This window comes from Gordonia sp. 135, assembly GCF_009720185.1.
In the GTDB taxonomy this organism is placed as follows: Bacteria; Actinomycetota; Actinomycetes; order Mycobacteriales; family Mycobacteriaceae; genus Gordonia; species Gordonia alkanivorans.
In genome coordinates this window covers 1,900,254-1,957,924 of record NZ_CP046257.1, presented here as the reverse complement: position 1 = coordinate 1,957,924, position 57,671 = coordinate 1,900,254, and the positions used below count along the sequence as shown (strand labels likewise).

The 57,671-nt window shown below is 68.7% G+C and carries 48 protein-coding genes and 1 tRNA gene (1 of these 49 only partly in view); 21 read left to right on the top strand and 28 right to left on the bottom strand.

Annotated features, from left to right (window positions below):
- On the bottom strand, nucleotides 1-42 hold the 5' portion of the coding sequence (gene rpmE / locus GKZ92_RS08950) for a 50S ribosomal protein L31 (RefSeq protein ID WP_006360515.1). Its footprint begins 171 nt before the window's first position; the window shows 42 of its 213 coding nt (coding positions 1-42); its start codon is at nucleotides 40-42; its stop codon lies beyond the left edge, outside the window.
- 256 nt (nucleotides 43-298) lie between these two features.
- On the opposite strand from rpmE, the gene GKZ92_RS08945 reads away from it, so the two are divergent.
- Complete coding sequence (locus tag GKZ92_RS08945) at nucleotides 299-1,522, top strand: sulfite reductase subunit alpha (RefSeq protein ID WP_155225201.1); 1,224 nt, start codon at nucleotides 299-301, stop codon at nucleotides 1,520-1,522.
- A gap of 25 nt (nucleotides 1,523-1,547) precedes the next feature.
- On the top strand, nucleotides 1,548-2,495 hold the full coding sequence (locus tag GKZ92_RS08940; RefSeq protein ID WP_155225200.1) for a heme transporter: 948 nt from the start codon (nucleotides 1,548-1,550) through the stop codon (nucleotides 2,493-2,495).
- A gap of 159 nt (nucleotides 2,496-2,654) precedes the next feature.
- Here the strand turns inward: GKZ92_RS08940 and rho are convergent, their stop codons facing one another.
- From rho to argS, 6 genes are all read right to left on the bottom strand, one after another.
- Entirely contained in the window at nucleotides 2,655-4,682 is a 2,028-nt protein-coding gene (gene rho / locus GKZ92_RS08935; RefSeq protein ID WP_006360512.1) for a transcription termination factor Rho, read from the bottom strand.
- A 445-nt stretch (nucleotides 4,683-5,127) separates the two neighbouring features.
- Nucleotides 5,128-6,132, bottom strand: a complete 1,005-nt coding sequence (thrB, locus tag GKZ92_RS08930) for a homoserine kinase (protein ID WP_006360511.1) — start codon at nucleotides 6,130-6,132, stop codon at nucleotides 5,128-5,130.
- A complete protein-coding gene (gene thrC, locus GKZ92_RS08925; RefSeq protein WP_006360510.1) occupies nucleotides 6,113-7,198 on the bottom strand; it encodes a threonine synthase in 1,086 nt (361 codons plus the stop codon). Before thrC ends, thrB begins: the two co-directional genes overlap by 20 nt.
- Nucleotides 7,191-8,534 (bottom strand): homoserine dehydrogenase, encoded by a 1,344-nt coding sequence (locus GKZ92_RS08920; protein WP_006360509.1) that lies wholly within the window; start codon nucleotides 8,532-8,534, stop codon nucleotides 7,191-7,193. The genes thrC and GKZ92_RS08920 overlap by 8 nt, the downstream gene beginning before the upstream one ends.
- A complete protein-coding gene (lysA, locus tag GKZ92_RS08915) occupies nucleotides 8,531-9,952 on the bottom strand; it encodes a diaminopimelate decarboxylase (RefSeq protein ID WP_006360508.1) in 1,422 nt (473 codons plus the stop codon). The genes GKZ92_RS08920 and lysA overlap by 4 nt, the downstream gene beginning before the upstream one ends.
- Entirely contained in the window at nucleotides 9,949-11,601 is a 1,653-nt protein-coding gene (gene argS / locus GKZ92_RS08910; RefSeq protein WP_006360507.1) for an arginine--tRNA ligase, read from the bottom strand. The genes lysA and argS overlap by 4 nt, the downstream gene beginning before the upstream one ends.
- A 155-nt stretch (nucleotides 11,602-11,756) precedes the next feature.
- On the opposite strand from argS, the gene GKZ92_RS08905 reads away from it, so the two are divergent.
- Nucleotides 11,757-12,581 (top strand): DUF3105 domain-containing protein, encoded by an 825-nt coding sequence (locus GKZ92_RS08905; protein WP_006360506.1) that lies wholly within the window; start codon nucleotides 11,757-11,759, stop codon nucleotides 12,579-12,581.
- Nucleotides 12,582-12,598: 17 nt separating this feature from the next.
- On the top strand, nucleotides 12,599-13,384 hold the full coding sequence (locus tag GKZ92_RS08900) for a DUF305 domain-containing protein (RefSeq protein WP_155225199.1): 786 nt from the start codon (nucleotides 12,599-12,601) through the stop codon (nucleotides 13,382-13,384).
- Nucleotides 13,385-13,472: 88 nt separating this feature from the next.
- Here GKZ92_RS08900 and GKZ92_RS08895 read toward each other — a convergent pair.
- From GKZ92_RS08895 to GKZ92_RS08875, 5 genes are all read right to left on the bottom strand, one after another.
- A tRNA-Arg gene (locus GKZ92_RS08895) sits at nucleotides 13,473-13,545 on the bottom strand.
- 56 nt (nucleotides 13,546-13,601) lie between these two features.
- Entirely contained in the window at nucleotides 13,602-16,577 is a 2,976-nt protein-coding gene (locus tag GKZ92_RS08890; protein WP_006360504.1) for an AAA family ATPase, read from the bottom strand.
- 13 nt (nucleotides 16,578-16,590) lie between these two features.
- Nucleotides 16,591-17,778 carry an exonuclease SbcCD subunit D gene (locus tag GKZ92_RS08885; protein ID WP_006360503.1) on the bottom strand — a complete coding sequence of 396 codons (1,188 nt, stop codon included), beginning with the start codon at nucleotides 17,776-17,778 and terminating at the stop codon, nucleotides 16,591-16,593.
- Nucleotides 17,779-17,825: 47 nt separating this feature from the next.
- Nucleotides 17,826-19,379: a DHA2 family efflux MFS transporter permease subunit gene (locus GKZ92_RS08880; protein WP_040004356.1), complete on the bottom strand. Its 1,554-nt coding sequence runs from the start codon at nucleotides 19,377-19,379 to the stop codon at nucleotides 17,826-17,828.
- 2 nt (nucleotides 19,380-19,381) lie between these two features.
- On the bottom strand, nucleotides 19,382-20,047 hold the full coding sequence (locus GKZ92_RS08875; RefSeq protein WP_006360501.1) for a PadR family transcriptional regulator: 666 nt from the start codon (nucleotides 20,045-20,047) through the stop codon (nucleotides 19,382-19,384).
- 122 nt (nucleotides 20,048-20,169) lie between these two features.
- Here GKZ92_RS08875 and GKZ92_RS08870 point away from each other — a divergent pair, with 122 nt between their 5' ends.
- The 4 genes from GKZ92_RS08870 to GKZ92_RS08855 all read left to right on the top strand — a co-directional run bounded on the left by GKZ92_RS08870 (nucleotide 20,170) and on the right by GKZ92_RS08855 (nucleotide 29,875).
- Nucleotides 20,170-21,246, top strand: a complete 1,077-nt coding sequence (locus tag GKZ92_RS08870) for a glutathione S-transferase family protein (RefSeq protein ID WP_035750916.1) — start codon at nucleotides 20,170-20,172, stop codon at nucleotides 21,244-21,246.
- The gene (locus tag GKZ92_RS08865; protein ID WP_006360499.1) at nucleotides 21,243-21,968 is read left to right on the top strand and encodes a hypothetical protein; all 726 of its coding nucleotides are present in this window, start codon (nucleotides 21,243-21,245) and stop codon (nucleotides 21,966-21,968) included. Before GKZ92_RS08870 ends, GKZ92_RS08865 begins: the two co-directional genes overlap by 4 nt.
- Complete coding sequence (locus GKZ92_RS08860) at nucleotides 21,965-25,924, top strand: ABC transporter ATP-binding protein (RefSeq protein WP_006360498.1); 3,960 nt, start codon at nucleotides 21,965-21,967, stop codon at nucleotides 25,922-25,924. Before GKZ92_RS08865 ends, GKZ92_RS08860 begins: the two co-directional genes overlap by 4 nt.
- A 138-nt stretch (nucleotides 25,925-26,062) precedes the next feature.
- Nucleotides 26,063-29,875 (top strand): multifunctional oxoglutarate decarboxylase/oxoglutarate dehydrogenase thiamine pyrophosphate-binding subunit/dihydrolipoyllysine-residue succinyltransferase subunit, encoded by a 3,813-nt coding sequence (locus tag GKZ92_RS08855; RefSeq protein WP_035750759.1) that lies wholly within the window; start codon nucleotides 26,063-26,065, stop codon nucleotides 29,873-29,875.
- Nucleotides 29,876-29,944: 69 nt separating this feature from the next.
- Here GKZ92_RS08855 and GKZ92_RS08850 read toward each other — a convergent pair whose 3' ends face one another.
- A complete protein-coding gene (locus tag GKZ92_RS08850) occupies nucleotides 29,945-31,360 on the bottom strand; it encodes a hypothetical protein (RefSeq protein ID WP_006360496.1) in 1,416 nt (471 codons plus the stop codon).
- Nucleotides 31,361-31,428: 68 nt separating this feature from the next.
- Nucleotides 31,429-32,064, bottom strand: coding sequence for a TetR/AcrR family transcriptional regulator (locus GKZ92_RS08845; RefSeq protein WP_006360495.1), 636 nt, complete (start codon nucleotides 32,062-32,064; stop codon nucleotides 31,429-31,431).
- Between the two features lie 75 nt (nucleotides 32,065-32,139).
- Here GKZ92_RS08845 and GKZ92_RS08840 point away from each other — a divergent pair, with 75 nt between their 5' ends.
- Both GKZ92_RS08840 and GKZ92_RS08835 read left to right on the top strand, forming a co-directional pair.
- Nucleotides 32,140-33,693: a flavin-containing monooxygenase gene (locus GKZ92_RS08840; RefSeq protein ID WP_006360494.1), complete on the top strand. Its 1,554-nt coding sequence runs from the start codon at nucleotides 32,140-32,142 to the stop codon at nucleotides 33,691-33,693.
- 35 nt (nucleotides 33,694-33,728) lie between these two features.
- On the top strand, nucleotides 33,729-34,559 hold the full coding sequence (locus tag GKZ92_RS08835) for an SDR family NAD(P)-dependent oxidoreductase (protein ID WP_006360493.1): 831 nt from the start codon (nucleotides 33,729-33,731) through the stop codon (nucleotides 34,557-34,559).
- 3 nt (nucleotides 34,560-34,562) lie between these two features.
- On the opposite strand, the gene GKZ92_RS08830 is transcribed toward GKZ92_RS08835, so the two are convergent.
- Nucleotides 34,563-35,531 carry a glycine betaine ABC transporter substrate-binding protein gene (locus tag GKZ92_RS08830; protein ID WP_035750915.1) on the bottom strand — a complete coding sequence of 323 codons (969 nt, stop codon included), beginning with the start codon at nucleotides 35,529-35,531 and terminating at the stop codon, nucleotides 34,563-34,565.
- 49 nt (nucleotides 35,532-35,580) lie between these two features.
- Entirely contained in the window at nucleotides 35,581-36,201 is a 621-nt protein-coding gene (locus GKZ92_RS08825) for a MarC family protein (protein ID WP_006360491.1), read from the bottom strand.
- Nucleotides 36,202-36,255: 54 nt separating this feature from the next.
- Between GKZ92_RS08825 and GKZ92_RS08820 the strand changes: the two genes are divergently transcribed.
- Entirely contained in the window at nucleotides 36,256-37,344 is a 1,089-nt protein-coding gene (locus GKZ92_RS08820) for a magnesium and cobalt transport protein CorA (RefSeq protein WP_035750754.1), read from the top strand.
- A 39-nt stretch (nucleotides 37,345-37,383) separates the two neighbouring features.
- Here GKZ92_RS08820 and GKZ92_RS08815 read toward each other — a convergent pair whose 3' ends face one another.
- On the bottom strand, nucleotides 37,384-37,935 hold the full coding sequence (locus GKZ92_RS08815) for a TetR/AcrR family transcriptional regulator (protein ID WP_006360489.1): 552 nt from the start codon (nucleotides 37,933-37,935) through the stop codon (nucleotides 37,384-37,386).
- Nucleotides 37,936-38,028: 93 nt separating this feature from the next.
- Between GKZ92_RS08815 and GKZ92_RS08810 the strand changes: the two genes are divergently transcribed.
- From GKZ92_RS08810 to GKZ92_RS08795, 4 genes are all read left to right on the top strand, one after another.
- Entirely contained in the window at nucleotides 38,029-38,943 is a 915-nt protein-coding gene (locus tag GKZ92_RS08810; protein WP_035750751.1) for an alpha/beta hydrolase, read from the top strand.
- Complete coding sequence (locus GKZ92_RS08805) at nucleotides 38,940-39,737, top strand: SDR family NAD(P)-dependent oxidoreductase (protein ID WP_035750749.1); 798 nt, start codon at nucleotides 38,940-38,942, stop codon at nucleotides 39,735-39,737. The genes GKZ92_RS08810 and GKZ92_RS08805 overlap by 4 nt, the downstream gene beginning before the upstream one ends.
- 88 nt (nucleotides 39,738-39,825) lie before the next feature.
- On the top strand, nucleotides 39,826-40,470 hold the full coding sequence (locus tag GKZ92_RS08800) for a hypothetical protein (RefSeq protein WP_006360486.1): 645 nt from the start codon (nucleotides 39,826-39,828) through the stop codon (nucleotides 40,468-40,470).
- A gap of 121 nt (nucleotides 40,471-40,591) precedes the next feature.
- Nucleotides 40,592-41,632, top strand: coding sequence for an iron-containing redox enzyme family protein (locus tag GKZ92_RS08795; RefSeq protein ID WP_006360485.1), 1,041 nt, complete (start codon nucleotides 40,592-40,594; stop codon nucleotides 41,630-41,632).
- A gap of 16 nt (nucleotides 41,633-41,648) precedes the next feature.
- Here the strand turns inward: GKZ92_RS08795 and GKZ92_RS08790 are convergent, their stop codons facing one another.
- From GKZ92_RS08790 to GKZ92_RS08780, 3 genes are read right to left on the bottom strand one after another with little or no spacing between them, the layout of a single operon-like run.
- Nucleotides 41,649-41,891: a CDGSH iron-sulfur domain-containing protein gene (locus GKZ92_RS08790; protein ID WP_042377586.1), complete on the bottom strand. Its 243-nt coding sequence runs from the start codon at nucleotides 41,889-41,891 to the stop codon at nucleotides 41,649-41,651.
- Entirely contained in the window at nucleotides 41,888-42,661 is a 774-nt protein-coding gene (locus GKZ92_RS08785) for a HemK2/MTQ2 family protein methyltransferase (protein ID WP_006360483.1), read from the bottom strand. Before GKZ92_RS08785 ends, GKZ92_RS08790 begins: the two co-directional genes overlap by 4 nt.
- 36 nt (nucleotides 42,662-42,697) lie before the next feature.
- The gene (locus tag GKZ92_RS08780; RefSeq protein ID WP_035750747.1) at nucleotides 42,698-43,288 is read right to left on the bottom strand and encodes a suppressor of fused domain protein; all 591 of its coding nucleotides are present in this window, start codon (nucleotides 43,286-43,288) and stop codon (nucleotides 42,698-42,700) included.
- A gap of 58 nt (nucleotides 43,289-43,346) precedes the next feature.
- Here GKZ92_RS08780 and GKZ92_RS08775 point away from each other — a divergent pair, with 58 nt between their 5' ends.
- Nucleotides 43,347-44,051, top strand: coding sequence for a metallophosphoesterase family protein (locus GKZ92_RS08775; protein ID WP_006360481.1), 705 nt, complete (start codon nucleotides 43,347-43,349; stop codon nucleotides 44,049-44,051).
- Nucleotides 44,041-44,898, top strand: coding sequence for a chromosome partitioning protein ParB (locus tag GKZ92_RS08770; RefSeq protein WP_155225198.1), 858 nt, complete (start codon nucleotides 44,041-44,043; stop codon nucleotides 44,896-44,898). The genes GKZ92_RS08775 and GKZ92_RS08770 overlap by 11 nt, the downstream gene beginning before the upstream one ends.
- Before the next feature lie 31 nt (nucleotides 44,899-44,929).
- On the opposite strand, the gene GKZ92_RS08765 is transcribed toward GKZ92_RS08770, so the two are convergent.
- The 5 genes from GKZ92_RS08765 to GKZ92_RS08745 form a co-directional block, all read right to left on the bottom strand.
- Nucleotides 44,930-46,111: an ABC transporter ATP-binding protein gene (locus GKZ92_RS08765; RefSeq protein ID WP_006360479.1), complete on the bottom strand. Its 1,182-nt coding sequence runs from the start codon at nucleotides 46,109-46,111 to the stop codon at nucleotides 44,930-44,932.
- Between the two features lie 3 nt (nucleotides 46,112-46,114).
- Entirely contained in the window at nucleotides 46,115-46,945 is an 831-nt protein-coding gene (locus tag GKZ92_RS08760) for a carbohydrate ABC transporter permease (RefSeq protein WP_006360478.1), read from the bottom strand.
- Nucleotides 46,946-46,949: 4 nt separating this feature from the next.
- Nucleotides 46,950-48,170, bottom strand: a complete 1,221-nt coding sequence (locus tag GKZ92_RS08755) for a carbohydrate ABC transporter permease (protein WP_075862880.1) — start codon at nucleotides 48,168-48,170, stop codon at nucleotides 46,950-46,952.
- Nucleotides 48,167-49,528: an extracellular solute-binding protein gene (locus GKZ92_RS08750; RefSeq protein WP_075862879.1), complete on the bottom strand. Its 1,362-nt coding sequence runs from the start codon at nucleotides 49,526-49,528 to the stop codon at nucleotides 48,167-48,169. Before GKZ92_RS08750 ends, GKZ92_RS08755 begins: the two co-directional genes overlap by 4 nt.
- A gap of 320 nt (nucleotides 49,529-49,848) precedes the next feature.
- A complete protein-coding gene (locus GKZ92_RS08745; protein ID WP_006360475.1) occupies nucleotides 49,849-50,337 on the bottom strand; it encodes a general stress protein in 489 nt (162 codons plus the stop codon).
- A gap of 99 nt (nucleotides 50,338-50,436) precedes the next feature.
- On the opposite strand from GKZ92_RS08745, the gene GKZ92_RS08740 reads away from it, so the two are divergent.
- From GKZ92_RS08740 to GKZ92_RS08725, 4 genes are all read left to right on the top strand, one after another.
- On the top strand, nucleotides 50,437-51,750 hold the full coding sequence (locus tag GKZ92_RS08740) for a magnesium transporter MgtE N-terminal domain-containing protein (protein WP_006360474.1): 1,314 nt from the start codon (nucleotides 50,437-50,439) through the stop codon (nucleotides 51,748-51,750).
- Nucleotides 51,747-52,271, top strand: a complete 525-nt coding sequence (locus tag GKZ92_RS08735) for a DUF1003 domain-containing protein (protein WP_075862878.1) — start codon at nucleotides 51,747-51,749, stop codon at nucleotides 52,269-52,271. Before GKZ92_RS08740 ends, GKZ92_RS08735 begins: the two co-directional genes overlap by 4 nt.
- 450 nt (nucleotides 52,272-52,721) lie before the next feature.
- Nucleotides 52,722-53,846, top strand: a complete 1,125-nt coding sequence (locus GKZ92_RS08730) for a lytic transglycosylase domain-containing protein (protein ID WP_075862877.1) — start codon at nucleotides 52,722-52,724, stop codon at nucleotides 53,844-53,846.
- A gap of 69 nt (nucleotides 53,847-53,915) precedes the next feature.
- Nucleotides 53,916-55,061, top strand: coding sequence for an Mrp/NBP35 family ATP-binding protein (locus GKZ92_RS08725; RefSeq protein WP_006360471.1), 1,146 nt, complete (start codon nucleotides 53,916-53,918; stop codon nucleotides 55,059-55,061).
- A gap of 9 nt (nucleotides 55,062-55,070) precedes the next feature.
- Here the strand turns inward: GKZ92_RS08725 and tatB are convergent, their stop codons facing one another.
- From tatB to GKZ92_RS08710, 3 genes are read right to left on the bottom strand one after another with little or no spacing between them, the layout of a single operon-like run.
- Nucleotides 55,071-55,538, bottom strand: coding sequence for a Sec-independent protein translocase protein TatB (tatB, locus tag GKZ92_RS08720; protein ID WP_035750740.1), 468 nt, complete (start codon nucleotides 55,536-55,538; stop codon nucleotides 55,071-55,073).
- A gap of 16 nt (nucleotides 55,539-55,554) precedes the next feature.
- Entirely contained in the window at nucleotides 55,555-57,093 is a 1,539-nt protein-coding gene (locus GKZ92_RS08715) for a S1C family serine protease (protein ID WP_155225197.1), read from the bottom strand.
- Nucleotides 57,090-57,611: a hypothetical protein gene (locus GKZ92_RS08710; protein ID WP_127963363.1), complete on the bottom strand. Its 522-nt coding sequence runs from the start codon at nucleotides 57,609-57,611 to the stop codon at nucleotides 57,090-57,092. Before GKZ92_RS08710 ends, GKZ92_RS08715 begins: the two co-directional genes overlap by 4 nt.
- Nucleotides 57,612-57,671: the final 60 nt, after the last annotated feature.

The window sequence follows — 57,671 nt, the reverse complement described above, 5'->3', positions numbered from 1 at the left end:
GACGGTGGTCGCCGCGTACTCGGGGTGGATTCCCTGCTTCATATCTGGGTGTCCCTTTCTGGGGTCGCCGGGTCACCGTCGCCTCTCGACGGTGTGAACCGGAACCGGACTCGACCGCTCAGTATGCCATGTGTGCCGTTCGCGACGGAAATCGCGGACGCAGCGGTCGCACGTCGGTCAACAGCGGGGCCACCCGTTTGATTCCCGGCCAATGTCACACCCCGGAAGGGTCGTAAGGGTGCCCTAAACATAGTACGGTGGCCGACGGCCAACCGTCCGCGACCACGAAGGACTCTCGATGTACGACGCCGCTTCGGCCGGTACCAGCACCCCACTGCGCACCACCCCGGATGAGTCGTCCATGCCGCAGACCGCACCCGCGCGGCGCAAGCCGGCGCGGTCACCGTGGAACCGCCGTAACCCCTACCCCGCGACGATCCTCGCCAACACCGTCCTGTCGGGCCCGGGATCGGCCAAGGAGGTCCGGCACGTCCAGATCTCGCTCGGCGACAGCGGCATCACCTACGAGCCGGGCGACGGCATCGCCATCACGCCGGTCAACGATCCCGCCCTGGTGGATCTCCTGCTCGACCGCCTGGGCGCGGCCGGCGACGAGATCATCGCCGATCGGAAAGCCACCTACAGCCTCCGCGAGGCCCTGACCACGCGCTACGAGATCGGCTGCCCGTCGAAGTACCTGGCGAAGGCGGTGGCCGAGCGTACCGGTCAGGCCGAGCTCACCCGCCTGGTCGAGGCCGGTGACGCACAGGCACTCGACGCATGGCTCCGCGGCCGTGACGTGCTGGACCTGCTGAACATCGATCCGACCCTGGACTTCGCACCCGAGGAACTCCTCGAGGAACTGAGTCCGCTCGCCCACCGCGAGTACTCGATCTCCTCGAGCCCCACGGTTCACTCCGGAACCGTGCACATCACGATGGCAACCGTTCGCTACGTCGCCGACGACCGCGAACGCGGCGGTGTCTGCTCGACGCACCTCGCCGACCGTTGCGCACCCGGCGACACCGTGAACGTCTTCATCACCCCCAACAAGACGTTCCGCCTTCCCGACGCGGATGCCCCGGCCGTCATGATCGGTCCGGGAACCGGCATCGCCCCGTTCCGCGCTTTCCTCCACCATCGTGCGGCCACCGGTTCGAACGGCTCGAACTGGCTGTTCTTCGGCGACCAGCATCGCGACACCGACTACCTCTACGCCGACGAGATCGATCGGTTCGTCACCGACGGTCTGCTGGACCGACTGGATCTCGCGTTCTCGCGGGACCAGGAGCACAAGGTCTACGTGCAGGACCGGATGCGCGAGAACGGCGCGGACCTGTTCGCCTGGCTCGAGAAGGGCGCCCACGTCTACGTGTGCGGCGATGCCGCCACGATGGCCGGCGACGTCGACGCCGCCCTGCACGAGATCGTCGCCCAGCACGGCGGACTCGACTCCGACGCCGCCCGCGACTACGTCGACGCACTCCGGGCCGCGGGCCGTTACGCTCGCGACGTCTACTGAGCCGACCCCCCGAGACCAGCGCGCAGTGCCCGACTCCACCGACGACCCGATCCGGCCGAGCGACCTCGAAACACTCCTCGCCACACCGGATTTCGGCGACTCCGCGATCAGTCCGGACATCGACACGATCGCCGCACGACTCCCCTCGCTCGCCGAGGTCGTCGGTGTCACGGTCGCCGGGCCGGTGATCATGAACGCGGTCGGCGTGCACGGGAGCCCCACTCCGCTGGGCGGCCCCCTCGCCATCGGCGCCGAGCAGATCTCGTTGCGGCTCAACCCCTCCCGGTTGTCGTCGGCGCTTCAGACCGATCCCGCCGCCCTTGTCCCGCCCACGCTGCGCCTGTTCGACTCGAGCGGCAACACCGCGCATGCGACCTACCTGACCGAGAACTCCGACCGCCTCGCCTTCGAGTCGCTGAGCCTGTCCACCTCGGTGGCGGCCGTCCACGGCTCGGACCCCGCTCCCGTGCCGCCCCTTCCGGGACCGGAGTACATCCAGGCCGCTCTCCACGACCGCCACGACGGCGACCAGGTCGGGCTATTCGACTCGATCCTGCTCGACGGCGGCACCTCGCGGCTCCGGCTGCTGGCCCAGGGACATGGGTCGCGCGGCATCCGCGTCGATCCGAGTCGGGTCATCACCTCTCTCGAGCACGCCGCGCTGCTCGGGATGACGGTCACCGTGGCCGCTGCGGCGCCGGGATGTATGCAGATGCGCCAGGACCGGCTCGACGGCGCCCGCGAGCACCGCGGGCAGATGGTGCTCGCGTCCGGCACCTCCCGGGTGATGGTCAACTTCAACCACGTCGAACAGTGCTGGGTCACCAGGTCACCGGGCGTGTGGGGCCCCACCGCGGCCATCGAGTTCTACGACCGGCGCTCACGCTGCTGCCTCGTCGTCACCCACACCGGCCCCGTTCCGCGCGCCACCGCCGAGGCGTGGGATCACCTGACCTGCGATCTGGCTTCCTGACCCCCCGTGCTGTCCGAGGCGCGAGGAGCACAGCGACGAGCCACGAAGACCCGGACCCTTCGACACGCTTGCAAGCTCGCGGTCAGGGAGCGGACGCGAAACGCCGACGGCCCCGTCCCGCATGATGCGAGACGGGGCCGTCGATCAATTCGTCGACTGTCAGTCGTCGTTGCCACCGGCTCCCGGAGCGGTCTTCTGTACCGACATCAGGAACTCGATGTTCGTCTTGGTCTTCTTCAGCTGGCTGATCAGCAGGTCGATCGCCTGCTGCGAGTCGAGACCGGACAGGAGACGACGCAGCTTGTGGACGATCGCGAACTCATCGGGCGAGAGCAGGAGCTCGTCCTTACGCGTGCCCGACGGGTTGACGTCGACCGCGGGGAACACGCGGCGCTCGGAGATCTTGCGATCGAGCTTGAGCTCGGCGTTGCCGGTGCCCTTGAACTCCTCGAAGATGACCGTGTCACCGGTCGAACCGGTCTCGACCATCGCGGTGGCGATGATGGTCAGCGATCCGCCGTTCTCGATGTTGCGGGCCGCACCGAGGAACCGCTTCGGCGGGTACAGGGCGGTCGAATCGACACCGCCGGAGAGGATTCGGCCCGACGCCGGCGACGCGTTGTTGTACGCGCGACCCAGACGGGTGATCGAATCCAGAAGTACCACAACGTCTTTGCCACTCTCGACGAGACGCTTGGCGCGCTCGATGGCGAGCTCGGCGACCGAGGTGTGGTCTGACGGCGGACGGTCGAAGGTGGAGGCGATGACCTCGCCCTTGACCGAGCGCTGCATGTCGGTGACCTCTTCGGGACGCTCGTCGACGAGCACCACCATGAGGTGACATTCCGGGTTGTTGACCGTGATCGCGTTGGCGATGTCCTGCAGGATCGTCGTCTTGCCGGCCTTCGGCGGCGAGACGATCAGTGCGCGCTGCCCCTTGCCGATGGGCATGATCAGGTCGATCACGCGGGTCGACAGGCGGTCCGGCGTGGTCTCCAGGCGCAGTCGCTGATTCGGGTACAGCGGGGTGAGTTTGTTGAACTCGGGGCGCTTCTTCGCCGCCTCCACCTCACCGCCGTTGACGGTGTCGAGACGCACGAGCGGGTTGAACTTCTGACGCTGGTTCTGCTGGTCACCCTCGCGCGGCACCTTGACCGCGCCGGTGATCGCGTCGCCGCGTCGAAGTCCGTTCTTGCGCACCATGTTCATCGACACATAGACGTCGTTGGAACCGGCGAGGTAGCCCGAGGTGCGGACGAAGGCGTAGTTGTCGAGCACGTCGAGGATGCCGGCGACGGGCTGCAACACGTCGTCTTCGGAGACCTGCGGCTCGTTCTGGCTACCGCCGTCGCGGTCGCGCCCACGACGACGCTCGCGGAAACGGCGTCCCCGGCGACGACCGCCGCCTTCGCCGTCGTCGTCACGGTCGTCACGGTTGTCCCGATTCTGGCCGCCACCGCGGTTCTGGCCCCCGTCGCGATTCTGGTTGTCGCGATTCTGGCCGCCATCGCGGTTCTGGTTGTCCCGGTTCTGGCCACCCTCGCGGTTCTGGCCACCCTCACGGTTCTGGTTGTCCCGGTTCTGGTTCCGGTTGCGGCGATTGCGCTGCTCACCGGCGTCGGAGTCGCCGGCCTTCGCCGAATCCCCCTTGGCGTCGCCCTTCGGCTCGTCGCCCTTCTGCTCGTCTGCGCGCTGCTCACCGGCCTCCGCGTCGGCGCTCTTCCTGCCCGTGCGGGGTGCCCGACCGGAATCGCCGTCTTCGGCGGACTCGACGATCGACAGCTGCCCGTCCTCGGACGACGCCTTGGCACTCCGGCGCCGGGTCTCGGAGCTCTTGGCCTCGGTCTTGGCCTCGGAGCCTGCGCTCTCGGCGGCCTTGGCCTCGGTGTTCTTGGCCTCGGTGCTCTTGGCCTCGGTGTTCTTGGCCTCGGCCTTGGCGTCTGCACTCTTGGCGGCTCCGCCGCCTTGGCGCTCCTTGATGGCGGCGATCAGATCGCCCTTGCGCATCCCGGAGGTGCCCTTGATACCGAGTTCACCGGCAACGGTCCGCAGCTCGCTGAGCACCATGCCGGACAGGCCGGTACGTGCTGCCCGAGCCCGCGTCTTGGCCGGTTGCCCCGAGTCAGGGCCGGCCGTACCCGCTGATTCCTGCTCGGCAGGTGCGGTGATCAGGTCCGTATCTGTCACGGAAGTCCTTTCGTTCCTCCCGCAGACGGAAGCTGCGTGAGGTCTGCGTTTCCCTGCTGTGTACGCGAGGGAGTCCGTCCGCGTTGGACGGTAGGGGGTGAACGGTCAGAGAGATGTTCGGTCCCGCTGCGAGCGTGCTCGGGAGCCACCCGTGCTTCGGCACCGTCGACAGAGACCCACGACCCCGGCCGGATACGATCGGTGGTCCCGATCGGTGATGGATGAGAAGCACGGCGGGACAAGCCCGCGCGGCTAGACCAGAATATGTTAACCCCGTTCGCATGATAGGGGCAACACGCCGAAAGTGCCAAATGAAGACATCGATCGGAGGTTGTGATCCTCGGCTGAACACCGCTGAACACCTCGTTCCCAACGTGCGTTGCACGTCGGGTATTCCCCGGGCGCCCCGTGACGAAACGCTTCGCCCCCGCCGTGGAGCGGCAACTCAGCCTGCGCTGATGTCCACGCCGCCGGCGATGGCCACCGAGTGGGTGGTGAAACCGAGTCCCTGAGCGAGCACCCGGATGTCGGCCGGGATCGGCGCGGTACCGAGCACGAGCACCGTCGGCCCGGCGCCGGAGACCGTCGCGGCATGTCCGCGCGCACGCAGTTCGGCGACGAGTTCGCTGGTCGGCACCATCGCCGACGCACGATAGGGCTGGTGCAACCGGTCCGCCGAGGCGGCCATCAGGTTGCGCGGGTCGGAGGTCAGCGCCACGACGGCGAGCGCGGCCCGGCTCAGATTGAACACCGCATCGGCGCGCGGCACCGCATCCGGCAGCAGCCCACGGGTGAACGACGTCGACGACTCGGTGTCGGGCACGAACACGGTCGCGCAGACATCGGGGTGTACCGACAGCCGGTGGGCGTGATACGAGTTCACGTCGTCGGCGGTCTCCGTCCAGGTGACGACGACCGAACCGAGGACGCTCGCGGCGGCGTTGTCGGGGTGTCCCTCGAACTCGCTGGACAGCTGGACCAGTTCGTCGGTCGACAGACCCGCGCCGAAGCCCGCGGCGGAGATCAGACCGGAGGCGGCGGCGAGGCCGGACACCGCGGCCGCGGCCGAGGACCCGAGGCCCCGCGAATGCGGGATCTGGTTGACGCAGCGCAACTTCAGGCCCGGAGCGGACACGCCGGCGTGGGTGAGTCCACGATTGAGGGCACGCACGACCAGGTGGGACTCGTCGCGCGGGACGTCGGCCGAACCCTCCCCCTCGACGTCCAGCACGATCCCGTCGTCGACGGTCTCGACGATCACCTCGTCGTAGATGCCCAAAGCGATGCCCAGACAGTCGAATCCCGGTCCGAGGTTGGCACTCGACGCCGGCACCCGCACGCGCGCCGAGACACCCACGGGTAGCTGTCGCGTCGCCACCCCGGGCTCGGTCATCTCGCCGTTGTGCGTCATCTCCTCGACCCCGGCGGACTCAGCCGACACCGAGCGCATTCGCCACCGCCACCGGATCGACCGGGATCGCCTCGACCTCGGGGATGCCCGCCAGCGCGGTGTCGGGGTCTTTCAGACCGTTGCCGGTCACGGTGCATACGACCGTCGAGCCGGCCTCGATCCAGCCGTCGGCACGTGCTGCGAGGAGTCCGGCCACGCTCGCGGCGGACGCCGGCTCCACGAAGACGCCTTCCTTGCCCGCGATCAGGCGGTAGGCCTCGAGCAGCTTCTCATCGGTGGCCGCGCGGAACTGTCCGTTCGACTCCTCCTTGGCGGCGACGGCCTGGTTCCAGCTCGCGGGCGAGCCGATGCGGATCGCGGTCGCGATGGTCTCCGGCTCCTTGACGGGGGCGCCGTTCACCAGCGGGGCCGCACCGGCGGCCTGCACACCGAGCATCCGCGGCACCGAGGACGACACACCGTCGGCGTGGTACTCGGTGTAGCCCTTCCAGTAGGCCGTGATGTTGCCGGCGTTGCCGACGGGCAGCGCGTGCACGTCGGGGGCGCGACCGAGGACGTCGACGATCTCGAAGGCGGCCGTCTTCTGCCCCTCGATGCGGGCCGGGTTGACCGAGTTCACGAGCTCGATCTCACTGAACTCCGCAGTCGCCTTGCGGGCGAGCTCGAGGCAGTCGTCGAAGTTGCCCTGCACCTGGATGATCTTGGCGCCGTGCATGACCGCCTGGGCGAGCTTGCCCATCGCGATCTTGCCCTGCGGGATGAGCACCGCGCACGTGATCCCGGCGCGGGTGGCGTAGGCGGCCGCCGAGGCGGAGGTGTTGCCCGTCGAGGCGCACAGCACGGCGGTCTTGCCGTTGTTGACCGCGTTGCTCACGGCCATGGTCATGCCGCGGTCCTTGAAGGAGCCGGTCGGGTTGAGGCCCTCGACCTTGAGATACACCTCACAACCGGTCAGCGACGACAGATGCGGGGCGCTGATCAGTGGGGTGCCGCCCTCGAGCAGGGTGACGACCTTCCAGTCGTCGGCGACGGGCAGCCGCGAACGGTATGCCTCGATCAGGCCGGGCCACGCGCGGTGCACGGGCGCGGGAGTCGTCTCAGTCATCGGTACCTTCCAATCGCAACACACTCGACACCTTGATGACGGCGTCCATGTCTTCTAGCGCCGCAACGCAATCCGACTGCGCGCGGTCCGGGGCCCGATGGGTCACCACGATCAGGCGGGCGTCGTCGCCTGCGCCTTCCTGGCGCACCGCGGCGATGCTCACCGAACGCTTGGTGAACTCGCCGGCGACCTGTGCGAGCACGCCCGGGCGGTCGGCGACGCGCATCGAGATGTAGTAGCGGGTGAACACGTCGTCGATCGGGGCGATCGGCAGCGACGCATAGGTCGACTCCAGCGGACCGCGTCCGCCGTGCACACGGTTGCGCGCGGCCATCACCATGTCGCCGAGCACGGCCGACGCGGTGGGCGAGCCACCGGCGCCCTGGCCGTAGAACATGAGCCGACCGGCGTTCTCGGCCTCGACGACCACCGCGTTGAACGCCCCGTTGACGGTGGCGAGCGGGTGGGTCAGCGGGATCAGTGCCGGGTACACGCGAGCCGAGACCCGCTGGGAGCCGTCGACATCGCGAACGCGCTCGCAGATCGAGAGCAGCTTGATCGTGCAGTCGAACTTCTTCGCGGCGAGCAGGTCGGCCGCGGTGACCGAGGAGATCCCCTCGCGGTGGACGTCGGCGGCGGTGACCCGCGAATGGAAGGCTATCGACGCGAGGATCGCGGCCTTGGCCGCCGCGTCGTAACCCTCGACGTCGGCTGTCGGGTCGGCCTCGGCATATCCGAGACGGCCCGCCTCGGCGAGCGTGTCGGCGTAGTCGGCGCCGGTCTCGTCCATGGCCGACAGGATGAAGTTGGTGGTGCCGTTGACGATTCCGGCGACGCGCTCGACGGTGTCGCCGGCGAGCGACTGCATCAGCGGGCGGATGACCGGGATTGCACCGGCGACCGCGGCCTCGAAGTACAGGTCGACCTTCGCGTCGGCGGCCGCGCTCGCGAGCTCACCGGTGTACTCGGCCAGCAACGCCTTGTTGGCGGTCACGACCGACTTACCGCTCTCGAGCGCGGTACGGATCAGCGCCCGGGCCGGGTCGATGCCGCCCATGAGTTCGACGACGATGTCGACGTCGTCGCGTGCGATCAGCGACGCGGGATCGTCGGTCAGCAGTTCCTGGCCGATCTTGCGCGGCCGGTTGAGATCTCGCACCGCGACGCCCCGGATCTCCACCGGTGCGCCCACGCGCGCTCGCAGGTCGTCGGCATTGTCGGTGATGATGCGCACCACCTCGGCACCGACGTTGCCCATCCCGAGTACCGCCACCCCGATGGGTCGCACGGCATTCACCTCGCTTGTGTCGCTTGCGTTCTGGACAGATCCGGTCACGAGCCCACCTCCAGGCTGAGGAAGTCGTCGATGGTCTCGCGCCGCAGCATCAGGCGTGCTGCCCCATCGGCCACGGCCACCACCGGCGGCCGCATGGTCATGTTGTACCGGCTCGACATCGAGTAGCAGTAGGCGCCGGTGGCGGCGACCGCGATCAGGTCACCGGGACCCAGGTCCTCGGGCAGCCAGCAGTCCTTGATCACGATGTCACCGCTCTCGCAGTGCTTCCCGACGACGCGGCAGACGACCGCACGTGCGTCGGACACCCGCGAGACCAGCCGGACGTCGTATTCGGCCTGGTACAGGACGGTACGGATGTTGTCGCTCATCCCGCCGTCGACGGAGATGTAGCGGCGGGTGGCACCACCGCCGAGTTCCACGTCCTTGACGGTGCCCACGCGGTAGAGCGTGACGGTGCCGGGTCCGGCGATCGCGCGGCCGGGCTCGATTGCGATGATCGGCATCGGCAGTCCGACGGCTTCGGATTCGCGGCGGACGATGTGAGCGAGGGTCTCGGCAACCTTCTGCACCGGCAGCGGGCGCTCCTCCTCGAGGTACGAGATACCCAGCCCCCCACCGAGATCCACGATGGACATCTGCGAGGTCTTCTCGACGCCGAACTCGTCGACGACATCGTGGAGCAGGCCGAGGACGCGGTGGGCGGCGAGCTCGAAACCGTCCATGTCGAAGATCTGCGAACCGATGTGGCTGTGCAGACCGACGAGGCGGAGGTTGTCGGTCGCGAAGACCCGCCGGATGGCTTGCATCGCGACCCCGCCGGCGAGGGCGAAGCCGAACTTCTGGTCCTCGTGGGCGGTCGAGATGAACTCGTGGGTGTGCGCCTCCACACCGACGGTGACGCGGACGAGGACGTCGGTGACGACGCCGCGCTCACCGGAGATCGCGTCGAGCCGGTCGATCTCGATCATCGAGTCGAGGACCACGTGCCCGATCCCGGCGTCAACCGCCGCGGCCAGCTCCTCGGGGCTCTTGTTGTTGCCGTGCAACGCGATCCGTTCCGCGGGGAAACCGGCGTGCAGCGCGATCGCCAGTTCGCCGCCGCTGCACACGTCGAGGGAGAGCCCCTCTTCGTTCACCCAGCGCGCCACCTCGCTGCACAGGAAGGCCTTCGACGCGTAGTGCACCCGGCCGAAGGGGCCGAACGCCGCCATCATGTCGCGGCACCGGGACCGGAAATCGGCCTCGTCGACGATGAACGCCGGGGTGCCGAACTCGGCGGCCAGCTCGCTCACCGGCACTCCGGCGATACGAAGCTCACCCGACTCGTCGCGGGCGGCGTTGCGCGGCCACACCTGGGGCGGGAGGGCGGCGAGGACGGCCGGATCGTTCGGACGCTGCGCGAGATGCGGCGCGGCCAGCAGTTCGGCGTGCCGCGGGCCGGCCGGGTGCGCGCTCACATCTGCTCCGGAGCGCTGACGCCGACCAGTCCGAGGCCGTTGGCCAGGACCTGGCGGGTGGCCTCACACAGCGCGAGCCGCGCGCGGTGGATGTCGGCCACCTCTTCGTCGCCCTGGGGCAGGACGCGGCACTTCGCGTAGAAGCGGTGGTAGGTGCCGGCGAGGACCTCGAGGTAGCGGCAGACGCGGTGCGGCTCGCGCAGCGTGGCCGCGGTGGCGACGACCTCGTCGAAATCGCCGATCGTGCGAATCAATTCGCCCTCGGCGGGGTCGTCGAGCAGGTCGAGGTGATCGAGCGAGGACACCACACCCAGGACGGCGGCGTTGCGCGCCAGCGCCGACATCCGGGCATGTGCGTATTGCACGTAGTAGACCGGGTTGTCGTTGGACTGCTTGGTCAGCAGGTCCAGGTCGATGTCGATGTTGACGTCCACCGACGAGCGGATCAGCGAATACCGCGCACCGTCGACACCCACGGCGTCGACGAGGTCGTCGAGGGTGATGACCGTGCCCGCGCGCTTCGACATGCGCACCGGCTTGCCGTCCTTGACCAGGTTCACCATCTGCCCGATGAGGACCTCGACGGTGGCCGGGTCGTCGCCGAGCGCGGCCGCGGCGGCCTTGAGGCGGCTGATGTAACCGTGGTGGTCGGCACCGAGCATGTAGATGCACAGGTTGAAGCCGCGGTTGCGCTTGTCGCGGTAGTAGGCGATGTCACCGGCGATGTAGGCGGCGTTGCCGTCGCTCTTGATGACGACACGGTCTTTGTCGTCACCGAAGTCGGTGGACTTCAGCCACCACGCACCGTCGTTCTCGTACAGGTTGCCGTTGCCCTTGAGCTGTTCGATGCACTCGTCGACGAGGCCCGTCGCGAACATCTTGTCCTCGTGGGTGTAGACGTCGAAGTCCGTGCCGAAGTCGTGCAGGCTCTGCTTGATGTGGTCGAACATGAGGTCCACACCGATGGAGCGGAAGGTCTCGAGCCGGTCCGCCACGGGCTGCGACAGCACATCGGGCACCTTCGCGACGACCTGCGCGGCGATGTCGGCGATGTAGTCGCCGGCGTATCCGTCCTCCGGGGTCGGGTTGCCCAGCGCCGCGGCCTCCAGCGACCGCGCGAAGCGGTCGATCTGGGCGCCGTGGTCGTTGAAGTAGTACTCACGCGTCACGTCGGCGCCGCGAGCGGCCAGGACACGGCCGAGCGCGTCACCGACGGCGGCCCAGCGGGTGCCGCCGAGGTGGATCGGTCCGGTCGGGTTGGCCGAGACGAACTCCAGGTTGATGATCGAGCCGGCCAGCTCCTTGCCGCGGCCGTAGCTCTCGCCCTGCTCGAGCACGGTCTTCACGACGGTGTTCTGGGCGGCCGCACCGAGCCAGATGTTGACGAAGCCGGGACCGGCGATCTCCGACTTCGCGATGCCCTCGTCGCCGGCGAACGCCTCGGCGAGCCATCCGGCCAGCTCACGGGGCGCCACACCGAGTCGCTTGCCGAGCTGCAGGGCGACGTTGGTGGAGTAATCGCCGTGGTCAGCGTGACGGGGGCGCTCGACGACGACGGAGTCGGGCACCAGGTTCTCGTCCAGTCCGCGGTCGCGGACCACGGTCAGGGTCACGGCGCGCAGCAGCGCGGCCAGGTCGGCGGGAGTCACGGGACACCATCCTATTGGCCGAGGGCCGCTCGTCGATAATCGCACCCTCCCAGAGCGGGTGCTGTCCACCAGTAGACTCGTGTGCGCCGAGCGCGCGTCGGGGGGTACGACCGCCCGCGCGCACGGCGACCCCCGTCGTACGAGGAAAGAAGTCAATGGCGCGCAAACCAGGGGCCAACGTCCCCAAGGCTCGTAAGAAGTCCGGGTCCGTACCCACTGCGACCGGCCGACAGGTCGACTGGATGCTGATCGGCGCAGTCGTCGTGGTCATCGGCCTCGTCGCCGGACTCGCGATCTATCTGCTCCCCAAGCTCAACGAGAAGCGCGCCAACGAGAAGGACGACGTCGCGGTCCAGTCGGCCGAAGGGTTCGTCCCGTCGCCGCAGACCCCGGACCCGTCGCAGGGCATCGACGGTGTGACGAAGATCTACTACGAGGCGGGCAAGCATGTGAACGCGTCGCAGCGCGTCGCCTACGACCAGTCGCCGCCGTTCGGCGGTCCGCACGACGAGATCTGGGCGACCTGTACCGGCGTCGTCTATCCGAACCCGCTGCGGTCGGAGAACGCCGTCCACGCCCTCGAGCACGGCGCCGTCTGGATCACCTACAACCCCGACACGGCTTCGCCCGAGGACATCGACTACCTCAAGCGACTCGTGCGCGGCGAGCAGTACCTGTTCCTGTCGCCGTACCCCGGCCTCGACAAGCCGGTCTCCCTGCAGAGCTGGGGCCACCAGCTGAAGCTGGACTCGGCGAACGACCCGCGGGTCGATCAGTTCATCACCTCGCTGCGCCGCAACATGATGCCCGGCGTCTACCCGGAGAACCCGCAGACCGCGGCCTACCCGGAGACCCAGGCCACCTGTACCGCCATCCCGGGCTTCGATCCGTCGAATCCCCCGCCGGCCGACGAAGGTGAGCCCGGCCCCGACGCCGTCCCCATGGGCGGCGGCGGCAACAACCCGATGCCCGCGGGCTGATCAGGCGAGGAACGAACATGAGCGAGACACCTGAGAGCACGACGACACCCGCGGGTACCGAGACCGCCCCGTCGCGTCGGAGCCCTGCCCTTCTCGCACTCGCCGCAGTGGCGCTGCTCCTGGTCGGCGTCGGCCTCGGCCTGCTGATCCAGGCGAGCCTGGCCGACGACTCCTCCGGCGAGGACTCCCCCGCGGCGAACTCGGCCGCGGTCGGCTTCGCGCAGGACATGACGCGTCACCATGAGCAGGGCGTCGAGATGGCCGCGATCGAACTCGAGCACGGCACCGATCCCCAGGTCCGCAGCATGGCCTTCGACATCCTCACCGCGCAGAGCAACGAGATCGGCCAGATGCAGTCGTGGCTGACCCGGTGGGGCCAGCCCGTCACCAACCCCGGCGAGACGATGGGCTGGATGGGCCATGGATCGTCGACGGAGGCGACCGGTGACGATCACGGGGACCACGGCGACATGGATCACGGCGACATGGGCCACGGAGATCACGGGGCCACTCCGGCCGCCGACGTCGAGCAGCCGGCCATGCCGGGCATGGCGACGTCGGCCGAGATGGAGCGGTTCCGCGCGATGCGCGGGCCGGAGGTCGACACGACCTTCCTGCAGCTGATGCTTCGCCACCACGAGGGCGGGCTCCACATGATGGAGTACGCCGCGAACCCGGCCAACGTCTCGCAGCCCTACGTCCGCGACCTCGCGTCGGCGATGGAACGTACGCAGGACAAGGAGATCGGGATCATCACGGCGATGCTCGCCGAGCGCAACGCACAGCCGCTGCCGATGAACTGACGCGGAAGCGCAAACCCACCAGAAATGGAGAAACCCACCGGCCCGAAGGGCGGTGGGTTTCTCCAAAAGTGGTGATTCTGTGTATCTGTGCCCCCGGCAGGATTCGAACCTGCGGCCTTCTGCTCCGGAGGCAGACGCTCTATCCCCTGAGCTACGGGGGCTCATCGGGCGGAACCCAGACTAGCGCACGCTCACCGGCACATCACAATCGGGCTGCTCACGACACGCCGAGCGGACTCTGCACCCGCAGCGTCGAGCCGTGTTCGCCGCGCAGGACGTGCAGTTGCGCCGGAATCCGGGCCCGCAACTCGTCGACGTGACTGACGACGCCGACGACGCGACCGCCGGAGCGGAGGTCGTCGAGGACGCCCATCACGAGGTCGAGGGCTTCGGGGTCGAGGGTGCCGAAACCCTCGTCGATGAAGATCGTGTCGAGGACGCGACCGCCGGATTCGGCCGAGACGACATCGGCCAGACCCAGCGCGAGGGCCAGCGAGGCGAAGAACGTCTCTCCACCCGACAGCGTCGTGGTGGCCCGCAGCACGCCGGTGTACTCGTCGCGGACCTCGATGCCCAGGCCGCCGCGGCGACCGCGCACACCGGCGGCGTCCGAGTGGACGAATTCATAACGGCCCGATGACATCTCGCGGAGACGTCCGGACGCGGCGACGAGCACCTCGTCGAGCCGGGCGGCGAGCACGTACGACCGCAGCGACATGCGTCGGGAGTTCTGTCCGCGGCCGCTCACCAGTTCCGCGAGGCCCTGCAGCTCCTCGTGTCGTGCCTTCAGCGGTGCGAGTGCGTCGAGGGCGGCCCAGAAGCCGGCGACGTACTCCTCGAGGTCCGTACGGCGCTGCGCGGCCACCGCATTCACGCGGGCGGCATCGTCGCGGCGGGCACGTGCGGCCACCAGATCCGCCGTCAGACCGGCGACATCGACCTCGGGCGCCTCCAGCGCCGCGCACACGTCGGGATCGGCGAGGGTCTCCTCCGCGCCGGCGCGTATCGCCGCCGCCTCTTCGAGGAGCTTCTCCCACTGTCGGATCTGACCCGGCGACGCGGCGGCCGACCGGACCTCGTCCGCTCCGGTGAATTCGGCGGCGGCACAGGCGACGGTGAGCCGCTCGGCGATCTCGGCCTGCCGTCGGCGGGTCCGGTCGAGCTCGCGCCGGGCCTCCCGCAGAGTCCTTGTGCGGCGGCAGAGTTCGGCGAGTTCGCGACGACGCTCCGCGACCCCCATCCGCCCGCCGGTCGCCTCGTGGACCTCGGCGTCGAGGGCGCCCAGCTTCTCGCGCAGGGTCGTCAGGCGTTCACGACGCCGCGCCTGCGCGGTCTCGTGATCGGCCAGGGTCCGGCGCCGGTCGGCGATCTCGGCGTCGATGCGTTCGACCGCGTCCTGCAGCGACGGCGTGCGGACGGCCGCCCGCTCGGCAGCCGCGAGGTCGGCGGCGAGGCGGTCGTGACCTGCCCGGGTGGCGGCGCGGTCGGCGCCGGCGATGACGGCATCGAGATTGGCCTGCCGCTCCTGCAGTGCGGCGACCGCGGACTGGGCGATGGCCCTGATCGCGCTCGCACGCTCTTCGGCGGCCGCGGCTTCCTTCTCCTGGGCCTCGCCCACCGAGGTGCCGGCGTCGCCGGTGGCCGGCGCGGGATGACCGACCGAGCCGCAAACCGCGCACGGGTGCCCGTCGACGAGGGCACCGGCGAGTTCGACGGCCATGCCGGTGAGGCGTCGTTCGCGGATGTCGAGCTGCTGTTCCCGTGCGGCAGAGTGCTGCTCCCGCGCGTCGAGAAGGTCCCGTTCGGCGTCGGCGAGCTGCGCGAGCACCTCGTCGCGGTCGGTGAAGGCCTGGAGAACACGGCGGGCGTGGTCGCGTTCGGCGTGCAGCTTCGGCGCCTGGACACGTAGTTCGTCCGCCGCCCGGAGTGCGGCGACTGCCTCGTCGCGGCGAGCCGGTACCGACTCGAGCCACGTCCGGGTTTCGTCGGCCTGCTGCTCCGCGCCGGCGATCGTCTTCTCGAGTCCGTCGATGTCGGCGACCAGCCGGGGCCGCTCGGCGACACGCTTCGCCAGCGGTTCCCAGCGACCAGATTCCTCGGTCCATCGGTCGACGGCCGCGACGAGAGCTGCATCGTCGCAGTCGGATTCGCACAGTTTCGCACCCTCGGCGAGTTCGCTGAGGGCGTCACGTGCGTGGTCGGCCGCGGCCGTCGCCGAGGCCAGGTCGGCGGCCACGCGCTCGTGGTCGTCGGCCAGGGGCGCGATGGGTGCGGCGCGCAGGGCGAGCCGGCGTGACCGCTCGGCGGCCGTCAGCGTCACCTCCCCCTCGGTGAGGCGGGCGAGCCGGTCGCGCGCCTGCAGACCGCGGCGACGTAGATCGTCGACGCGCCTGCCGTGTTCGTGGGCGGCTTCGGCCTGTTCGACGGCCGCCTGCGCGGCGGTCGATTCGGCGAGCGCGGACGCGGCGGTCTGCCGGGCCGTGTCGAGACATGCCTGGGCCCAGTCGAAGTCCGGTTCGGCAGGCGCCTGCGTGCCGCTGATCGCCACGATCTGCCCGGCGATGCGGTCCAGGGTGCCGGTCTGCTCGGCCAAGGAGGACGCGCTCTCGCGGGCACGATCGCGGAGCCATTCCTCGAGGTCGCCGAACCGCTCGGTGTCGAAGAGGCGCTCCAGCAGCTCCTCCCGCTCGTCGGAGTGCGCGCGGAGGAACCGGGCGAAGTCGCCCTGCGGCAACAGGACCACCTGGAAGAACTGCTCGGCGCTCATACCGAGCAGGCGGACGACCGCCTCGCCGATCTCCGGGATGCGGGTCAGGTCAGGGCCCGAACCGTCCACCCAGACGAGCGACGCACACGCGTTGATCTTGCGTTTCCCGTCGCCGCGCTTCTTGGGGCGCTCGTGCTCGGGCGATCGGGTGATGCGCAATCGGCGGGAACCGACGGTGGCCTCGAGTTCGACCTGCGGAATCGTCTCGGGCGCAGCATGATCCGAGTGGAGTCGGCGGTTGGTGTCACGAGCGCCGGGGACCCGGCCGAACAAGGCGAACGCCACCGCGTCGAGCACGGTGGTCTTGCCGGCACCGGTCTGGCCGTGCAGGAGGAACAGCCCGTCTGCCCCGAGCTCGTCGAAGTCGACGGTGACCTCGTCGGCGAACGGGCCGAACGCGCGAATCCGGATGTGGTGCAGTCTCATACGCCGTCAGCACTCACGCGGTCTCGGCGACGAACGCATCGAGGGCGAACAGCGCGAGCTCGCCGTCGGCCTCGGGTTCGCCGACGACCGCCCGCAGTGCGCGTTCGATCAGCACCCGCTCCCCCTTGGTCGGGGTGTCGCGGACGTCCTCGATGAAGGAGTTGATGATCTCGGCATCGCTCCGGCCGCGGACCCGCGAACGGTAGTCGACCCCCGAGCCGGTGTGCGGGCGGTCCCACTGCACGTGCACCGCGCACGGGAACCGCTCCCGCAGGCGTCGCATCGCGTCGAGCGGGCGTACCGCGTCGGTCAAGGTCACCTCGACGTAGTGGTCCTCGGCGCCCGCGAACTGCTCCGAGGTCAGCAACTCGTCGAGTGTTCCACGGAGGGAGCTCAACTCGCGCACGACCGGAAGCTCGTGCTTGCGGATATCGCCGACCCCGTCGGCATCGAGGTCGACCACCCACACCGCTTTGCGATGCGTGCGCTCGCCGAAGGAGTACGGGAGCAGCGAACCGCTGTACCGGACGGTGTCGGTGACGCGCTGCGGCGAGTGCAGATGACCGAGGGCGACGTAATCGGCACCGGAGAAGGTCTCGGCGGGAACGGTTTCGACTCCCCCGACGCTGATCGACCGCTCGGACCCGGAGGCGGCGGCGCCGCTGACGAAGGCGTGGGCGACGACGATCGATCGGGCCTGCCGGGACGCGAGGTCGGCGCGGATGCGGGTCATCGCGGCATCGAGAACTGCGGTGTGGCCGCACACCTCCTCGACCCCGAGATGGCGACGGGCGGTGTCGGGTTCGAGGTACGGGATGCCGTACACCGCGACCTCGCCGTGCTCGTCGGACAGGACGATCGGCTCGGCGATCCCCTCGATCGAGGTCCGCAGGTGCAGTCCGCCGGCCGCCGCGAACGCCGACCCCGCGCCGAGGCGCGTGGGCGAGTCGTGGTTGCCCGAGGTGACGATGATCCGGGCACCGGCGGCGGCGATCTCGGCCAGGCCTTCGTCGTAGGCACGCACCGCGTCGGCCGAGGGCACCGAACGGTCGTAGACGTCGCCGGCGACGATCACGGCGTCGGCCGATTCGGCGGCGACCAGCTCGGCGAGGTGGCTCAGCGCACGACGCTGGTCGGCGAGCAGGTCGACACCATGGAACGTCCGGCCCAGGTGCCAGTCGGAGGTGTGCACGATCCGCATGGTGACAAACCATACGGTCGGGGCCCGACAGATCGTGGGACGCGCGCTCAGGCCCCGGTCAACGGGGCATTGTGAGTCGCGCTACCCGCCGCGGCATCGGCGGGCCCACCGGGTACGGCCGCGGCCGGCGGCATCTGATGCGCGGGCCGCACGAAGAAGAACGTCGCCACGACGCCGACCAGCAACGCCGCCGCGGGGAGGAACAGCGACTGCCCCATCGCGGAGGCGAAGCCCTCGCGGAGGAACTCCGGAAGCTGGTTCGCGCCACTCGCATCCTGCGCGGCGCCGGCGTCGATCCCGGGCAGCTCGGCGGCGAGGCGCGACTGCAGGAGGGCACCGATCATCGCCGAGCCCAGCACCGAGCCGATCACGCGCAGGGTGTTGTACACACCGGCGCCCGCACCGGCCTGATGCCACGGCAGGTTGCGGGTCGCGGTGGCGGCCAAGGGAGCCCAGATACCGGCCGACGCGACACCCATCAGGCACAGGGGCAGGATGATCATCCAGACCGGGGTGTCCGGTCGCGCGACCACACCCAGCCAGCCGATGGCGATCGCGTTGAGCAGCAGCGCGGTGGAGACGATGGCCCGCGGGTGCACACGGTCGACCACGCGACCGACGATCGGCGCGAGGATGCCCGTCAGGATCGCCATCGGCACCAGCACGACCGCCGACTGGGTCGGGGTCATCCCGCCGACGAGCTGCAGGAAGAAGGTCAGCGGGATCATCATGGCCGACACCGCGAAGCCCATCGAGGAGATGCCCACGGTGGCCAGCGCGAAGTTGCGATCCCGGAACAGCGAGAGCGGGAGCAGCGGCTCGGTCCGGATGCGCGACTGCCACCAGACGAAGACGCCGAGGAAGATGAGCCCGCCGCCGATCAGGGCCCAGACCCAGGCGGCCCAGTCGAAGCTCTCGCCCTCCTGGATGCCGAACACGAGCGCGGACAGGCCGACGGCCGACAAGCCCACGCCGATCCAGTCGAACTGGTGGTCGTTGGTCTCGACCTGCGGGACCAGGACCGCGGCCAGCACGAGTCCCGCGATGCCGACGGGCACGTTGATGAAGAAGATCCATTCCCAGCCGAACGCGTCGGTGAGGACGCCGCCGAGCAGCGGCCCCACGAGGGTCGCGACCCCGGCGACCGTGCCCCAGATACCCATGGCCGCACCGCGCTTCTCCGGCGGGAAGATACGCGTGATCAGCGACATCGTCTGCGGGGTGATGAGCGCGGCGCCGACGCCCTGCAGGGCGCGAGCGGCGATGAGCTCGCCGATCGAATCCGACAGTCCGCACCACACGCTGGCGATCGTGAAGACGATCAGGCCGATCTGGTACATCGACTTCGGCCCGTACTTGTCGCCGAGGCGCCCGGTGATGAGCAACGGCACCGCATAGGTCAGCAGGTAGGCGCTCGTGACCCACACGACGCCGTTGACGTCGGTGTTCAGGTCGGCCTGGATGCGCGGCTGCGCGACCGCCACGATCGTCATGTCGACGAGGATCATGAAGAAGCCCACGCACAGCGCCATCAGCGCCGCCCAGGGCCTCGTCGTCACCTCGGAGCCGGTGACCCCGGTGTCAGGGGTGGAACGGGTCATCACTACTCGACCTTCTGTGCGAGGTGTTCGGCGTCTGCCGCGGCATTCGGTGCCGTGGCGGGATTCGGCTGGGTCGGAACGAGATACGGCGAATCCGGATCGTCGAGCCAGTCGATGCGGTGAGTGCGGAGCCGGTCGACGAGGTCGTCGAGCCAGGCGATCTGGGCGGTGAGCGTCGCGATCCGGCAACCCCCGTCGAGGAAGAACATCTCCGGTTTCCCGTGGGCCCGGAACTCCGTGACGGCGGCCTCGACGTCGGCGAGGTCGGCCCGCATGGTCGCGACCCGCCGTTCGAGGAGTTCGACGACCCGGTCCCGGGGCAGACCATGCGCCTCCGACAGGGCGAGGTAGAGCTCCGGGTACTCCTCGGGTCTCGTCTCGAGGATGCGTTCGAGGTTCTCGGTCAGAGCCTCCCGACCCGGGCCGGTGATCGCGTACACGGTCCGTTCGGGCCGGTTGCCCTCGCGACGGACCTCGTGGACCTCGATCAATCCGTTCTCCGACAGCCGGTCGACCGCGTGGTACAGGGTGCCGGCGCGGAACTTCGCCAACCGGTCCTCGCGACGCGCGACGGTCGTCTGAACCATCTCGTACGGGTGCATCGGACGCTCGAGGAGAAGGCCGAGCACCAGGATCGCCACCGGTCCGAGCGGTGCGGAACACGCCATGCGCGACCCCCTTGGTCCGGGCGGCCTGCGGGACCGCTGATCGGCGTCGAATATTCCAGTCGGAATATACGCAGGTGTTCGGTTGCTGCCAAGTGTCGCCGGCCATCATTACTGTGGACGGCATGACTCATGCGCCGGAGGAATCCACCCAGAGCGACCCCACCGGGACAACCGATTCCGGGGAGCAGGGCAGCTATGTGATGTCCGGCCAGGAGTTCGTGCGGGACACCAAGTACATCGAGACCCGCATCACCGCCGACGGCCGGGACGGCTACCCCGTCGAGGCCGGGCGCTATCGTCTCGTCGCCGCACGCGCCTGCCCCTGGGCCAACCGGACGCTCATCGTCCGCCGACTCCTCGGGCTCGAGGACGCCATCTCACTCGGACTGTGCGGACCCACCCACGACAAGAACTCGTGGACCTTCGACCTCGACCCCGGGGGCCTCGACCCCGTCCTGCAGATCCCGCGCCTCAAGGACGCCTACGAGAAGCGGATCCCGGGTTACCCCAAGGGGATCACCGTGCCGGCGATCGTCGACGTCCCCACCGGTGAGGTCGTCACCAACGACTTCCCCCAGATGACGATCGACTTCTCGCTGGAATGGACCGCGTTCCACCGCGACGGCGCGCCCGAGCTCTACCCCGAACGCCTGCGCGACGAGATCGACGAGGTCAGCCACGGGATCTACACCGAGGTCAACAACGGCGTCTACCGGTGCGGGTTCGCCGGCAGCCAGGAGGCCTACGAGGCCGCTTACGACCGCCTGTTCACCAAGCTCGACGAGCTGTCCGAGCGGTTGTCGACGCAGCGGTACCTGGTCGGCGACACCATCACCGAGGCCGACGTCCGGCTGTTCACGACCCTCGCCCGCTTCGATCCCGTCTACCACGGCCATTTCAAGTGCAATCGCAGCAAGCTCAGCGAGATGCCGGTGCTGTGGGCCTACGCCCGCGACCTGTTCCAGACCCCCGGCTTCGGCGACACCACCGATTTCACCCAGATCAAGCAGCACTACTACATCGTGCACACCGATGTGAACCCCACGCAGATCGTGCCCAAGGGCCCCGACCTGCGGGGATGGCTGACCCCACACCACCGCGAGGAACTCGGCGGGCGTCCCTTCGGCGACGGCACGCCGCCCGGCCCCCCACGGCCCGACGAGGTCGTCCCCCAGGAGAATTGGGTACCCCAGTCATGACCGACCCCACTCCCAAGCCCGCCGGCAAGGCCGTCGAGGTCACCGGCGGCATCCTCGACCGCGCGCAGCGCCTGCAGGGCCCGGCGGTCAAGAAATACGTCGACTCGCTGCGCCGCAAGTACCCCGACGACTCCCCCGCCCAGATCATCGAGCGCCTCGAGAAGCGCTACCTGAACGCGGTCACCGGTTCAGGTGGAGCGGTCGGCGCGGCAGCCGCCGTGCCCGGGGTCGGGACGATGACGGCCTTCGGCGCGATGACCGGCGACACCGCCTTCTTCCTCGAAGCCTCGGCACTGCTCGCCCTGTCGATCGCCGAGGTCCACGGCATCGGCGTCCACGAGACCGATCGACGCAAGTCGCTCGTCCTGGCGGTCGCGCTCGGCGAGGAAGGTGTGCTCGCCCTCGGCCGGGTCGTCGGTACGCGCGGCGGCCCCCTGCGCCGGCTCGGCGGTGCGGCCCTGCCGTCGGGCGCCATCACCAAACTCAACAAGACCCTGGTCAACAAGCTCGTGCGCAAGTACGCGATCCGGCGCGCGCCGTTGATCTTCGGCAAGCTGATGCCCGCCGGCATCGGAGCGGTCATCGGCGGCGCGGGAAGCCGCGCGCTCGGCCGCAAGGTGGTCAACAACGCGCGGGAGGCATTCGGCCCCGCACCTGCCTTCTGGGTTCTCGACGCCGAGGTGGTGAACGAGACGAGCCCGCTACCGCCCGGCTCCCGGTGATCCCGGAGCCGACCATGCCTCCCGCCACCGGGAGCACCCCAACCACCTCGCCGCCGGGCTGGATCCGGAAGCTGCTCGGCGAGGCGTGGCGTTATCGCCGCATCGTCATCGTGACCCTGACCGTCACGATGATCGCGGTGGCCGTCGACGTCGTGATGCCCCTGCTGGCCAAGGGCGCGATCGACCGGGCCACCGGCGTGATCGACGACGGCCTCGCCTTGTCCACCATCATCACGGGCCTGGTCGTTCTCGCGTTCGTGCGTTACGCCTGCCACTTCGGACGGCGCGTGTTCGCCGGCCGCCTCGCGGTCAACGTGCAGAACAACCTGCGCCGGCGCCTGCTCGACACCCTGCTGCACCTCGACGGCCGCAGCCAGCACCAGATCCGGACGGGACAGATCGTCTCCCGCTCCATCTCCGACATCCAGGTGGTCCAGGGCTTGCTGGCGATGGCACCGCTCTCGTTGGGTGCCGCGGTGCAGATGGTCGTCGCGCTCGGAGTCATGGCCTATCTCTCCCCGCTGCTCACCGCCGTCGCACTGGTGATCGCGCCGCTGATCGCCCTGGAGGTCTTCCGTACCCGCCGAAAGCTCTTCGCGGCGACGTGGTCCGCGCAGCAGTCCGCGGCCGATGTGGCCCAGCACGTGGAGGAGACCGTCACCGGCGTCCGCGTCGTCAAGGGCTTCGGCCAGGAGGACCGCGCCGTCGACGGACTGGTGACGCGCTGCCGCACCTTGTTCGCCCGGCGCCTGCGCGCGGCCCGGATCAACGCCCGTTTCGCCCCCACCCTGAGCGCCATCCCCCAACTCGGCATGGTCGGCGTGATCGTCGCCGGCGGCTACCTGACGATGACGGACGCGATCACCGCCGGCACGTTCCTCGCGTTCACCACCTACGTCACCGCGATGACCGGCATTGCCCGTCTGCTCACCAATCTCATCGTCAACGCCCAGCTCGCCCGCGCGGCGGTGGAACGCGTCTACGACGTCATCGATCACCCGCGCGATCCCGGTGAGACCGCGACCGGCACGCTGCCCGACGGCCCGCTCGGCGTCGAACTGGAGAACGTCTCCTTCGCCCATCACACCCACGAGGCCGACGATCCGCCCGCCGTGCTGAGCGGGATCGACCTGCGTATCGAACCCGGCGAATGCGTGGCGATCGTCGGGCCACCCGGCTCCGGGAAGTCGACCATCGCCGACCTGGTCAGCCGCTACGAGAGACCCGACGCCGGCACGATCTCCCTTGTCGGCGCCGACGGCCCGCACCCGGTGGACTCGCTGTCGCCGACTGCGCTGCACGAAGCCGTCGCCGCCGTCTTCGACGAACCGTTCCTCTTCTCCGACACCATCACCGCGAACATCGCCATGGGACCGGGCGCCACCGCCGACCCCGATTCGCTCGCCGACCGGGTGCGAGCCGCGGCGGCCGCGGCCGAGGCCACCGAGTTCATCGAGGCACTCCCGGACGGCTACGACACCGTCGTCGGCGAACGCGGCCTGACCCTCTCCGGCGGACAGCGCCAGCGGATCGCCCTCGCGCGTGCCCTCTTCGCCGACCCGCGCGTCCTGGTGCTCGACGACGCGACATCGGCGGTCGACGCCACCACCGAGGCCCGGATCCTCGGCCGCCTACGTGATCAGAGACGCACCATGCTGGTCCTCGCCCACCGGCGGTCGACACTCGTCCTCGCCGACCGGGTCGCCGTGCTGGACGAGGGCCGGATCACCGCGATCGGGACGCCGGCCGAGCTCGAGGCCTCCTCGGCGCGGTTCCGCGAGCTGATGACGAACGCCGTCGGTGACCCGGACGTCGTCTCGCCGCCCAGCCGGCCGAGCATCTCCGACCACACCGTCGAGAGCTTCTGGCCGACAACGCAATTCCTCGACGAGCAGACGTATACGCGGACCGGCCCGGCGGTGGGCGCGGGCACGCGGACCGGGCAGCGGGGCGGCGGTGTCGCCAGCGCACTGGGGTCGATGCCGGCGACGCCCGAACTCCAGGCGAGGGTCGACGCGCTGCCGCCGGCCGTCGAGGACCCAGCGGTGGACGTCGCCGACGCCCGGCGCGAGAACCCGGACTTCACCCTCCGCGGCCTCCTACGACCGGTCCGCTGGCTGCTCGCCTTCGCGTTGGTCGCCATCGCCGTCGACACCCTCGTCGGCCTGGCCTTCCCCAGCATCGCCCGCGCCGTCATCGACGCGGCCGGCGACCACGACCAGCGCACCCTGTGGTGGGCGGCGATCGGCGGTGTGGCACTCGTCGGCGTCGGGTGGGTCGCCGCGTCCCTGTTGACGATGACCTCCACCCGAGCGGGTGAGCGCGTGCTGTTCGGACTGCGCATCCGCAGTTACGCCCACATCCAGCGCCTCGGCCTGGACTACTACGAGCGCGAGCTGTCGGGTCGGATCATGACGCGGATGACGACCGACATCGACGCGTTGTCGACCTTCCTGCAGACCGGTCTGACGTCGGCGATCGTCGCACTCCTCACCCTGGTCGGCGTCACGGTCGCGTTGCTGGTCACCGGGCCGTCGCTCGCACTGCTGGTGTTACCCGTCTTCCCGCTGCTGGTCGTGGCGACCGTCGTCTTCCGGCGTGTCGCGACCGCCGCCTACACGCGGTCCCGCGAACTGATCAGCACGGTGAACGCCGACTTCCAGGAGAACATCGCCGGGATCAAGACCACCCAGACCTACCTCCGCACCGACGACGCACAGAAGCGTTTCGGGCAGCGTTCGGCGGCGTGGGTCGCGGCACGGATGGTCTCGCAGCGGGCGATCGCCTCGTACTTCCCGCTGATCATGCTGATGTCGGACATCGCCACCGCGATCGCACTCGGCGTCGGCGCCGGCCAGGTGGCCGACGGCTCACTCACCGCGGGCACTCTGATCGCCTTCGTCCTCTATCTCACGATGCTGTTCGGTCCCGTCCAGCAGCTCTCGCAGGTCTTCGACGGTTACCAGCAGGCGGCGGTCGGCCTACGGCGCATCGGCGACCTGCTGCGGACCCCGAGTTCGCTGCGGGTCAACCCGGACGCCACGACACCGCCGGCCACCGGCTTCGACGGCGAGGTCGATTTCGACGGGGTCGGCTTCCGCTATCAGGGCGCGGAATCCGACGCCCTGCTCGACGTCGACCTGCACATCCCCGCCGGGTCCTCGCTCGCCCTCGTCGGTCGAACCGGCGCGGGCAAGTCGACGATCGTGAAACTGCTGGCCCGGTTCTACGACCCGACCACCGGACGCGTCCTCGTGGACGGCACCGACATCGGCGACCTCGTCCTCTCCGGGTACCGCAGCCGACTCGGCCTGGTCCCGCAGGAGCCGCATCTGTTCACCGGGACCGTGGCGGACAACATCGCCTACGGCCGGCCGGATGCCGATCGCGCCGCGATCGTCGAGGCCGCGGCCGCGGTGGGCGCCCTACCGATGATCGCGGCCCTGCCGGGACGCATGAACCATCCCATCGGCGAACGCGGCCAGGGCCTCAGCTCCGGTCAGCGCCAGCTGATCGCACTGGCCCGAGCCGAACTCGTCGACCCCGACCTCCTGCTGCTCGACGAGGCGACCGCCACGCTCGACCAGGCCACCGAGGCGCAGGTCCTGGCCGCCGGGCGGGCGATGACTCGGCGCCGGACCTCCGTCATCGTCGCGCACCGGCTGGCCACCGCGGCTCGCGCCGATACCATCGCGGTGGTCGACGGCGGCCGAATCGTCGAACTCGGAACACACGACCAACTCCTGGCGTTGGACAGTCTGTATCGCGGCTTCTGGGAGGCCGGTGTCGATCCCGACGAGGCCGCGGTGACGGAGCCCGGTGTGACGGTGACCGCCGCGCGTACAGACGCGGTGGACGCCGACTCACATGCGGGCTCGCGACAGGACGCTCGACGTGGCGCGTCCGCAACCGACAACCAGACCATCCGCGCCGGATCACCCGAGATGACGATCTGACTCTGTAGTAGCAGGTCGGTGGGTGTGACGCAGCAGATGACGCGTAGCATCGGCAGTTGGTTCACCGATAGTCTCCACAAGGGACGTCAGTGTGGCAGAGAACCCGGCACCTTCAGGGAATTGAGGCGAGATACCGCTGTGAGCAGCAGTTCGATTTCTGACTTCGGACAGAACACCTGGCTGGTCGAGGAAATGTACCAGCAATTCAAAGAGGACCCGAGCTCGGTGGACCCGAGCTGGCATGAGCTCTTGAAGAGTTACAAGCCCGGAGACAACGGTGGTGCCGCGTCCGCCGCATCGACGTCCACCACTCCCTCCTCCAACGGCAGCGCACCGGCGAAGCCCGCGGCCGAGTCGGCACCGCGCAAGCAGGTCACGCTCGATCAGGAACCGACGCGGACCGCCTCTGCCCGCAAACCCTCCCCTGCCAAGGAGTCGACCGCGACCAAGGCCGCATCCGGCCACAGCGTCGCGAGCCGTGACGGTTCCGCCCGTTCCCAGCCGAAGCCCGCCGCAGTTGAAAAGCCTGCTGCCGCCAAGCCCGCAGCCGCCGAGTCCAAGAAGGAATCCGCGGACGGCAACAAGGTGCTCCGCGGTCCCGCCGCCGCCATCGCGAAGAACATGGCGCTGTCGTTGCAGATCCCGACGGCCACCAGTGTTCGCGCGGTTCCCGCGAAGGCGATGATCGACAACCGCATCGTCGTCAACAACCACCTCGCCCGCACCCGCGGCGGCAAGATCAGCTTCACCCACATCCTGGGTTACGCGATCGTCCAGGCCATCAAGGCCTTCCCGAACATGAATCGGCACTACGCCGAGATCGACGGCAAGCCCAACGTCGTCACCCCCGCGCACACCAACCTCGGTCTGGCCATCGATCTGGTCGGCAAGGACGGCAACCGCACGCTCGTCGTCGCCGCCATCAAAGAGTGCGAGAGGATGGGCTTCGCCGAGTTCTACAACGCGTACCAGGACATCGTCCGGCGCGCGCGTGACGGCAAGCTCGGCGCCGACGACTTCTCCGGCGTGACCATCTCGCTGACCAACCCCGGCACCATCGGCACCGTGCACTCCGTGCCCCGCCTGATGAAGGGCCAGGGCGCCATCATCGGCGCCGGTGCGATGGAGTACCCGGCCGAGTTCCAGGGCGCCAGCGACGAGCAGATCGCCGAGCTCGGCGTCGGCAAGCTGATGACGCTGACCTCGACCTACGATCACCGCATCATCCAGGGAGCGGAATCGGGCGACTTCCTGCGCACCGTCCACCAGCTGCTGATCGACGACGCGTTCTACGACGAGATCTTCACCGCGTTCCACGTGCCGTACGAGCCGGTTCGCTGGCGTCGTGACATCCCGGCCGGCCTCGTCGACAAGAGCACCCGCGTCCTCGAGCTGATCGCCGCCTACCGCAGCCGCGGCCACCTGATGGCCGACATCGATCCGCTGATGATGAACAGCGATGCGCGCAGCAGCCATCCTGATCTGGACATCGCGACCTACGGCCTGACCCTCTGGGATCTCGACCGCACCTTCAAGGTCGGCGGTTTCCACGGCCAGGAGAAGATGAAGCTGCGCGACGTGCTGGCGATCCTGCGCGACGCCTACTGCCGCCACGTCGGTGTGGAGTACACCCACATCCTCGAACCGGACCAGCAGAAGTGGCTGCAGGAACGTGTCGAGGTCAAGCACGTGAAGCCGCCGGTCGGCGAGCAGAAGTACATCCTGAGCAAGCTGAACGCGGCGGAGGCCTTCGAAACCTTCCTGCAGACCAAGTACGTCGGTCAGAAGCGCTTCTCGCTCGAGGGTGCCGAGTCGGTCATCCCGATGATGGACGCGGTCATCGACCAGAGCGCCGAGCACAACCTCACCGAGGTCGTCATCGGTATGCCGCACCGCGGCCGTCTCAACGTGCTCGCCAACATCGTCGGCAAGCCGTACTCGAAGATCTTCTCCGAGTTCGAGGGCAACCTGAACCCGTCGCAGGCGCACGGTTCGGGTGACGTGAAGTATCACCTCGGCGCCGAGGGCAAGTACTACCAGATGTTCGGCGACAACGAGATCAACGTCTCGCTGACGGCCAACCCGAGCCACCTCGAGGCGGTCGACCCGGTCCTCGAGGGCCTGGTCCGCGCCAAGCAGGACCTCATCGCCGACGCCGACGACGAGAGCTTCCCGATCCTGCCGCTCATGCTGCACGGCGACGCCGCGTTCGCCGGTCAGGGCGTGGTCGCCGAGACGCTCAACATGGCGATGCTGCCCGGTTACCGCACCGGCGGCACCGTGCACATCGTCGTGAACAACCAGGTTGGTTTCACCACCGCCCCGGAGCACTCGCGTTCCACCGAGTACTGCACCGACGTCGCGAAGATGATCGGCGCGCCGATCTTCCACGTGAACAGCGACGATCCCGAGGCGTGCGTCTGGGTCGCGAAGCTCGCCGTCGACTACCGCCAGGCGTACAACAAGGACGTCGTCATCGACCTCGTCTGTTTCCGCCGCCGCGGCCACAACGAGGGCGACGACCCCTCGATGACGCAGCCGGCGATGTACGAGGTCATCGACACCAAGCGCGGCGTCCGCAAGAGCTACACCGAAGCCCTGATCGGTCGTGGTGACATCTCGACCAAGGAGGCCGAGGACGCTCTGCGTGATTACCAGGGACAGCTCGAACGGGTCTTCAACGAGGTCAAAGAACTCGAGAAGTACCACGCCGAGCCGTCGCCGTCCATCCAGGCCGACCAGACCCTGCCGACCAAGCTGGTGACCGCGGTCGACAAGGAAGTCCTGCAGACCATCGGCGACGCCTTCGTCAACGTCCCGGAGGGCTTCACCCCGCATGCGCGCGTGAAGCCGGTTCTGGAGCGTCGTGCCGAGGCCGCCCGCAACGGCAACATCGACTGGGCCTTCGCCGAACTCCTCGCGTTCGGTTCGCTGGTGATGGAGGGACGCACCGTCCGCCTGTCCGGTCAGGACTCGCGCCGCGGTACGTTCACGCAGCGCCACTCGGTGCTCATCGACCGTCAGAACGGTTCGGAGTACACCCCGCTGAACCACCTGCAGCCCGCCGGCGAGGAGAGCAACGGCGGCCGGTTCATGGTGTACGACTCGCCGCTGTCAGAGTTCGGTGTCGTCGGCTTCGAGTACGGCTACTCCGTGGGCAACCCGGACGCACTCGTGCTGTGGGAGGCGCAGTTCGGCGACTTCGTCAACGGCGCACAGTCGATCATCGACGAATTCATCTCGTCCGGTGAGGCCAAGTGGGGTCAGCTCTCCGACGTGGTGCTGCTGCTGCCGCACGGCCACGAGGGCCAGGGTCCCGACCACACCTCCGGCCGCATCGAGCGCTTCCTGCAGCTGTGTGCCGAGGGCTCGATGACCGTCGCACTGCCGTCGACCCCGGCGAGCTACTTCCATCTGCTGCGTCGTCACGTCCTCGACGGCATCAGCCGACCGCTCATCGTCTTCACCCCGAAGTCGATGCTGCGCAACAAGGCCGCCGTCAGCCCGGTGTCTGATTTCACCGACGACAAGTTCCGTTCGGTCATCGACGACCCGAAGTTCGCCAAGGGCGACGCCGACCGCAGCAAGGTCAAGCGCGTCCTGCTGGTGAGCGGCAAGCTCTACTACGAGCTCGCGGCCCGTCGTGACAAGGAGGATCGCGAGGACATCGCGATCGTCCGCATCGAGCAGCTCTACCCGGTGCCGCACCGCCGCCTGCGCAACACGCTGGAGCAGTACGGCAACGCCAGCGAGTTCCGCTGGGTCCAGGAGGAGCCGGCCAACCAGGGCCCGTGGCCGTTCCTCGGCCTGTGGCTGCCCGAGGTGCTGCCGGATGTCCTCGGTGGCCTGCGCCGCGTCTCGCGTCGCCCGATGTCGGCCCCGTCCTCGGGTTCGAGCAAGGTGCACGCGGTCGAGCAGCAGGAGATCCTCGACGAGGCGTTCGGCGAGTAGCGAACCCTCACAGACAAAGGCGGCCCCCGCCGGACTCGGTCCGGCGGGGGCCGCCTTGCTGTGTCGAACTCACCAGATCTCGTGCGGGAGCCCCCAGGCCGCGAGTTCGGAGGTGAGGAGGTCCCGGAGTACGGCGTCGGAGCCGAAGGCCTCGTCGTCGAGTCCGAGGACGGTGAACGACACCTGCTCCGGGGTCCGGATCAGCCACGACTGCACGCCGTCGCCGAAGCGATGCCCGGACGCGGGGTCGACGCCCTGGGTCATGCCGCGCAGCGCCATGCGGCGCGCGGTCCGGCCGCCGACCACGGTGGCCTCCGGCGTCACCTCACCGATGTTGGAGATCACCGCGTCGGGCATGCCCTTGCCGGCACCGCCGCCGACGAGCTTGATCAGCACCGAGACCGGCAGGAACCAGGCGAGCGGACGAAGGTAGATGTGGGGCGCGCGGCGGCCTTCGGACAGCCGCACGAACGCGGCCTTGCATGCAGCCCGAATCCCGGCGAGGTCACCTCCCGGCACCGGCTCGTCGGTCAGGAACACCGACACCCCTGCGATCGCGTTGGTCCGGGTGTCCTCTTCGCCCTCACGACGATCCACCGGTACCCCGACCTTGATCGGGGTCCCCAGCGGGGACCGTCCCCCGGATCGGAGGAGGCCGCTCACGACCGCGATGAACAGGGTGTTGGAGGTGCCGCCGTGATCGGCCGCGACGCGGTCCCAGTCGCCGGCGGGGATCGACGCGGTCGCCCAGGTGAACTTCGCTGCCGGGGACCGCTCCGCGAGCGGGGGACGTTCCGGCCGCGGATCCGGTTCGAGCCCCGAGGCCTTGCGGCTCTCGGCGGCCGCCCGGGCGATGCCGACGACGACTGCACCAGCCTGCGCCACGGCGTCGGCGACATCGTCGAGGCGTCCGCGGCGCCAGGAACCCCGGGACTCCGAACCTGCCGACAGAGAACCTCCCGCTGCCGAGGTCCGCTCGTCCGCGACGGCGACGGGTACGCCCGATTCGCGTGCCGCCGCGGCGGCTGCGGCGACCATGCCCCGTCCGTCGGTGACCACGTGCAGGGCACACAGTGACAGCGCGGTGCCGCCGGATTGGGTGGGCGCGCTCCGCAGGCGCCAACAGCGACCGCCCTCGGCGTCGAGCGGGACCGTCGACATCTCGGCGGTCGCCCATGCGTCGACGCCGGCATCGGGAATCGGGAGGGGATCCACGGCCAGCCCCGGGGCGTCGGGCGCCGGGACCCAGCGGGGACGCGAGCCGTACACGGTGGACGACACCAGCATCCGGTGCATGCGTCCGCGGGCCAGCGCGGCGTTCATCGCGGTCAGTGCCTCGAGGGAGACCTCGTCCTCGAAGACCCACACCATCTGCAGCACCACCGACCAGCCGAGTGCCGGGGTCGCGAACCAGAACGGTGCGTCGTCTGTGGCGAGTCGCCCACTCCGTTCGTCAACCGGATCCGTGCGTGACAAGGGCGCCATAGGTCCACCTCACTGAAGATCGACCCCGCGGTCGATGCCGACTCCCCCGTCGTCCTCCCCGTGGGAGTCTAGGACGCGGCGCCGGCGAGTGTCGGAAGGGCGGCGGTGATCAGGCCGAGCAGGTCCTCGCGGGTGACCGTCGGCGAGGTCAGCCAGCGGATCGTCGTCTCCTCGACGAAGGCGACCCAGCCGTGGACGCTCAGCACGACCGTCGGGGTGACCTCGACGCCGAATGCCGGTGCGTGATCGAGAACCCGGCCCACCATGACCTCACGGGTTCGGTCGAAGACGTCGCGCATCGCGGGATCCGAGCTCGACGCCCCGCGGATGAGAGCGGTGTAGGCGGAGCGGTTCTCGCTGACGAAGTCGACGAACGCCGCCATCGAGGCGGTCAGGATGGCGATCGGGTCCCCGAGGGACGCGTCCGGTTCGGTACACGCCAGCATCCGGTCGGCCTGGGCCTGCGCGATCGCGACGTGATAGTCCTGCTTGGAGGCGAAATAGTGGAACAGCAGCGCCCGCGACACCCCGGCCGCATCGGCGATGGCGTCAATGGTGATCTCCTCGAGCGGACGGTCCCGCACCATCTCCAGACCGAACTCGAGGAGCTGGTCGCGACGCCCCTCCGGACTCATCCGGGTGCGCTTGGATGCGGTTTGCTTGTCCCCGATCACCGGCGCGGCAGCCGTTCCTCTACTGGTCACCCGGCCAGACTACTCCTATTGAGTCTTGTTCAATAACTATTGACACGTGTTCAGTATCACCCCTATGGTGACACCATGACAACGAACGATGTAGAGATCGCCATCATCGGGGCCGGCTTCTCGGGGCTGGGTGCCGCCATCCGGATGAGGCAACACGGATTCGACGACTTCGTCCTCCTCGATCGCGGCCGCGACTTCGGGGGCACCTGGCGCGACAACACCTACCCCGGCGCCGCCTGCGACGTGCCCTCGCAGCTGTACTCCTACTCGTTCGCGAAGAACCCCACCTGGTCGCGGTCGTACTCGCACCAGCCGGAGATCCACGATTACATCAACGATGTCGCGGCCCGCCACGACATCGCCGCCCGGTCGCGCTTCGGCACCGAGGTCACCAACGCCGCATGGAACGAGGACGAGGGTCGCTGGATCATCGACACCGAACGCGACGGCAAGCCCGAACAGGTCCGCGCCCGCGTGATGATCGGCGGCGTCGGCCCGCTCTGCGAGCCGAACCTCCCGGACATCGACGGCATCGAGTCCTTCCAGGGCAAGATCGTCCACTCCGCCCGCTGGGACAACGACCACGACTTCACCGGACAGCGCGTCGCCGTCATCGGCACCGGCGCGTCGGCCATCCAGCTGGTCCCGGAGCTCGCCAAGGTGACCTCGCGCCTCGACGTCTACCAGCGCACCGCACCGTGGATCGTCCCCCGCACCGAGCGCGCGTACACCAAGCTCGAGCACTGGGCCTACAAGAACGTCCCCGGTTACCAGTCGGCCGTCCGCGGCGGGATCTACGCCGCCAACGAGGTCGTCGCCTTCGGCCTGACCTACTCGCCCACCGCCCTCAAGCCCGTCGAACTGCTCTGCCGGGCGAACATCCTGCGCGGCGTCGGCCGTGACGCCGAGCTCCGCCGCAAGGCCACCCCCACCTTCCAGGTCGGCTGCAAGCGCATCCTGCGGTCCAACGACTGGTACCCCGCCCTCGCCCGGCCCAACGTCGACCTCGTCACCGACGGGATCGACCGCATCACCGCGAACGGCGTCGTCGCCAAGGACGGCACGACCCGTGAGGTCGACGTCATCGTCGTCGCCACCGGCTTCCACGTCACCGACTCCCCCGTCTTCGACAAGATCGTCGGCAAGGATCAGCGGAGCCTCGCAGACGTCTGGGCCGAGATCGGCATGCAGGGCTACAAGGGTTCGTTCGTCCACGGCTTCCCGAACATGATGCTGATGGTCGGACCGTCGACCGGCCTCGGCCACACCTCGATGGTGTACATGATCGAGTCGCAGCTCAATTACCTCGTGGACTACCTGAAAACCGTTCGAGCCCAGGGAATCACCCGGACCGAGGTCCGGATGTCGGCCCAGCAGGAGTACAACGCGGGCATCCAGCACAAGCTGCGCAACAGCGTGTGGGTCAACGGCGGCTGCGCGTCCTGGTACAAGGACGCCAACGGCAACATCACCACGCTGTGGCCGGGATTCACCTTCGCGTTCCGCAACATCACCCGCCGCTTCGACATCGCCGCATACGATGTCACCCGCGGTGCACGACGCCCGGCGGTCGCAGCGCCCGGACAGGGCGAGTCGACGACCGATCAGCCCGCTGCCGTGAACGCCTGAGACCCGGCGCACCGAAGAGATTCGAGGACAAACTCATGAAGGACTTTCGCGACAAGGTCGTGGTGATCACCGGTGCCGGTTCGGGCATGGGCCGTGACATCGCCGTCAAACTCGCCGGACAGGGTGCCCGCCTGGCCATCTCCGACGTCACGCCCGACGGACTGGCGGAGACCGAGCGCCTCGTGAAAGCGGCCGGCGCACAGGTGCATTCGCAACTTCTCAATGTCGCCGAGCGGGAGGCCGTGCTGACCTACGCCGACACCGTCAAGAACCATTTCGGCGTGGTCAACGTGGTGTTCAACAACGCGGGCATCGCGCATCACGGTGAGGTCGAACGCACCGAGTTCAAGGACATCGAGCGCGTCATGGACGTCGACTACTGGGGAGTCGTCAACGGCACCAAGGCGTTCCTGCCTCATCTGATCGCCTCGGGTGACGGCCACATCGTCAACACGTCGTCGCTGTTCGGTCTTCTCGCCGAACCCGGTCAGGCCGCGTACAACTCGGCCAAGTTCGCCGTCCGCGGCTTCACCGAGGCCCTGCGCCAGGAGATGATCATCGCCAAGCACCCGGTGAAGGTGACCTGCGTGCACCCCGGCGGCATCAAGACCGCGATCGCCCGCAACGCCACCGTGTCCGGCGACCACGACCAGAAGGCCACCGCCGCCTTCTTCGACCGTTACCTCGCGCGGATGTCGAGTGAGGACGCCGCCGACGTCATCATCGCGGGCGTGCGGAAGGACAAGGCGCGCGTCCTGGTCGGCGCCGACGCCAAGGTCCTCGACATTGCGGTGCGCATCGTCGCGTCGAAGTACCAGTGGGTCTCGGCGAAGGCGACCGCCTGGGCGTTGTCGAAGGCGCAGTAGCGGCTACAGGCCGTGCTCGGCCAGCCACTCGAGCGCGACCTCGCGCGGATCACCACCCGTCTCGACCTCGCCCGCCATCGTGGCGAGGTCGGCGGTGGTGATCTCGCCGGCGACCTTGTTCATGGTCTTGACCTGATCGCGGTTGAGCGCGGCCGACCGGAACACCGGGACGAGCACCTCGGCGCGCGGTCCGGACTGTTCCTCGGGCGTGCGTTCGGTACGCGGTTCGTCGGCGGGCGGATTGTCGGCGGTGTCGCCGCCACCGGCCGACGTGCGTAGCGCCTGAACGTCGGACGACGCGCCCTCGGCGTCCTCTCCCGCGATGTCGAGCGGGGTGAGCAGGCCGACCGCGTTGCCCTCGGATGCGCGCTGCAGCACTTCGTCGGTGGTGCCGGACGTTTCCACCGGTCCCAGACGGCATCCCGCCGAGGCAAAGGCGTCGAGCGTCGCCGGATCGGGGTCGGAGGTGGCGACCACCGGCAGGCCCGGTGGGAGGAGTGCGCAGTCGTCGAGGCCGCTCGCGCCGACGCTGCCGGCGAGGGTCGTCGACACGAAGATCTGCGGCGCACCGGAGACCGGTGTCTCGTCGCCGACCGAGACGCCCTGCGGCAGCGAGCGGTTCAGCTCGACGTAGACGTCCTCGGCGCCGACCGCGGTCGACGACGGGGCGAGCAACGTCAGGAGGTCCCCGGTGAAGGCCGGGAAGAGGTCGACGTCGGCGCGGTCCATCTCGTCGAGCAGCGCCGCGTCGTCTCCGCGCAGCTGATCGGCGGACACGACCGAACCCGCGTTCCGCAGGGCGCCCGCGTACACCTCGGCCATCACCCGCATGGCCGCGTCCTCGGACGAGCCGATCACGATCCCCGGCGGCGGCGAACCGGCTTCGTCCCCGCACCCGACGAGAACAACGGCCAGGGCCGCGATCAGTCCGGTGACCACCACGAGACGCTTGCGGACGATGCGTTTTTCCACGTAGCCACCGTATCTGTTGGGCGCCGTCATCTGTTCTGGCCCACTGGCTTCAGACACCCTCGGCGATGAAGCCCATGATCGAGCTCGCGATGAGCTGGACGGCGATCGCGGCGAGCAGCAGACCGGCGATCTTGGCCAGCAGGGTGATACCGCCGACGCCGAGTACGCGGATCAGAACCGTCGAGTACCGGAGCACCAGCATCACCACGATGTGCACGCTGATGATCGCGGCCGCGATGGCCAGGTAGCCGGCGGCCTCCCCGTCGACGCTGCTGACCTGCACGATGACCGCGGCGATGGCGCCCGGTCCGGCGAGCAGCGGGGTGCCCAGCGGCACGAGCGCCACGTTGACGTCGTCGGACGCCTTCGGGTTGCCGGCGTTGCCCAATCCGGTGAGGAGTTGCAGCGCGACCAGCAGCAGGAGCAGTCCGCCCGCGCCCTGGAGCGCCGGGATGCCGATGTGCAGATAGTTCAGGATCGCCTTGCCGCCGATCGCGAAGACGCTGATCACCAGGAGGCTCACGAGGGGTGCCTGCCAGGCCGCGCGCCGCCGGTACTCGGGCGACCGCTGGCCGACCAGGCTGAGGAACAACGGGATCTGTCCCGGCGGGTCCATGATGACGATCAGCGTGATCAACGTGGTCGTGTACACGGTGACGTCGAAAGGCACGGCCGAATCCTACTGGGGAGGCACGCCCGGGCCCCGCGGGTACCATCGGCAGGCGTGGCGACGATCCCTCGGTCCGGTCCGCGCGGTCTCCCTCCGCGCGGTGACACCGCGGCGCCCGCGGGAAAGAACCGGGCCCCGGTGTCGCGCGCCGTCGTCGACTGCGCGGTCTATCTCAACGGCCACCGCCAGCCGGGCGACATCTCCTACCGCGACGCGCTGGCGCAGGTCCGCGAATCCGGTGAGGGTTTCGTCTGGGTCGGCCTGCACTCCCCCGATGACTCCCAGATGACCGACGTCGGCACGACCTTCGGCCTGCACGAGCTCGTCGTCGAGGATGCCGTGCACGCGCATCAGCGGCCGAAACTCGAGGTGTACGACGACACGCAGTTCTTGGTGCTGAGGACGGTGCAGTACGTCGAACACGAGTCGATGGCGATGGCCAGCGAGGTCGTGGAGACCGGCGAGATCATGGTCTTCGCCGGGCCCGATTTCGTGATCACGGTGCGCCACGGTGAGCACACCGAGTTGTCGGGGATGCGACGGAATCTCGAGAGCCGGCCCGAACGACTCGCCCTCGGCCCGACCGCGGTCCTGCACGCCGTGGCCGACAAGGTCGTCGACAGCTACCTTGCGGTCACCGACCGCATGGACGTCGACGTCGCCGCCATCGAGGAATCGGTGTTCAGCCGACAGAATCGCTGGCTCGACATCGACCCGGTCTATCTTCTGCGACGCGAGGTGCTCGAACTCCGGCGCGCGGTCACCCCGCTCTCGACGCCGCTCCAGACCCTCACCGCGAGCGGTAACCCGTTGGTGCCCAAGGAGGTTCGACGACACCTGCGCGACGTCGCCGATCACCTCACGACCGTCATCGAACGGGTCCTGGAGTACGACGAGCTGCTGAACTCCATGCTGCAGGCCGGGGCCGCGAAGGTGGGCATCCAGCAGACCACCGACATGCGCAAGATCTCGGCGTGGGTCGCGATCGCCGCGGTGCCGACGATGGTCGCCGGGATCTACGGCATGAACTTCGACCACATGCCCGAACTGCATCAGCCGTGGGGTTATCCACTCGTCCTCGGCCTTCTGGTCGCGACGTGCGTCGCCCTGTTCGTGGTCTTCCGTCGCAGTCACTGGCTCTGAAAGTGCCCCAGGATCACCGGTTACCGACGGTGCCGTGGCCTAACCGGTGGTCGACGGCCACCGAGAGGCCAGCGTCTCGCACACGGAGCGTTGCTCACTCTCGTCCCGCGCGTGCATCAACAACCCCTCCACGGTGAACACGGCGATCATCACCTCGGCGTCGACGGTCTCCGGTGAGACACCCGCCGCCTCCAACTCGGCCCGGAACAGACTGCCGGTGAGCAGGTGAAAGTTGTTGTGCCACTCCGCCACCGCCGGTGAATGCGGTACGCGGGCATGCACCGTCGTCACCAGACCACGCATCTCGGTCAACCGCTGCACGATCCACAGCACCCGAGCGGCGATCGGCTCATCCGACACCGCCTGATACATGGGCCAGACGTCGGCCATCACGGCCGACAGAACCGCAACGAGTACATCGTCCTTGTCGTCGAAGTACCAATAGATCGTGTTGGCCGCGACGCCGGCCTCCTTGGCCAACCTGTTCATCGACGTCGCCTCGTATCCGCCCTCGATGAACAGATTCCGCGCGGCGGCGACTATCTCGTCGCGCTTCTCGTCGGCGGCTTGCGGCCTCTTGTTCCGCGCCACGGAAAAAGTCACCTCCACAGATCCTCTTGAACGCCATTCAAGACGCTGTTATCTTGTTGAACACCATTCAAGATACTCGGCGAAGGTTTACCCATGTCACGTCAGTTCAGTTACGTCCGGTCCGATGTCACGTTCCGTTCGGGCGACTCCCGGTGCGCCGCCTGGCTCTACCGACCCGATGGCGTCGAGAACCCTCCGATCGTCGTCCTCGCACACGGTTTCGCCGCATTCCGGGAGCTGCGCCTCGACGCGTACGCGGCGCGGTTCGCCCAGGCCGGCTATGCCGCGCTCGTCTTCGACTACCGCCATTGGGGTGCGAGCGAGGGTTCACCGCGTCGCGTTCTCGACATCGCCAAGCAGCACGCCGACTGGGATGCCGCGATCGCCTACGTCCGCGGTCTCGACGGCGTGGACACGGGCCGAGTGGTGGCGTGGGGGACGTCCTTCGCCGGCGGTCACGTCCTGAGACTGGCCGCCCGCGACCGCGATCTGGCCGCCGCGATCGTCCAGGTGCCGCACGTGAGCGGGCCCGCATCGGCGTTCTCCCAGTCGCCGGCACTGGTGAGCCGCCTGATCTTCGCCGGAGTACGCGATCAGGTCCGGGCATGGACGGGACGGCCGCCGTACCGCATGGCTGCCGTCGGGCGCCCCGGCGACATCGCGATGATGACCTCGCCTGGCGCCTACGAGCAGGTCGAACGCATGGGAGACATGCGTGAGGAACTGCTTGCGGAGAACGACGTGGCCGCCCGAATCGCGTTGCGGGTGCCCTTCTACTCCCCCGGCCGTCACGCAGCCGACATCGATGTCCCGGTGCTGGTCCAGCTCGCCACGAGGGACGACGTCACACCGATCGACAAAGCGCAGGCCGTCGCCCGTCGGATTCCGAAAGGTGAAGTCCACACCTACGACTGCGCCCATTTCGAGCCGTATCTCGATCCGTACTTCGACACCATCATCGACCACCAGATCGGCTTCCTCGACCGCCACTTAGGAGACCCGCGATGACCGCGAACGATCGTCGACGCACCGCCCTGGTAACCGGCGCCTCCGCGGGAATCGGAACCGCCTTCGCCCGACACCTCGCCGCCGAGGACCACGATCTGATCCTGGTGGCGCGACGCGCGGACCGACTCGCCGAGCTGGCATCCGAACTCCATCGGCAACACGGGATACGCGCCGAGATCATCACGGCCGATCTCAGCGACCCGGCCGCGCCCGCCGCGATCGTCCATCGCGCAGCCGAACTGGGCATGCCGATCGACATCCTCGTCAACAACGCGGGACTGTCCGCCGGGACGAAGTTCTCCGACACCCCCTGGGACTCGGTGGCCGCCGAACTCCAGCTGATGGTGACCGCGGTGACCGAGCTCATCCATCGGGTCGTACCCGCCATGAAGGCGCAGCGCTGGGGACGCATCGTGAACCTGTCGTCCCTCGCGGCGGTGTCGCCTCCGGGAGAAGGCCTGCTCTACACCGGGATCAAGAGCTACGTGCTGAACATGTCGCAATCGCTCGACATGGAGCTCAAGCCATTCGGAATCCACGTGACAGCACTGTGTCCGGGCTTCACCCACAGCGAATTCCATGACGTCATGGGCACCCGCGACGCCGCAGACCGACTGCCGGGATTCCTGTGGCAGCAACCCGAAGACGTCGTCCGGGAAGGTTGGGCTGCGGTCTCCGCGGGAAAACCCGTCTGCATCCCCGGTGTCGTCAACAAGGTGTCCGCGGCAGCCATGCGCCCCATTCCCGGACGTATCGGCTACTTCCTCGGTCGCACACTCAACCCCTTCAAGTAACCGCGGTGCGCGACTGTCGGCGACCGGACGTGAACGGACCCGCCGGGAGCGTGATTGTCCCGTGACCGCACCGGGTAGTCATCTCGGCATGAGCACTACCGACACCGATGCCACCGTCGCGGCCCTGATGGCGCGCGCCGGACGGACCTACGCCGAGGACGCGGGGATCGCGCTGAAGGACACCCCGTCGCCCCTGTTCGAACTCCTGGTCCTGTCGCTCCTGCTGAGCACGCGGATCTCCGCCGACATCGCCGTCGCCGCAGCTCGCGAGCTGTTCGCCGCCGGGTATCGCACGCCCGAGAAGATGGCTCGGGCGTCGTGGCAGAGCCTCGTCGACGCGTTGGGCCGCGGACACTACAAGCGCTACGACGAGAGCACCGCCACCCGACTCGGGGAGGCCGGCCGGAAGGTCCTCGACGACTACCACGGGGATCTCCGCGAACTCGCCGCGAAGGCCGAGCCCGACTCGGATGCCGCCGCGAAGCTGTTGCAGGAGTTCACCGGCATCGGTCCGGTCGGCGCCGACATCTTCCTGCGCGAGGTGCAGTCCGTGTGGGATTGGGTCGCACCGCATTTCGACGAACGGGCCCGCGCCGCCGCCAAGGACCTGGGGCTGCCCGACGACCCCGGCCGTCTCGCGGATCTCGCCGACGGGAAGCCCGAGGTACTCGCCGCCGCGCTGGTGCGGGCGTCCCTCGACAAGGACCTGCTCGGCGAGGTCCGATCCGCGTAGACGCGGCCTATCCTGGGGTGACGGTCACAGGCGCGCCACGTTTGAGCACTTCCGCTTCCGGATACTCCGGGGAGGATCCGCGCCGTGCCCCGGCCGCGGACCGCGACGAGGAGGAACCCTGGTGTCAGCTGAGGCGATCGCTGCCGATCCGACCACTCCCGGGGTCTTTCGCACCCCGACGCTGCCTCCGGCACGTGGTCCGCTGTCCCAGGCCGTGATCGATCTGCTGAGCAGTGATCCCGAGTCGGCATCGGTCACCGATGTACCCGCGGTGGTGCACGACGCCGATCCGTATGGGGACGACCTCCAGCTGGCCCTGTACATCGCCTACGAGATGCATTACGTCGGTTTCGCCGAGGTGGACGTCGCGTGGGAGTGGCAGCCGGCGTTGCTGTCCCTGCGTGCCGGTCTCGAGCGACGATTCCTCGACGCCCTCCACCGCGACGTACCCGCGGCTGCCGAGAACCAGTCCGTGCAGTCGGAGATGGACGAACTCTGCATCGAGGATCTGGACGGCGACGGCGCGTCGTACTTCCTCCGTGACAACGGGACCTGGGAGCAGTACCGGCAGATGTTCGCCCTGCGATCGCTGTATCACCTCAAGGAGGCCGACCCGCACGCGTGGGCCATCCCACGACTCCGCGGGCAGGCCAAGGCTTCGTTCGTCGCAGTCGAGTTCGACGAGTTCGGCGGCGGCCGCGGCCGCGCGGTCCACCAGGAGCTCTTCGCCGACCTGCTCCGCGCGTCGGACCTGTCCGCCGATTACCTCGGCTACCTCGACACCGTCCCCGCCGCCGCCCTGACGCCGGTGAACCTCATGTCGCTCTTCGGTCTCCACCGTCGCTACCGCGGTGCAGCGGTGGGTCATCTCGCGGCCACCGAGATCACCTCGTCGCCCGGTTCCCAGCGACTCCTCGCCGGACTCGAACGGCTCCACGCGCCCGAGGCGTGCCGGCACTTCTACCGCGAACACGTCGAGGCCGACGCGGTGCACGAGCAGATCCTGCGCACCGACGTCGTCGGCGACCTGGTCCGGCAGGACCCGAGTGCCGAGGCCGACGTGATCTTCGGAATCCGCGCGTTCTTGTTCGTGGAAGACGCGCTCGAGACGCACGTGATGAGTGCGTGGGAACGCGGCGAGAGCGCCTTCCCCGGCGTTTAGGGGAATTCCGAGAGAATCAGTCCGCTGCGCGCCTGCGGCGCTTGCGGTGGCTCGTGTCGCACAGCGGGTAGTTCTTGCTGCGCCCGCACGCGCAGATGGCCACCATGAACCGGTCGGACTGCACGTGACAGCCGTCGGGCAGTTCGATGTCGACCGGTCCTTCGACGAGCACCGGTCCCCCGCGTACCACCCGTACCGCGGTGCGTTCGGCGCCCGCGCCGTTCTCGGTCTGCGCCACGGTGACGTCCTCCAGGGTCATGCCGAATGCTCCGCACCAGCAGTGTGACCCTCTGACCGGCTCCCGTCGACCTTCAGTTCGCCCGGGGCGACGGCAGCGATCCCGACCAGTCGTTCGACGCGGCATCCGCGCTCGAGCAGTCCGCGTTCCTCGAGCCACCCGGCGCGAGCGGTCATGACCGGGCCGAACGGGATGAAGCGTTCCGAGACGACCTCGGCGTGCAGACCGCCGGCCCGAAGACCCCGCAGCGATGCCTCCTCGTCGGCGAACTCGGAGTGCACCAGCAGGAACGTTCCGCCGGGACGCAACAACGTCGGGACGTGCGCGCACAGGAGATCCAGCACGGCCCGTCCGTCGAGGCCCGCGTCCCACGCGTGCGACGGTCCCGCCGGGTGGTACCGGGGATCGTCGACCGGGGGCGTCGGCACGTAGGGCGGATTGCAGGTCACGACGTCGTACTCACCGACGTGGCGCGTCAGATCACCGTGTTCGACGGTGATGGACACCCCTGCCGTCACCGCCGCTCGGCGAGCGTAGGCAACCGCATCGGCGGAGGCGTCGACGGCGGTGACCTCGGCTGCGCCCCGGCGGGCGGCGGCGATCGCTATCGCACCACTACCGGTACACAGGTCGAGGACGCTCTTGCCGTCCACGCCCAGCGAACGCACCATGTCGATGAGTAGTTCGGTGTCCTGCTGTGGCAGATAGACCTCGCCGACCGAAGAGGCGGCGACCCCGGGGGTGGCGAGGGGGGCCCGCGGCGTTGCGGGCGATGCGGATGTCAGCGTCACCAGTGCATCGTTCCCGCGGGCAGCGATCGTGAAACCTCAGCCGGGCGTGGCCGAGGCCCGATTCGGCTCGGTCACGTCGATGTCGGCCTCCCGCCACACGTCGCGAAGAGCGTCGGCGCCCTTGAGCCGCACCCAGGCCGCCTCGTTCGCGGTGATCGGCACCGCCCGGAGCAGACGGACGGGGTCCATCGGGTCGGGCAGCTCGACCTCCCCGAGTTCATCGGCGGACAACAACACCGCGGTGCAGGTGGCACCGTCCCACAGCGGTTCGCCCAGATCGACAAGGGCGTCGGCGTCGAGGATCAGTCCCTCGACCGCCGGCGCGGCCGCCAGCGTCGCCAAGCGCTTGTGCAGGCCCGGGAGCGGCGAGCCCGCGCGCATCCGGACCACGAGTTCGGCCCGCGGCCCTTTCACCGGATCGGCGTGGAGATCGGTCGGGTCCGCCATCGGATGGCGTGCGCAACCGGACGTCACATAGACCAGTTCATCGGGGGCTTCATCGCCGAGCACGAATCGCAGTACATCGATGGGCTCGACGCCGAGGAACGTCACCGACGCCCGCTGTGGTTCGGCGCCCAGCCGATCCCGGAGATGTTTCCCGACGAGGTCGGTCACCGCTTCAGTCACGTCCGACAGGCTACCGAGAAGACTGCGACCGATTTGAGCCCTCGTCTAGCCTGGAGCAATGGTCCGGGTTCTGGCGGTCGCCGACGAGGTGGTGGACTCTCTCACCTACGGCGTCGGAATCGAGGGGCGCCCCGACCTCATCCTCGGCGCCGGCGACCTCCCGTTCGACTATCTCGAGATCCTGTCGTCACTGTGCGACGCACCGTGCGTCTACGTTCCCGGCAACCACGACCGTGAACTGCGGGGCTACCGTCGCGGGCGCACCGGCTGGACCCGCGCGGGCCTCCCCACCGAGGACCCGGGTCCGTGCGGCGGCATCAACGCCGACGGGCGCACGGTGACGGTCGCCGGACTGCGGATCAGCGGACTCGGCGGCAGCCGCTGCTACAACGGCGGGACCAACCAGTACACCGACATCCAGCAGCGTCTGCGATCGATACGCCTGCGCTGCGGGAACATCCTGTCGAAAACGGCCCTGGCGAACCGGGGCGGCACCGACATCCTGCTCACCCACAGCCCCGCACGCGGCGTCGGCGACGGCGACGACACCCCGCATCAGGGTTTCGACTGCTATCACCCGCTCGTCCGCGCATTGCGCCCGACGCTGCTCGTGCACGGGCACGTCCATCCCTACGGCAGCCGCCCGCGCGACCTACCCATCGGCGAGACGACGACGTCGATGAACGTCGTGGGGTTCTGCCAGTTCGACATCGATCCGGCGACCCGGAAGGTGGACATCGTGAGGCGCAGACATGGCGCGTGACACCGGATTCCCCGAGGCCGACGCCGAATACGACTTCGCCCGGCTACGACGCCAGGCCGAACGTGCCCGGCTCGCACAGTGGTTCATGCGGCAGCCGGCGGACGTCAACACCATCCTGCCCTTCGACGAGGTGGTCGCCGCGCTCGGCGCCACGGGCAAGACCGTGATCGGCCTGCAGGTCGTCGAGGTGTCCTCGATCGTCGGAAGCGTCGACCGCACCAAGGATTTCGACCGGTACTTCCGTCCCACCTCGTCGCACATGCGGGAGCGGTGGCAGCGGATCGCCGCCGCCCAGCGTCGCGGCGAGTCGGTGCCGCCGGTACAGCTCTACCGGGTCGGGTCGATGCACTTCGTCATCGACGGCCACCACCGCGTCTCGATCGCCATCGCGCGCAACCTGACCACGATCGACGCCTACGTGACCGAGATCCACACGCGCATCTCACCGGAGGGCATCAACGCACCGTCGGACCTGATCCTCAAGGACCACCGCCGGCTGTTCCTGTCGCGGGTTCCGCTCGAGGGCGCGCAGGCCGAGGCCATCAAGCTGACCGACGCGTTCGACTACGCCGAACTCGCGGAGAACGTGGAGGCGTGGGGTTTTCGGCTCTCCCAGGAGCTCGGCGAGTTCCTGAGTCGCACCGAGGTCGCCCGACGCTGGTTCGGTGAGGAGTTCCTGCCCGTCGTCCGAATGGCCCGCCGGGCCCGCATCCGCGACGACCTGACCAGCGACGCCGAGCTGTACATGTGGGTGGCCTGCGAACGCTATCGCCTGGTGCGCAGGCACGTCTGGGACGAGAAGGTCTTCGACGAACTGCGCGACCACTCCGACCGTAGACGGCGGTAGTGGTCGCGCAGCGACGCGATGCAGACGGAGATCAGCGGCGGCGCAGCGACTCTCCCGAGCTCTGGTCGAAGACCGCCACCTTCGAGGCGTCGTAGAACAGCTCGGCGGTCGAACCGCGGGTGACCTTCGAATCCGGCGACAGGCGGGCGATGAGCTGGCTGCCCCCGAGGTCGGCACCGGAATCGGCGGACAGCTCGGCGAGCGCATCGCTCGACGCCCGGTTCGACCCGTTGCCGATGCTGAAATAGGCGTAGATGTCCGAGCCCATCGACTCGAGGACGTCGATGTTCGCGGTGAACGTCGCACCCTGCCGGCGAGTGGTGTCGTCGACGAGGGAGGCATCCTCGAGGTGCTCTGGGCGGATGCCGATGAGAACCTCGCCGCTGCTTCCGACGTCACCCGCCCGCGAGACCACGGCGCGGTGATCGTCGAGGGCGATCGTGCCGATCGCGGTCTCGATGCCGTCCGTGCCGAGGCGTCCGGACAGGAAGTTCATCGCGGGCGAACCGATGAACCCGGCGACGAACACGTTGGTCGGGTTGTTGTACAGCTCCTGCGGCGTGCCGATCTGCTGGACATGCCCGCCACGCAGCACGACGACGCGGTCGCCGAGGGTCATCGCCTCGGTCTGATCGTGCGTCACGTAGACGGTGGTGGTCCCCAGTCGCTGCTGCAGCTGCGCGATCTCGGTACGCATCTGCACGCGCAGCTTGGCGTCGAGGTTCGACAGCGGCTCGTCCATGAGGAATGCCTTGGGCGAGCGCACGATCGCGCGGCCCATCGCCACACGCTGACGCTGACCGCCGGACAGGTTGGCCGGCTTGCGGTCCAGGTACTGCCCGAGATCGAGGATGCGCGCGGCCTCGTCGACCTTGGCGGCGATCTGATCCTTCGGCAGCTTCTGAAGCGTCAGCGGGAATGCGATGTTGTCGCGCACCGACATGTGCGGGTAGAGCGCGTAGCTCTGGAACACCATCGCGATGTCGCGGTCCTTGGGTGCGCGTTCGTTCACGCGCTCCCCGCCGATCCGCAGCTCGCCGGAGGAGATGTCCTCGAGTCCCGCGATCATGTTGAGCGTCGTCGACTTTCCACATCCCGACGGTCCGACGAGGATGACGAACTCGCCGTCGCCGATCTCGATGTCGACCCCGTGGACCGCGGTGGAGCCGTCCGGGTACTGCTTGGTGACCTTGTCCAGAACGATGTCTGCCATGGGTTATCCCTTCACGGCGCCGGATGTCAGACCGGCCACGATTCGACGTTGGAAGAACAGCACGAAGATGATGATGGGGATGGTGATGACGACCGCGGCGGCCGAGATCGAACCGGTCGGTTCCTCGAACTGCGAGCTGCCGGTGAAGTTCGCGATGGCCACCGGGGCGGTGATCGCTCGTTCGGTCGAGGTCAGCGACAGGGCGAGGAGCAGATCGTTCCAGGCGAAGATGAACACCAGGATCGCGGCGGTCACGACGCCCGGCGCGGCCAGCGGCGCGATCACCTTGCGGAACGCCTGCCAGGGGGTGGCGCCGTCCATCTTGGCCGCCTTCTCCAGCTCCCAGGGGATCTCCCGGAAGAAGGCCGACAGCGTGTAGATCGCCAGCGGCAGCGCGAAGGTGATGTACGGCAGGATCAGGCCCGGCCAGGTGTCGAAGAGTCCCAGTCGACGCTCGATGTTGAACAGTGGTGTCACCAGCGAGATCTGCGGGAACATCGCGATCAGCAGCGCTGCCCCGATGAGGACCTTCTTGCCGGGGAACTCCAGGCGTGCCACGGCGTAGGCGGCCATGGTGCCCAGGATCACCGCGATGAGGGTCGTGATCAGTCCGACGCCGATCGAGTTGATCAGCGCCGAGGTGAAGGCGCTGGTCTCGAAGATGGACTTGTAGTTGTCGAGGGTGAACTCACTCGGGATGAACTTCCCGTCGGTCACGCTCGACGCCGGCTTGAACGACAGGCTGATGATCCACAGCAGCGGGATGAGTGCGTACAGGATCACCAGGATGTTGGCGATCGACCACCACGCCTTGGTTTTTCCGCTCGAATTCACCGGATTACCTCCCCTCGTCGTCGGAACCCGGTGCGGCGGTGCCGAACCCCTTGATGAACACGAACGCGATGATCGCCACGCAGACGAAGATCAGGATCGAGATCGCCGATCCGACGCCCAGATTGAATGCGCCGAACAGATTGTCGTAGCCCAGCATCGACACCGAGTAGGTGTTGTTGGACCCGCTGGTGAGCACGTAGATGTTGTCGAACACGCGGAACGCGTCGAGTGTGCGGAACAGCAGCGCGACGAGGATGGCGGGCTTCATCAGCGGAAGGATGATGCGCCACAGGCGCGTCCACGCACCCGCGCCGTCGACCTGTGCGGCCTTGAGCAGGTCGTCGGGCACCAGGGCCAGACCTGCCAGCAGCAGCAGCGCCATGAACGGCGTGGTCTTCCAGACCTCGGCGAGGACGATGATCGCCAGCGACGGCCACTGCTCGGTGAGTGGCGCGCTGCCGTCGGGCAGCAGGTTCGCCAGGTAACCCGTGCCCGGCGTCCACGCGTAGTACCAGGAGAATGCCGCGGCCACGGTCACGATGCCGTAGGGGATCAGGACCACCGTGCGGATCGTGCCGCGTCCGAAGATGGTGCGGTGCATGACCAGTGCGATGGCCATGCCCAGGACGAGCTCGATGAGCACCGACACGACCGTGATGCCCACGGTGACTCCGAATGCGGTCCACCAGTAGTTGTCGGTCAGCACCGTCGCGTAGTTCGAGAACCACACGAATTCACGCTCGCCGGGCGCCGACAGACTCATCTTGTTCAGCGACAGCCAGACGGCGTAGATGATCGGGTAGCCGGTCACCAGCAGCATCATCAGCGCGGCCGGCGCGACGAGCCAGAACGCGAGTCGCCGCTCGGCGGTCTTGCCCTCACTGCGCTTGCGGGCCTTCGGTGCGGCCTCGGCACGGGGTCGTTCGGCGACCGCGGTGGCGGCGCCCGATGACGGTGCGACGCCGACGGATCCGGGACTCTCCCCCACCGGGTTGGTGTATGTCGACGCCGACGGGTTCGAACCGGAAGATGCCTCGTGGCGGCCTCCGGGAGGAGCCTTCCACAGCTCGTCGGAATGGACCGGAGGGTTGTCACCCACGATCGGTATCGGACCGGTCTGGGCCGGGGCATCGTCGGGCAGCGCGTGACGGCCCGCGCGGAACGTGGACTCGTCCGCGGAGTCGTCCCCGTTCGGCCTGCGCCCGGGTGTGTTGTCGTCGGTCACGGAACCAACCCTTCCCCGTCGATTGCCTTCTGGACGGCCTCGGCGAGTTCGTCCACCAGTGTCTCCGGATCCCACGCCCCGACCGGACTCAGCTTTGCCTGCAGCAGCGTCGAGATCGCCTGGTAGTCAGGTGACTTCGGTCGGACCGCGGCGTGCTCGGGCTGCAGCTGCCGCTTGATCTCCTCCGCCATCGGGTAGGCGAGGCGGAAATCGGCGTCGTCGTAGATGGATTCGATCACCGGCGGCGGACCCGCGTTGAGCGAGAAGCTCTTCTGCGAGGCCTCGCTGGTGATGCACTCGGCGGCCTGCCAGGCCAAGTCCTGCTGCTCGGAGGTGCTGGCGACGGCGATGTTGATGCCACCGAGGGTCGTCTTCGTCGGCAGGCCCTCGAAGCCCGGGTACGGCGCGAAGTCGAAGACCTTCTGCATCTCACGGTTGAGCGGGATCACGTCCCGGTCGGACGGCGGATTCGCGCTGTCGGCGTACAGGTTCGCGTACTTCGTCAGGTCGAGGAACGGCACGGCGCCGGCGACCGCGTTCTCGCGCATACCGGGGAACACGAAGGGCCAGTTGACCTCATAGAGGGCCTTGCCGCTCTCCATGCCCAGGCGGGCCGCCCCCTCGTCGGAGTTGGTCAGCGACGGGTCGGCGCCCGGTGCGGTGGCCACCGCCTTGAGCGTCCGGAGTGCGCGGACCGTGGCGGCGCGATGTTCCGGGGTGTCGTTGAGCGTCACCTGGTCGGGGTTCTCGGGGTCGACGACCTGGCCACCGGCGCTGACGAGCACCGAGTTGAACCAGACCATCAGGCCCTCATATTGCCTGCCCTGCACCATGATGTAGGTCGGTCCGCCGTTGCGGCCGCTGACCAGTGCATCCTCGAGCATCCCGTCCCACGTCGAGGCGGGACGGGAGCGGTCGACCTTGTCCTCCAGGACATCCTTGCGGTACCAGAGCAACTGGGTGTTGGTGGAGAACGGGATCGCGTAGAGGCGTTCGCGCTCATCCTCATCCGTCTTCCACACCGCGGTGTCGAGGGGGCCGCCGAGCGAGCGCGCCGAGACCTCCGCGGCCATCGCGTCGGGCACCGGAACCATCCAGCCCGCGTCGGCGAACTCCGCGGTCCACACCACGTCCATGCCCATCAGGTCGAGCCCGGAGTCGTTGCCCGCGAGGCGACGGGCCAGCTGCAGACGCTGATCGTCGGCGCCCTTGGGCAGCGGGGTCGTGACGACCTTGTAGGCGCCGCCGGAATCGGCCGAGCACTTGTCGCCGATCGCGGCGAAGGTGTCGGCGCCGTCGGCGGGGGGATAGAAATTCAGTACGCCCGCTTCATATCCCGAGCCGCACGCGGACAACACGGGAAGCGCCGCCGCCGCGGCGACGGCCGCCGCGAGGACCTTCCGCCTTACGCGACTTGTGGTTCGAGAACCGGGCGGGCCGCCCTCCGATCGCCGGGAACCCCCCGATCGGCCAGTGCGGCCCGTTCCATCATCAGTGCTGACCCTGCTCCGCACGCAGCCTCCTCGATGTCGTACGCGGCGGACACCCGAGGTGCTCCGCCGTGAGCGTCCGAGGTGCAACGCTATACGGCGCGATTCGTGACATGCAACACATTCGGCATGGGCGTGCCACTCCCCCGCCGATCGTGATCGCCCCGTGTCCCTCTAGGACTCGAGTCTCACATCGTGAGGCGGGCGAGCATGTCGCGCGCTTTCTCTGCACTTTTCGGATCGCACAGGACGTCGTAGCGTCCGGCGACCAGCTGCATCGTCGACGCGAAATCGCGCTGTCCACGGGTCGCCGCGTACGGAATCGTCGCCGAGATCACACCGAAGACCATGCCGCCCACGATGCCGGCGATGATCGGCGCCAGCGGCGAGCCGGTGAAGACCAGCGCGACGAGGCACCCGAAGAAGAAGCCGAGCCAGGCACCGGACACCAGACCGCCGCCGATCACCTTGCCCCACGTGAGGCGTCCGATGACCCGCTCGACCTGCATGAGGTCGACACCCACGATCGTGACGTCCTGGACCGTGAAGTTCTCGTCGGACAGGTAGTCCACCGCACGCTGAGCCTCGGCGTAGGTGCTGTAGGAGCCGATCGGCCAGCCCTTGGGCGGGGTCGGCAGGCCCGGCGTCTCCCGGCTCGGGCGCATGGGATTCGTCATTTTCGGGACCTCCCCTTGTGGAAGTGAATCGACGGGCGTCGCGGCTGATCCACCGTCGCCGACGACGTTCGTCGAACCGTTGGCACTACCCTTACTCCCATGTCGTCGGTGAGCAAGGTGTTCGTGGCCAGATTAGTCGGGTTGGTCGTCCTTGGTCCCGACGGTGAGTCCATCGGGCGGGTCCGTGACGTGGTGATCTCGATCCGATTGTCGGGTCAGCAACCGCGCGCGCTCGGCCTCGCCGTCGAATTGACCACCCGCCGAAGGATTTTCGTTCCGATGCTGCGCGTGACCGGCATCGAGCCGCGCGCGGTGACCCTCAACACCGGAACGGTGAGCCTCCGGAAGCTGCATCTGCGCCCCGGCGAGGCCCTGGCGATCGGCCAGATCCTCGACACGCGGGTTCGCGTGACCGATCCCGACCTCCCGGAACTCGCCGACGCCGATGTGACCGTGGTCGATCTCGGCATCGAACGCACGCGTACCCGGGACTGGGTCGTGTCGCGTGTGGCCGTCCGCGCGGGTCGTCGCGGACTGCGCCGGCGTCACGAGACCCACGTCGTGGAATGGTCCAGCGTCCAGGGCATCACGCAGTCTTCTCTCGACCTCCCGGGACAGGGCGTCGCCCAGGCGCTGATGCAGTTCGAGGGGATGCGTCCGGCGGACGTGGCCAACGCCCTGCGCGAGCTGCCGCCCAAGCGGCGCGGCGAGATCGCCTCCGCGCTCGACGACGAACGGCTCGCCGACGTCCTCCAGGAGCTGCCGTCCGACGACCAGAAGGCGATGCTCACCGCGCTCGGCCGCGACCGGGCGGTCACGATCCTCGAGGAGATGGACCCCGACGACGCCGCCGACCTGCTCGGCGAGCTGCCCGACACCGAGGCCGAGGCCCTGCTCGAGGAGATGGACCCGGAGGAATCCGAACCGGTCCGCCGCCTGCTGTTGCACTCCCCCGACACCGCCGGTGGTGTGATGACCTCCGAGCCGATCATCGTCACCGCGTCGACGACGATCGCCGAGGCACTCGCCCGCGTCCGAAACCCCGACCTCACCCCCGCCGCGGCGAGCATCGTGTTCGTCGTGCGCCCCCCGACGTCGACACCGACCGGCAAGTACCTGGGCTGCGTCCATCTGCAGGCACTCCTGCGGGAACCGCCCGCCCACCTCGTCGGCGGCATCCTGGACACCGACCTCGCCCGGTTGCACCCCGAAGACTCTCTGGAGACGATGACCCGCTACTTCGCGACCTACAACCTCGTCTGCGGCCCGGTGGTCGACGAGGCCGGCCACCTGCTCGGCGCCGTCAGCGTCGACGACCTCCTCGACGAGATCCTGCCGCGCGATTGGCGTGAGACCGAACCCGAGGACATCGACCGGCCGGCCGGCACCAACGCGCAGGTGAGGATCCGATGAGCGAACAGGGCGGGCGCAAACTCGACGTCCCGAGCACGCGGCGCACCATCTCGTTCAATCTCGACTCCGACGTGGTCGGGATGTACAGCGAACGTGTCGCCCGGTTCCTGGGCACCGGGCGGTACCTGCTGATCCAGACCGTCATCGTGATCGTGTGGATCGCGCTGAACCTGGTGGCGGTGACGATCCGGTGGGACCCCTACCCGTTCATCCTGCTCAATCTGGCGTTCTCCACGCAGGCGGCCTACGCCGCCCCGCTGATCCTCCTCGCCCAGAACCGGCAGGAGAACCGCGACCGCGTCGCGCTGGAGGAAGATCGGATGCGGTCGGCCCAGACCAAGGCCGACACCGAGTTCCTCGCGCGCGAGCTGGCCGCGGTCCGCCTGGCCGTCGGCGACACGGTCACGCGCGACTATCTGCGCAAGGAACTCGACGACCTCCTCGACGAGCTGACCGAACGGCTCGCCGCGCGCGCGGCAGACAGCTCGGACGATGCGGACGGCGACGACCGGTTCCACTGAGCGAACCGTCTACCCGGTCCCGTCCAAAGACCGCTCGACATCGCATCGTTATGTCACTCCAGTAACTTCTCTCACATGAGTTTGCCGCTGTAACTTTCCGCATCTCAGCGACGAAGTGAGTGATGTCGAGCAAATGCGGAGTTCGCCATTGGGTCATCAGACCCAATATGTATGGTGGGTCACAGTTCGGCCGGAACCGGATGTCGGTCACACGACACCGACCCGGTCGGGTGTATTCGCTCTCGGCTCCAGGCCGTGTGGCTCGGAGCGGGCAATCACTGCGTCCTCGGGGGCAGACGTGTGGTGTTTTGACAACGGAGTACATGTGATCGTGCAGTCGGGAACGAAGAATCGGATGGCGAGTCATCCGCGGGGACCGGCGGTGGACCGCCGAATGACGGCGGCGGGCCGCCCCGTAAACGGGCGCACAGCACACGACGGTGGCCGTCGGTGAGCCCGCTCAACCTGGTGCGGCGCCGTCGTGGGCCGCAGCGTCCCCTGCACTTCCCCCGCCGGGCCGCGACCATCGTCGTCGGTGGCGCCCTCGTCGGCACCATGGTTTTGGGTACGGCGTCGTCGAGCGCACACGGCGTGCTCGCCGCCGCAACCCCGGAACGATCCGAGGCACCGGTCGTCGTCGCCGACGTCGTGCCGAGTTCACCGGTCACCCTTCTCGGTTTCGCACCTCCGCCGGAGAAGCCGGCCGCCGCACTGCCCGCACCTCAGTTCCGGCTCGCGAACGATCTTCCCTCCGGTCCTCTCGGCATCCCCGGCGTGGTCCTGCAGGCCTACAAACTCGCGGCCAACCGGGTCGGCGCCGAGAGTCCGCAGTGCAAACTGCCCTGGTTTCTCCTCGCCGGTATCGGCCGGATCGAGTCGAACCACGCGAGCAACGGCTCGGTCGACCAGTACGGCACCACGGTCAACACGATCGCCGGTCCCGTCCTCGACGGTTCGCTGGCCGGCAACGCCGTCATCAAGGACACCGACGGTGGCCGCATCGACGGCGACTCCGCACATGACCGCGCCATGGGGCCGATGCAGTTCATCCCCAGCACCTGGGCGTCGTGGGGCTCCGACGCCAACGGCGACGGCAAGGCCGACCCCAACAACGTCTTCGACGCCACCTACTCGGCGGGGCGCTACCTGTGCGCCGGGGTCAGCGACATCATGGGTGAGGGCACCCGCGTCGCCGCGGTCCTGCGGTACAACCGGTCGATGGAGTATGTGGCGAACGTGCTCGGCTGGGCGGGCGCCTACGCCACCGGCGTGATGCCGACCAACCCGATCCCGGAGGCCAAGCGCAAGGCGTCGAGCTCCAAGAGCAAGAGCAAGTCGAGTTCCTCCTCGTCCTCGTCCACGCCGCCGTCGGGACCGTCCTCGTCGTCGCCCTCGGTGCGCAAGCCGGCCCCGCCACCGCAGAACTGCTTCATCGTCTGTCTGCCGACGATCACCCTGCCCGGGCAGGCACCGCCGCCGACCAAGAAGCAGGCACCGATCACCAAGAAGACGCCGCAGCCGCAGTCGCGCGCCGGGGTGCCCGGTCCCGCGACGACACCGGTGCCCGTCCGCTGATCCGTCACCTCGCGGCCGACCCCGGGACCACCACCGGGGTCTGCCGGTGACGCCGGTACGCTGGAGCAGATGACTACAGGAGTTGCGCCCACGGAATCGGCAGTTCGCGCCGCTCTGGGCAAGGTCAAGGATCCGGAGATCGGCAAGCCCATCACCGACATCGGGATGGTCAAGTCGGTCACGATCAACGACGATGCGAGCGTCGACGTCGGGATCTACCTGACGACGTCGGGATGCCCTCTGCGCACCGAGATCACCCAGCGCGTGGAGAAAGCCGTCGCCGATGTCGCCGGTGTCGGCGCGGTCCGCGTCGAACTCGACGTCATGGACGACGAGCAGCGCACCGAGTTGCGCAAGAAGCTGCGCGGGGACAAGGCCGAACCGGTCATCCCCTTCGCCCAGCCCGGGTCCCTGACCCGCGTGTATGCCGTCGCCTCCGGTAAGGGCGGTGTCGGAAAGTCCAGTGTCACGGTCAATCTCGCGACCGCGCTCGCCGAGCGCGGACTCACCGTCGGTGTCCTCGACGCCGACATCTACGGCCATTCCGTCCCACGGATGCTCGGCAGCGACGCCAAGCCCACCCAGGTGGAGCGGATGATCATGCCACCGATGAACCACGGCGTGCGGTTCATCTCCATCGGCCAGTTCACCGACGGCAACACCCCGGTCACCTGGCGCGGGCCGATGCTCCACCGCGCACTGCAACAGTTCCTCGCCGACGTCTACTGGGGCGATCTCGACGTCCTCCTGCTCGACCTGCCGCCGGGCACCGGCGACGTCGCGATCTCCATCGCACAGCTGATCCCCGGTGCGGAGATCCTCGTCGTCACCACCCCGCAGCAGGCCGCCGCCGAGGTCGCCGAGCGCGCCGGTGCGATCGCACTGCAGACCCGCCAGAAGATCCTGGGCGTCGTGGAGAACATGTCCTGGCTCGAGCTGCCCGACGGCACCCGCATGGAACCGTTCGGTTCGGGTGGTGGCGAGAAGGTGGCCGAGCGTCTCACCCGTGCGGTCGGCGCTCCGGTGGAGCTGTTGGGACAGGTGCCGCTGGAGACCGCTCTACGCGAGGGCGGCGACGCCGGGGTCCCGGTGGTGCTGTCGGCCCCCGACTCCCCCGCCGGATCGGCGCTGCGCGCGATCGCCGCGAAGCTCGCCGTGCGCAAGCGCGGACTGGCCGGGATGAGCCTCGGGCTCGATACCGTCCGCCACTCCTGAGAGTTCAGGTCAGGTCGCGTCCCAGTCGGAGACGGCGGGACGGCCACCCGACCGGCGCTGGACCGGCGCGCTGCCCGAGGACGGCTCGGCCGGAGGTGTGTCGGTGTTCTTGTCGAGCGACATCGGCGCCGATACCGGCTTGATCGGCGGCACCGGGGTGGTGCTGCGATCGACGGTCGTGGCGTCCTCACCCAGCCGGAACAGCGAGTCGTCGCCGTCGAGCAGATGCTTGGTGACGATCGAGCGCGGCGTCATCCCCCGCAACTCGTTGAGGTCGGCGAGGGGTTTGCGCAGGTCTTCGAACTCCGGCCCCAGTTCGTCCTTGAGCTGGTTGGTGGCACCGGTCGCGTAGTCGCGGACCTTGCGCAGCGACTGCATCGACCAGGACACCGCGCCGGGGAGCCGTTCGGGTCCGAGGATGACGAGGGCCGCCACGATCAGGATCGCGATCTCACCCCATCCGATACTGCTGAACATCTACCTCGTCCCGGTGTCAGTCGCTCTGCGGCGTGATCGTGCCGTTGAACGTGCGCCCGTCCCGCCAGTACTGGAACGGGACTTCCTCACCGATCTTCGCGGTCCGGACCGCGACATTCAACTCGTCGGCGCTCTCGATGGGCCGTCCGTTGAACGAGGTGACGACGTCGTTCTCGCGGACCCCCGCACGTTCGGCGGGTCCGCCGGACACCACGTTGCGCACCTGCGCGCCCAGGACCCGCTCGTTGCGGACCGAGCTCACGTTGATGCCGATCTGGGCGTGGTTGACCTTGCCGTCGCGGATGAGGGCCTCGACGATGGGCTTGGCCTCGTCGATCGGGATGGCGAAGCCGAGGCCGATGGAACCGCCGCCGGCACCGAGCCGACCTGCGGTGTTGATCCCGACGACCTTGGCCTCGGCGTTGACCAGGGGGCCACCGGAGTTGCCGGGGTTGATGGCGGCGTCGGTCTGGATCGCGTCGATGACCGCATCGGTGTCGGACTCGGCGTCGGGCGTGAGCGCCACCGCACGGTTGGTGGCGCTGACGATGCCGCTCGTCACCGTCCGGTTGAGGCCGAGTGGCGATCCGAAGGCGACGACCTCCTCGCCGATCTGCAGATCGGCGGAGCTACCGAGGACCGAGACGGTGGGATTCTTCACGTTCTCGACCTTGAGCACCGCCAGGTCGGTCTTGGGGTCACGCCCGACGATACGAGCGGCAACCCGCTGACGGTCGAAGAAGATGACCTCGAGCTTCGCCGCCTTGTCGTTCGCGGCCATCGAGATCACATGGTTGTTGGTGAGGATGTACCCCGCTTTGTCGATGACGAAGCCCGAACCGGTCGAGTAGGCCCCGGAGGCGCGTACGTCGATGGCGACGACGGACTTCTCGACGGCCCGCGCCACCTCGGCGATCGATGAGCGCGGTGCCGATCCGTCGCCGGAGTCGTTGGTGGACAGCTCCACCGAATCGGTGGTCAGCGGGGCCGCGACCTCTGCGGTCCAGCGTCCCATCAGGCCGCCGACGAGAGCGATGAGCAGGGCGATGATCGCGAGCGTCGCAAGCGCGCTCCAGCTGATCCGGTTGCCCAGCAACACATCCCGAACACCGAGTTTGGGTCCGGGGTCGGTGGCCGGGGCCGACGACGCGGTCGGCAGCGCCGGGTCGACGAGTCGCGCCGGGCTCTCCGGATCGCGCCAGGGATCATTGCCGGGCGGCTCGTCCTCGGTCTGGCCGTAGGAGGCGAGGGGGTCGCGCTGGAGGGTCTCGTCGGAACCCGGCGGGCGGCCGAAGGCCTCGGCGAGCACCGGGTCCGGATCGGCGACGTGCGGCTGCGGCGCGGAGTGGCTGTTCGGCGTGGTCGCAAAGGAGCCGCGAACTCCCGAGGGCCGGCCGAAGACCTGCGCGGTCGACGGTGACACCGGGGAGTGCCGTGCGCGTCCGGGTGTCAGGCGTTGGGTGTTCGGGGGTTCTTCGCGGCGCGCGAACTGCGCGTCACCACCGGGAGTCGAGGTGTCCTCGCCCTGCGGTCCGGTTCCGTCGGCCACGTTCACCGACCCCGACGGCGAAAGTTGCGACCGCGGCCCGTGTCGCGCATGAGCGGGTTCGCGGGCGGGCGCATCGCGTCGCGGGCGCCGGGAATGCCGTCGGTCGGGGTGTCCGAGCCGAGATCGATCTCGCGGGTCGGGATCTGGGAGAGCGCGCCGAGCAGGGACGCGGGCACCGACACCTGACCGGACTCGCGGAGCCGGGTGCGGGCCAAGGACTGGGCGTCGACGGCTGCCACGCATTCCGGGCAGAGCGCGAGGTGGTGGGCGGCGCGGGCGTGAGCCGACATGCCGAGCTCACCGTCGACGAAGGCGGCGACCGCCTCGGGGGCGAGATGTTCGGTCGGTGCGAAGCGGCGCCCGCCGGCAGTGCCGGGCGCGCGATAGCCGCGGTTGGGCAGGAAGGACGAGGGGGCCGGGGTCCAGGAGTCTGTGCTCCAGGAGGATCGCCGGCGACGAAGATTGGGAGTCGGGGGCTCGACACCGCCGCCCCGGGTCGGACGCCCGCGATCGCCGTCCATCATCGTCGGTCACCCCTCTCCACGACGTGTCCGCCGCAATCCGCTTTCAGCCTTTGCCGAGTC

What these genes read in the sequence shown, in the direction of transcription:
- GKZ92_RS08945 (WP_155225201.1), top strand. Translation starts at nt 299, where the DNA reads ATGTACGACGCCGCTTCGGCCGGTACCAGCACCCCACTGCGCACCACC.
- thrB (WP_006360511.1), bottom strand. Translation starts at nt 6,132, where the DNA reads ATGCGCTCGGTGTCGGCTGAGTCCGCCGGGGTCGAGGAGATGACGCAC.
- thrC (WP_006360510.1), bottom strand. Translation starts at nt 7,198, where the DNA reads ATGACTGAGACGACTCCCGCGCCCGTGCACCGCGCGTGGCCCGGCCTG.
- GKZ92_RS08905 (WP_006360506.1), top strand. Translation starts at nt 11,757, where the DNA reads ATGGCGCGCAAACCAGGGGCCAACGTCCCCAAGGCTCGTAAGAAGTCC.
- GKZ92_RS08900 (WP_155225199.1), top strand. Translation starts at nt 12,599, where the DNA reads ATGAGCGAGACACCTGAGAGCACGACGACACCCGCGGGTACCGAGACC.
- GKZ92_RS08890 (WP_006360504.1), bottom strand. Translation starts at nt 16,577, where the DNA reads ATGAGACTGCACCACATCCGGATTCGCGCGTTCGGCCCGTTCGCCGAC.
- GKZ92_RS08885 (WP_006360503.1), bottom strand. Translation starts at nt 17,778, where the DNA reads ATGCGGATCGTGCACACCTCCGACTGGCACCTGGGCCGGACGTTCCAT.
- GKZ92_RS08880 (WP_040004356.1), bottom strand. Translation starts at nt 19,379, where the DNA reads ATGACCCGTTCCACCCCTGACACCGGGGTCACCGGCTCCGAGGTGACG.
- GKZ92_RS08875 (WP_006360501.1), bottom strand. Translation starts at nt 20,047, where the DNA reads ATGGCGTGTTCCGCACCGCTCGGACCGGTGGCGATCCTGGTGCTCGGC.
- GKZ92_RS08870 (WP_035750916.1), top strand. Translation starts at nt 20,170, where the DNA reads ATGACTCATGCGCCGGAGGAATCCACCCAGAGCGACCCCACCGGGACA.
- GKZ92_RS08865 (WP_006360499.1), top strand. Translation starts at nt 21,243, where the DNA reads ATGACCGACCCCACTCCCAAGCCCGCCGGCAAGGCCGTCGAGGTCACC.
- GKZ92_RS08850 (WP_006360496.1), bottom strand. Translation starts at nt 31,360, where the DNA reads ATGGCGCCCTTGTCACGCACGGATCCGGTTGACGAACGGAGTGGGCGA.
- GKZ92_RS08840 (WP_006360494.1), top strand. Translation starts at nt 32,140, where the DNA reads ATGACAACGAACGATGTAGAGATCGCCATCATCGGGGCCGGCTTCTCG.
- GKZ92_RS08835 (WP_006360493.1), top strand. Translation starts at nt 33,729, where the DNA reads ATGAAGGACTTTCGCGACAAGGTCGTGGTGATCACCGGTGCCGGTTCG.
- GKZ92_RS08810 (WP_035750751.1), top strand. Translation starts at nt 38,029, where the DNA reads ATGTCACGTCAGTTCAGTTACGTCCGGTCCGATGTCACGTTCCGTTCG.
- GKZ92_RS08805 (WP_035750749.1), top strand. Translation starts at nt 38,940, where the DNA reads ATGACCGCGAACGATCGTCGACGCACCGCCCTGGTAACCGGCGCCTCC.
- GKZ92_RS08800 (WP_006360486.1), top strand. Translation starts at nt 39,826, where the DNA reads ATGAGCACTACCGACACCGATGCCACCGTCGCGGCCCTGATGGCGCGC.
- GKZ92_RS08790 (WP_042377586.1), bottom strand. Translation starts at nt 41,891, where the DNA reads ATGACCCTGGAGGACGTCACCGTGGCGCAGACCGAGAACGGCGCGGGC.
- GKZ92_RS08775 (WP_006360481.1), top strand. Translation starts at nt 43,347, where the DNA reads ATGGTCCGGGTTCTGGCGGTCGCCGACGAGGTGGTGGACTCTCTCACC.
- GKZ92_RS08770 (WP_155225198.1), top strand. Translation starts at nt 44,041, where the DNA reads ATGGCGCGTGACACCGGATTCCCCGAGGCCGACGCCGAATACGACTTC.
- GKZ92_RS08765 (WP_006360479.1), bottom strand. Translation starts at nt 46,111, where the DNA reads ATGGCAGACATCGTTCTGGACAAGGTCACCAAGCAGTACCCGGACGGC.
- GKZ92_RS08745 (WP_006360475.1), bottom strand. Translation starts at nt 50,337, where the DNA reads ATGACGAATCCCATGCGCCCGAGCCGGGAGACGCCGGGCCTGCCGACC.
- GKZ92_RS08740 (WP_006360474.1), top strand. Translation starts at nt 50,437, where the DNA reads ATGTCGTCGGTGAGCAAGGTGTTCGTGGCCAGATTAGTCGGGTTGGTC.
- GKZ92_RS08735 (WP_075862878.1), top strand. Translation starts at nt 51,747, where the DNA reads ATGAGCGAACAGGGCGGGCGCAAACTCGACGTCCCGAGCACGCGGCGC.
- GKZ92_RS08725 (WP_006360471.1), top strand. Translation starts at nt 53,916, where the DNA reads ATGACTACAGGAGTTGCGCCCACGGAATCGGCAGTTCGCGCCGCTCTG.
- tatB (WP_035750740.1), bottom strand. Translation starts at nt 55,538, where the DNA reads ATGTTCAGCAGTATCGGATGGGGTGAGATCGCGATCCTGATCGTGGCG.
- GKZ92_RS08710 (WP_127963363.1), bottom strand. Translation starts at nt 57,611, where the DNA reads ATGATGGACGGCGATCGCGGGCGTCCGACCCGGGGCGGCGGTGTCGAG.